General features: G+C 67.2%; 36 protein-coding genes and 1 riboswitch (1 of these 37 cut by a window edge). Of the genes, 13 read left to right on the forward strand and 23 right to left on the reverse strand.

Annotation, left to right across the window (positions count from 1 at the left end; translation table 11 throughout):
• The 3 genes from DVT68_RS17635 to DVT68_RS17640 form a co-directional block, all read left to right on the forward strand.
• A protein-coding gene (locus tag DVT68_RS17635) for a helix-turn-helix transcriptional regulator (protein WP_114826522.1) crosses the window boundary here: on the forward strand, nucleotides 1-113 show its 3' portion. It extends 724 nt beyond the left edge of the window; the window shows 113 of its 837 coding nt (coding positions 725-837); its start codon lies beyond the left edge, outside the window; the stop codon is at nucleotides 111-113.
• 76 nt (nucleotides 114-189) lie between these two features.
• Nucleotides 190-333 (forward strand): hypothetical protein, encoded by a 144-nt coding sequence (locus DVT68_RS20580; protein ID WP_199536129.1) that lies wholly within the window; start codon nucleotides 190-192, stop codon nucleotides 331-333.
• A 1-nt stretch (nucleotide 334) separates the two neighbouring features.
• Entirely contained in the window at nucleotides 335-745 is a 411-nt protein-coding gene (locus DVT68_RS17640) for a hypothetical protein (RefSeq protein WP_114826523.1), read from the forward strand.
• Here the strand turns inward: DVT68_RS17640 and DVT68_RS17645 are convergent.
• Together DVT68_RS17645 and DVT68_RS17650 are read right to left on the reverse strand one after the other, a co-directional pair.
• Nucleotides 723-1,607, reverse strand: coding sequence for a patatin-like phospholipase family protein (locus tag DVT68_RS17645; RefSeq protein WP_199536131.1), 885 nt, complete (start codon nucleotides 1,605-1,607; stop codon nucleotides 723-725). The two genes, DVT68_RS17640 and DVT68_RS17645, sit on opposite strands and share 23 nt — an antisense overlap.
• A 361-nt stretch (nucleotides 1,608-1,968) precedes the next feature.
• The gene (locus DVT68_RS17650) at nucleotides 1,969-2,961 is read right to left on the reverse strand and encodes an aldo/keto reductase (RefSeq protein WP_114826525.1); all 993 of its coding nucleotides are present in this window, start codon (nucleotides 2,959-2,961) and stop codon (nucleotides 1,969-1,971) included.
• Between the two features lie 116 nt (nucleotides 2,962-3,077).
• Here DVT68_RS17650 and DVT68_RS17655 point away from each other — a divergent pair, with 116 nt between their 5' ends.
• On the forward strand, nucleotides 3,078-3,977 hold the full coding sequence (locus DVT68_RS17655) for a LysR family transcriptional regulator (protein WP_114826526.1): 900 nt from the start codon (nucleotides 3,078-3,080) through the stop codon (nucleotides 3,975-3,977).
• A 360-nt stretch (nucleotides 3,978-4,337) separates the two neighbouring features.
• Here the strand turns inward: DVT68_RS17655 and DVT68_RS17660 are convergent, their stop codons facing one another.
• Nucleotides 4,338-6,380, reverse strand: coding sequence for an amidohydrolase family protein (locus DVT68_RS17660; protein WP_158543540.1), 2,043 nt, complete (start codon nucleotides 6,378-6,380; stop codon nucleotides 4,338-4,340).
• A gap of 174 nt (nucleotides 6,381-6,554) precedes the next feature.
• Between DVT68_RS17660 and DVT68_RS20345 the strand changes: the two genes are divergently transcribed.
• Nucleotides 6,555-7,682, forward strand: coding sequence for an FAD-dependent oxidoreductase (locus tag DVT68_RS20345; RefSeq protein WP_158543541.1), 1,128 nt, complete (start codon nucleotides 6,555-6,557; stop codon nucleotides 7,680-7,682).
• A gap of 155 nt (nucleotides 7,683-7,837) precedes the next feature.
• Entirely contained in the window at nucleotides 7,838-8,206 is a 369-nt protein-coding gene (locus DVT68_RS17675; RefSeq protein WP_114826528.1) for a hypothetical protein, read from the forward strand.
• Nucleotides 8,207-8,251: 45 nt separating this feature from the next.
• On the opposite strand, the gene DVT68_RS17680 is transcribed toward DVT68_RS17675, so the two are convergent.
• Entirely contained in the window at nucleotides 8,252-9,004 is a 753-nt protein-coding gene (locus tag DVT68_RS17680) for a glutathione S-transferase family protein (RefSeq protein WP_114826529.1), read from the reverse strand.
• 54 nt (nucleotides 9,005-9,058) lie between these two features.
• On the reverse strand, nucleotides 9,059-9,481 hold the full coding sequence (locus DVT68_RS17685) for an acyl-CoA thioesterase (protein WP_114826530.1): 423 nt from the start codon (nucleotides 9,479-9,481) through the stop codon (nucleotides 9,059-9,061).
• 325 nt (nucleotides 9,482-9,806) lie between these two features.
• Here DVT68_RS17685 and DVT68_RS17690 point away from each other — a divergent pair, with 325 nt between their 5' ends.
• Nucleotides 9,807-12,140, forward strand: coding sequence for a S9 family peptidase (locus tag DVT68_RS17690; RefSeq protein WP_114826531.1), 2,334 nt, complete (start codon nucleotides 9,807-9,809; stop codon nucleotides 12,138-12,140).
• Between the two features lie 156 nt (nucleotides 12,141-12,296).
• Here the strand turns inward: DVT68_RS17690 and DVT68_RS17695 are convergent, their stop codons facing one another.
• From DVT68_RS17695 to DVT68_RS17710, 4 genes are all read right to left on the reverse strand, one after another.
• Nucleotides 12,297-13,511 (reverse strand): ABC transporter permease, encoded by a 1,215-nt coding sequence (locus DVT68_RS17695; protein ID WP_114826532.1) that lies wholly within the window; start codon nucleotides 13,509-13,511, stop codon nucleotides 12,297-12,299.
• A gap of 8 nt (nucleotides 13,512-13,519) precedes the next feature.
• Nucleotides 13,520-14,821 carry an ABC transporter permease gene (locus tag DVT68_RS17700; RefSeq protein ID WP_114826533.1) on the reverse strand — a complete coding sequence of 434 codons (1,302 nt, stop codon included), beginning with the start codon at nucleotides 14,819-14,821 and terminating at the stop codon, nucleotides 13,520-13,522.
• Nucleotides 14,822-14,955: 134 nt separating this feature from the next.
• Nucleotides 14,956-16,980: a M56 family metallopeptidase gene (locus DVT68_RS17705; protein WP_114826534.1), complete on the reverse strand. Its 2,025-nt coding sequence runs from the start codon at nucleotides 16,978-16,980 to the stop codon at nucleotides 14,956-14,958.
• A 1-nt stretch (nucleotide 16,981) separates the two neighbouring features.
• Complete coding sequence (locus DVT68_RS17710; RefSeq protein WP_114826535.1) at nucleotides 16,982-17,368, reverse strand: BlaI/MecI/CopY family transcriptional regulator; 387 nt, start codon at nucleotides 17,366-17,368, stop codon at nucleotides 16,982-16,984.
• Nucleotides 17,369-17,904: 536 nt separating this feature from the next.
• Between DVT68_RS17710 and DVT68_RS17715 the strand changes: the two genes are divergently transcribed.
• Entirely contained in the window at nucleotides 17,905-18,378 is a 474-nt protein-coding gene (locus tag DVT68_RS17715) for a bacteriohemerythrin (protein ID WP_114826536.1), read from the forward strand.
• Nucleotides 18,379-18,381: 3 nt separating this feature from the next.
• Here the strand turns inward: DVT68_RS17715 and DVT68_RS17720 are convergent, their stop codons facing one another.
• Nucleotides 18,382-19,464, reverse strand: coding sequence for an AbrB family transcriptional regulator (locus DVT68_RS17720; RefSeq protein ID WP_199536132.1), 1,083 nt, complete (start codon nucleotides 19,462-19,464; stop codon nucleotides 18,382-18,384).
• 133 nt (nucleotides 19,465-19,597) lie between these two features.
• Between DVT68_RS17720 and DVT68_RS17725 the strand changes: the two genes are divergently transcribed.
• A complete protein-coding gene (locus tag DVT68_RS17725; protein WP_114826537.1) occupies nucleotides 19,598-20,071 on the forward strand; it encodes a bacteriohemerythrin in 474 nt (157 codons plus the stop codon).
• 42 nt (nucleotides 20,072-20,113) lie between these two features.
• Here the strand turns inward: DVT68_RS17725 and DVT68_RS17730 are convergent, their stop codons facing one another.
• Complete coding sequence (locus tag DVT68_RS17730) at nucleotides 20,114-21,073, reverse strand: ribonucleotide-diphosphate reductase subunit beta (RefSeq protein WP_199536140.1); 960 nt, start codon at nucleotides 21,071-21,073, stop codon at nucleotides 20,114-20,116.
• Nucleotides 21,074-21,175: 102 nt separating this feature from the next.
• Between DVT68_RS17730 and DVT68_RS17735 the strand changes: the two genes are divergently transcribed.
• Nucleotides 21,176-21,529 (forward strand): four helix bundle protein, encoded by a 354-nt coding sequence (locus tag DVT68_RS17735; RefSeq protein ID WP_114826538.1) that lies wholly within the window; start codon nucleotides 21,176-21,178, stop codon nucleotides 21,527-21,529.
• A 43-nt stretch (nucleotides 21,530-21,572) separates the two neighbouring features.
• On the opposite strand, the gene DVT68_RS17740 is transcribed toward DVT68_RS17735, so the two are convergent.
• Together DVT68_RS17740 and DVT68_RS17745 are read right to left on the reverse strand one after the other, a co-directional pair.
• A complete protein-coding gene (locus tag DVT68_RS17740; protein ID WP_114826539.1) occupies nucleotides 21,573-24,062 on the reverse strand; it encodes a ribonucleoside-diphosphate reductase subunit alpha in 2,490 nt (829 codons plus the stop codon).
• A 150-nt stretch (nucleotides 24,063-24,212) separates the two neighbouring features.
• Nucleotides 24,213-24,427, reverse strand: a riboswitch (cobalamin riboswitch).
• A gap of 130 nt (nucleotides 24,428-24,557) precedes the next feature.
• A complete protein-coding gene (locus tag DVT68_RS17745; protein ID WP_114826540.1) occupies nucleotides 24,558-25,421 on the reverse strand; it encodes a type 1 glutamine amidotransferase domain-containing protein in 864 nt (287 codons plus the stop codon).
• A 77-nt stretch (nucleotides 25,422-25,498) separates the two neighbouring features.
• Here DVT68_RS17745 and DVT68_RS17750 point away from each other — a divergent pair, with 77 nt between their 5' ends.
• Nucleotides 25,499-26,758, forward strand: coding sequence for a cation:proton antiporter (locus DVT68_RS17750; protein WP_114826541.1), 1,260 nt, complete (start codon nucleotides 25,499-25,501; stop codon nucleotides 26,756-26,758).
• A 24-nt stretch (nucleotides 26,759-26,782) separates the two neighbouring features.
• On the opposite strand, the gene DVT68_RS17755 is transcribed toward DVT68_RS17750, so the two are convergent.
• The 3 genes from DVT68_RS17755 to DVT68_RS17765 form a co-directional block, all read right to left on the reverse strand.
• A complete protein-coding gene (locus DVT68_RS17755; protein WP_114826542.1) occupies nucleotides 26,783-28,855 on the reverse strand; it encodes a M13 family metallopeptidase in 2,073 nt (690 codons plus the stop codon).
• A 139-nt stretch (nucleotides 28,856-28,994) separates the two neighbouring features.
• The gene (locus DVT68_RS17760) at nucleotides 28,995-29,366 is read right to left on the reverse strand and encodes a hypothetical protein (protein WP_233523546.1); all 372 of its coding nucleotides are present in this window, start codon (nucleotides 29,364-29,366) and stop codon (nucleotides 28,995-28,997) included.
• Nucleotides 29,367-29,761: 395 nt separating this feature from the next.
• Nucleotides 29,762-30,538 carry a glutathione S-transferase family protein gene (locus tag DVT68_RS17765; RefSeq protein ID WP_233523547.1) on the reverse strand — a complete coding sequence of 259 codons (777 nt, stop codon included), beginning with the start codon at nucleotides 30,536-30,538 and terminating at the stop codon, nucleotides 29,762-29,764.
• On the opposite strand from DVT68_RS17765, the gene DVT68_RS20775 reads away from it, so the two are divergent.
• Complete coding sequence (locus tag DVT68_RS20775; protein ID WP_233523548.1) at nucleotides 30,537-30,908, forward strand: hypothetical protein; 372 nt, start codon at nucleotides 30,537-30,539, stop codon at nucleotides 30,906-30,908. The genes DVT68_RS17765 and DVT68_RS20775 overlap by 2 nt on opposite strands.
• A gap of 16 nt (nucleotides 30,909-30,924) precedes the next feature.
• Here the strand turns inward: DVT68_RS20775 and DVT68_RS17775 are convergent, their stop codons facing one another.
• Together DVT68_RS17775 and DVT68_RS17780 are read right to left on the reverse strand one after the other, a co-directional pair.
• Complete coding sequence (locus tag DVT68_RS17775; protein WP_114826544.1) at nucleotides 30,925-31,257, reverse strand: DHCW motif cupin fold protein; 333 nt, start codon at nucleotides 31,255-31,257, stop codon at nucleotides 30,925-30,927.
• A 124-nt stretch (nucleotides 31,258-31,381) separates the two neighbouring features.
• Nucleotides 31,382-32,020 (reverse strand): flavin reductase family protein, encoded by a 639-nt coding sequence (locus tag DVT68_RS17780; RefSeq protein WP_114826545.1) that lies wholly within the window; start codon nucleotides 32,018-32,020, stop codon nucleotides 31,382-31,384.
• Nucleotides 32,021-32,103: 83 nt separating this feature from the next.
• On the opposite strand from DVT68_RS17780, the gene DVT68_RS17785 reads away from it, so the two are divergent.
• Complete coding sequence (locus DVT68_RS17785) at nucleotides 32,104-32,808, forward strand: ArsR/SmtB family transcription factor (protein ID WP_114826546.1); 705 nt, start codon at nucleotides 32,104-32,106, stop codon at nucleotides 32,806-32,808.
• Between the two features lie 6 nt (nucleotides 32,809-32,814).
• Here the strand turns inward: DVT68_RS17785 and DVT68_RS17790 are convergent, their stop codons facing one another.
• The 5 genes from DVT68_RS17790 to DVT68_RS17810 all read right to left on the reverse strand — a co-directional run bounded on the left by DVT68_RS17790 (nucleotide 32,815) and on the right by DVT68_RS17810 (nucleotide 39,961).
• Nucleotides 32,815-34,440, reverse strand: coding sequence for a hypothetical protein (locus DVT68_RS17790; protein WP_114826547.1), 1,626 nt, complete (start codon nucleotides 34,438-34,440; stop codon nucleotides 32,815-32,817).
• A gap of 73 nt (nucleotides 34,441-34,513) precedes the next feature.
• The gene (locus DVT68_RS17795; RefSeq protein WP_114826548.1) at nucleotides 34,514-35,422 is read right to left on the reverse strand and encodes a DUF2167 domain-containing protein; all 909 of its coding nucleotides are present in this window, start codon (nucleotides 35,420-35,422) and stop codon (nucleotides 34,514-34,516) included.
• A gap of 127 nt (nucleotides 35,423-35,549) precedes the next feature.
• A complete protein-coding gene (locus tag DVT68_RS17800; protein WP_114826549.1) occupies nucleotides 35,550-36,944 on the reverse strand; it encodes a M20/M25/M40 family metallo-hydrolase in 1,395 nt (464 codons plus the stop codon).
• A 117-nt stretch (nucleotides 36,945-37,061) separates the two neighbouring features.
• Nucleotides 37,062-38,438 carry an ATP-dependent RNA helicase DbpA gene (gene dbpA, locus DVT68_RS17805; RefSeq protein ID WP_114826550.1) on the reverse strand — a complete coding sequence of 459 codons (1,377 nt, stop codon included), beginning with the start codon at nucleotides 38,436-38,438 and terminating at the stop codon, nucleotides 37,062-37,064.
• Between the two features lie 83 nt (nucleotides 38,439-38,521).
• Nucleotides 38,522-39,961 carry a sugar porter family MFS transporter gene (locus DVT68_RS17810; protein WP_199536133.1) on the reverse strand — a complete coding sequence of 480 codons (1,440 nt, stop codon included), beginning with the start codon at nucleotides 39,959-39,961 and terminating at the stop codon, nucleotides 38,522-38,524.
• Nucleotides 39,962-40,598 lie beyond the last annotated feature (637 nt).

A 40,598-nucleotide genomic window follows, 5' to 3' on the forward strand; every position in this document is an offset into this window, starting at 1 on the left:
TGGCGCTTGAGCTTGGCTTCTCCAGTCACAGCCATTTCACCAGCGCGTTCCGCCAGGCGTATGGCCGCTCGCCCACCGATTTCCGCCGCGTGACGGAACCCGCAAAGGCCTAAAGAATTCGACAGCGCGTCTCTGGCCCCCATGGTCTTCTGAACTTGCCCGAAGCGAGGCGAACCCAGGAGATCAGCCATGAACGAGAAGACCTGCGCCGTATGCGACTACCCGCTGGACGCCAACGCCATCCAGGTCACCATCGGCAACCGCGTGGTGGAAGTGTGTTGCGAGGAGTGCGCGGAAAAGCTGCGCGAAGCCAGCGCCAAGGGAAGTGCATGACATGCGCGCGGGCCTGCGCCTCGCCATGGCCGTGGCCATGCTCGGCGTGGGCCCGCTGGCATCCGGCGTCGACGACGCAGGGTCGGCGCCGGACGCGGTGGCCACCCGGGTGCAGCAGTTGCTGAGCGGACGGTATCGGGATGCGGACGGCCGCGACCAGGTCGGCCACGTGCTCGATGTCGAAAAGCGTCTTGGCGCCTACCGGGCTGCGCGAAACCGCGCGGAGTTCATCCTGCGCCTCAATGCCGACCTGAAAGTGGCGACGCACGATCCGCGCGTGCGTGTGTGCGACGGCATCGAGCCCCTGCCTGCGGGAGTCGATCCGAGTGACGTCGGCATGGGCTTGCAACTCATCGCGCCGACAGGCGGGCTCCAGCAGGGCGCCGCGGCTAGGCGCCCTTGTCCAGCGTGACCAGGTGGTGATCCATCGCCTGCGCCACGTCGAGCCTGCCCAGGTCGTAGGCTGCGTGGATGGTCGCTGCGGCGGTGCAATCCCAGGTGGACACCGGGACGCGCTGGCTCGGCTGCATGTAGTGGCGTTCGCGATGGCGGAACAGCACCGGCAGCCGCGGGTAGTGGCGAGTGAGCAGCACCAGCGTGCTCGCCCTGGCCTCTTCGTCCTGCGTCGGCACGGCCACGCTGTCGAGGTAACCCCCATCGATCGCCACGCCGCCGGCGACTTCCTGCGCCGGCATGAACGGCGGCGCCGCCGCCGCAGCAAGCAGCAGCTTGCGCGCTTCGGCGAGCGTGCTGCACTGCTTGAGGTCGAGGAATTCCTGGCGCAGGCCCAGCATGCGCGGCAGGCGCGGGTGCAGGCGATTCCATACGAACTTGTCGACGAGATAGGCCAGCGTGCCGGCCACCACCGAGCCACCCAGGCCGAGCGCACGGGCCGGTCGAGTCAGCGCGACCATCAGCCGTTGCGGCGCCTTCTGCACCGCTTCGTACGTGCCGTCATCGACGAACGAGGCCAGCCATGCCGGATAGATGCGCTCGTGCGAGAACTGCCAGCGGTGCGTCGCCACCGTGCGCGATTCGAGGAGGCGCGGGTTATCCGCGAAGATCCGCCGGCACCCTTCAAACGCGTGTTGCAGTCCTTCGCTGGTGAGGGCCGCCGCCGCAATCGCGGCGCCCGCGCTGGTGCCAACCAGGGTGGGAGGTAGTCGCCAGCCACGCTTCATCCAGTCGCCCACCACGGCCGCCTGCCACCAGCAGCGATTGCCGCCACCGGCGAACACCAGTGTCTGGATCTGGGGCAGCTGGAGTTGGGTCACCGCCTGGAATTGCATAGGGTCCTGTGCCGCATGGCCGAACCTGGCTGCATGGTGACACACGGGCCTGAACTCAAGTGTGCACCCCAAGAAAGAGGCCCCCTTTCGGGGGCCAATGGACCGGAACAAGGGGGGTATCCGGTCCGGGGGCGTCGATCGGTTGCTAGAACCGATCGACGGTTCCTAGGCTGCCGGACGTGCCTGGGCAGAGATGTAGGACAAGGACTATCGGTGCGGTAAGGCGATACCGTGCATCCTGTCAGTCTGCACAAGGTGTTCACGTCTCCGCCGGGGCTTCGGTGTGAGCGTCGAAGTGGCGTCGGCACCTCACGATGCACCGAAACGATCGCGGCCTGCCCCGGCGTTACAGGTTGACCATGTGCATGCCTGCCTCGGTATAGCGTCCGCCCGCGGCGACATCGGGCGGAAACACCGCGTCGATCGCCCTGCGTTCGTCTTCGCTGAGCGTCACCTTGAGCGCGCCGAGGTTGTCGTCGAGGCGGTCACGGCGCTTGGTGCCGGGGATCGCAAGCACATCCGAGCCCTGGGCCAGCACCCAGGCCAGCGCGAGCTGGGCCGGCGTGCAGCCCTTGTCGGCGGCGATCGCCTTCACCTTGTCCACCAGCTGCAGGTTGCGGGCGAAATTCTCGCCCTGGAAACGCGGGCTCTGCCGGCGATAGTCGTCGGCGTCGAAATCATCCGGGCTGGCGTAGGCGCCGGTGAGGAAACCGCGACCCAGCGGCGAGTACGCCACCAGGCTCGTGCCGACGCGGCGGCAGGCGTCGAGCATGCCGTTTTCCTCCGGGTCGCGCGTCCACAGCGAGAATTCCACCTGCAGCGCTGCGATGGGGTGCACCTTGCTGGCGCGTTCGAGCGTCGCGCCCGACGCCTCGGACAGGCCGAGGTAGCGCACCTTGCCGGCCTGCACGAGTTCGGCCATGGCGCCGACGGTTTCCTCGATCGGCACGGTGGGGTCCACGCGGTGCTGGTAGTACAGGTCGATGTGATCCAGCCCCAGGCGCTTGAGGCTGCCGTCGCAGGAGGCGCGCACGTACTCAGGACGGCCGTTCACGCCACGGAGCTGCGGCTGGGCGGGATCGCGCAGGATGCCGAATTTGGTCGCCACGAAAGCCTGCTCGCGTCGGTCGGCGATGGCCTTGCCCACCAGCGTCTCGTTGATGTGTGGGCCATACATGTCGGCGGTGTCGAGCAGGTTGAGGCCGCGTTCCAGCGCGTGATGGATGGTGGCGATCGATTCGGCATCGTCGTGCGAGCCGTAGAAATCGCTCATGCCCATGCAGCCCAGGCCGAGCGCCGAGACGGAGGGGCCATGTTTGCCAAGCTGTCGCATCTGCATCGGAAGGTCCTTGTCGGAGGGGGTAGGGGAGACCGACAGGCATTGTTGGCGAAGACGTGGAGCGAATAAATGCTCAATAATCGCCATGTCTGTTGCTGGAAACGTCAACAATCACCATGGACCGACTGCACGCCATGCGGGTGTTCACCCGGATCGTTGAACTGGGCAGCTTCACCCGGGCCGCCGACGACCTCAGTCTGCCCCGAGCCACGCTGACCCATACCATCAAGCGGCTGGAAGAGCACGTGGGCGCCCATCTGCTGCAGCGGACCACACGCCGCGTGCGGCCAACTCGCGACGGCGAGGTCTACTACAACCATTGCCTGCGGCTGCTGGCCGACCTTGACGCGGTGGAGGCCGATTTCCGCGAGGCCGCGGTGGTCCCCAAGGGACGCCTGCGCATCGACCTGGCTTCTTCGCTGGCGTGCCAGTTGCTGATCCCGGCGCTGCCGGAATTCTTTGCGCGCTATCCGCAGATCGAGCTGGACATCGGCACCAGCGACCGCTTCATCGATCTGGTGCAGGAGGGCGTGGACTGCGTGCTGCGCGCGGGCGAACTGCCGGACTCGGCGATGGTGGGTCGCCGCGTCGCGCGCATGTCACAGGCCACGGTGGCCAGTGTGGATTACGTGCGGCGGCACGGCATGCCGCAAACGCTCGCCGACCTGCAACATGGCCACCGCACGGTGAACTGGGCCTCGCCCACCACGCGCCGAACCTCGCCGCTGGACTTCATGGTGGGGCGTCGGTTGCGCGAAGTGCCACTGCCCTCGAGCGTGACGGTAAGCGGCACCGAGGCCTACCTCGGTTGCTGCGAGGCTGGCCTCGGCATCGCGCAGTTCCCTCGCTATCGCATCGCGGACGCGCTGGCGCAGGGGCGACTGGTGGAATTGCTGCCGTCCATGCCGCCTCCGGCCTTGCCGGTCACCGTGCTGTACCAGTCGCAAAAGCATCTGCCGTTGCGACTGCGGGTGTTCATCGACTGGGTGGCCGAGCTGTTGCGGGATTTGCCTTAGCGGTTGGCGTTTTGGTGCAAGGACTCGAAGAACTCCATCCCGCCTCGCGCTACTAGCTCCGGCTCGTCATCCCCGCTTTCGCAGGAATGACGAGTAGGAAGGTCACCGGCGGCCCCGCAACTTACCTCACCGTCATCCCCGCGAAAGCGGGGATCCAGTGACTTTGAGGCTTCGACGGGCGAAAGGCGCTGGATGACCGGCCCGTCGGCCGTTGTAAAGCTCCTCCTGCTTTCGCAGGAATGACGGATCAAGGGAAGCTCTATGGACGAGCGCACCCTATACGCGATTTGCCGTTGCGTCGTCTCCGCCAGTTCGGCATTTCGCGCACAGGTCGCGCTCTTGCAAAAGCGGGCTTCACGTTTACTCGGCCCAGGCCGGCCGCTTGCTGATGCCGCCTTCCGCACGCAGCGCGTTGGCGTCCATCAGCTTGCCGTCCATCATCACCACGTCGGTATGGCGCAGGTCGCCGATCTTCACCGCGGGGTTGCCGTCGACCAGCACCAGGTCGGCCGCCTTGCCCACCTTGATGCTGCCGGTGCGCTGGTCCGCGCCCACCAGGTGCGCCGTGGCGATGGTGGCGCTGGCGAGCGCTTCGGAATTGCTGAAGCCGGCCTGCACGTAGAGCTCCAGCTCACGCACCAGCTCCAGTCCGCTGCCGTCCGTGCCGGCCACGATCGGCACGCCTGCCTTGTGCATGGCGCCTACCAGCGCCTGCAGCTTGGCGAAGCTGGCGCGATAGTCGGCGCGCGTGAGGTCCTTCGGCACGGCGAAACCGCCCATGCGAAAGCCGCGTTCCACCGCTGGCGGCAAGCTGCCCATGAAGGGCGCATAGGCCGGCGACAGATCGCCGTTCTCTGGCACATACAGGGTTTCGGCCACCACCAGAGTGGGGTCCGAGGTGATGTGGCGCTTCGCCATGGTGGCGATCAGCGACTTCATCGGATCCTTGTCGAGGTCCACGTCCTTGGCATAGCGGCCGGGGCCCTCGAAGCGGCCCATGCCGTTGGAAGACTTCACCACGGCGTCGGGCATCGCCTCCATCATCACGAAGTAGATGTGCGTGATCTCGTCATAACCGTCGGCGATCGCCTGATCGGTGCGCATGCCGGCAGGCAGGTGGCCGTGCACATGCAGGCCGAGCTTGTGCGCTTCGGCCGCGGTCGCCTTGACCCAGTCGGGGTTGAAGCTGCCGTAGATCTTGATCGCATCGAAGCCGTCGGCCTTGGCCTTGTCCACCAGCGCGATCGCCTCTGCCTGGGAGGTCGCCACACTGGCCGCCTGCGCGGTATTCGGGCCCTTGCCGTCGATCAGCATCGAGGGATAGACGCGGGGCCCAAGCAACTCGCCCTTGGCGCGGCGCGCGGCGCGCGACATTGTCTGTTCGTTGATGTTGCCCGGGTCGCGCACTGAGGTGATGCCCAGTGACAGCAGCATCGGACCGGCGGCGTCATCGGGCACGTGCTGGTGCGAATCCCACAGGCCCGGCACCAGCGTCTTGCCCTGGCCGTCGATGTGCTGCGCGTTGGCCGGCAGCTTGACCGCCGCCGCCGGGCCGACCTGGGTGATCACGCCATGGTCGACCACCACGGTCTGGTCGTCGACGAAACGCGAGCCATCGACGAAGGCGCGCACATGGGTGAAGGCCACGGGGCCCGCCGGCGTCTTGAGCAGCTTGGGCACGATGGCCTTCGCATGCTGGGCCAGTGCATCAGACTGGGCCTTTTCCAGCATCGGCTCGGCGGACTCATAACCCTGCGGCAGCCACGACATCTCGCTGACGAAGGCGAAGAAGTGCCCCGCGCTGTCCGCCCACACCGGCACCGGCGTATTGCTCAGGCCGGTGATGGCATACGCGGTGACTTGCTTCTTCGCCGCGCCCTCGCCCACGGTGGCGGTGGCGAGTGGTTCGGCGCGAGCCTGTCCGCCCGGCAGCAAGGCGAGCGTGTGTCCCGGCGCGGCCAGCAGCCGCTCGAGCAGGTCGGCGTTGAGCGCCATCGGGCCACCGAAGGCCACGTACTCGGCCCCGGTCACATAAGGCGCCGAACCGGCGTCGACCGGGCTTTTCCAGCTGGCCTTGCCATCCTTCACCGAGAAGCTTTCCGCCGCATCACCGTTGGGCGTGTGGCCGCGCACCACGATGGTCTGGAAACTGCCGTCGGGATTGAACGTGGAGCGGCTGTCGACCTCAGTGACCATGCCGCGCAACAGCAGGCTGTCGCGCCCCAGGTGCGCGCCGTCGGCATCGGTCCAGCGGGACGACGTGCCGTGCTTGCCGGCACTGGAGAGTATGGTGAAGCGTTGCGCGTTCGCTGGCGGCGTGGCCAGCGACGGGGCAGCGGCGGGGGTATCGGCGAGGCAGGGCAGGGACAGGCACAGCGCGAACACGACAAGCGGGGCACGCATGGTTGAGCCTCCGTAGGGTCCGGGCAGCAGTATCACCGGGACGCCCCGTCGGTAGTAGTGCATGGATGGGGTGACGAACGGGCCAGGCATGCTGGCGCCATGCATGGCGTTGACGCGGGCGCAACGCCCCGACACGGCAGACTCTGCCTCCATCCTTGGCCAGGACGCGCCGGCATGGCATCCACACAGCCTTCGGTATTGATCGTCGGCGCCGGGCCGACGGGACTCGCGGCGGCGCTGTTCCTGACGCTTCGTGGCGTGGCGGTGCGCATCATCGACCAGGCCGCCCAACCGACTTCTCATTCAAAGGCGCTGGCGGTCAATGGCCGCACCATCGAGGTGCTGCGCGATACCGGCGTGGGCGAGCGCATCCTTGCCGAAGGCTGGGCGGTGCAGGGGGCGAGCCTGCACGAGCATGACCGCGTGGTGCTGGCGCTGGACCTGCCCACCGTGATGGGCGCGCAGCATCCGATGACGGTGCTGCCGCAGGCGCGCACCGAGGCCTTGCTGGCCGAGGCGCTGCTGGCGCGCGGTGTCACGGTCGAACGCGGTGTGAGCCTGAAGACACTGACCCAGGATGCGGCGCGCGTGAGCGCCATCCTGCAGCATCCAGGCAGCCGGCAGGAACAGGTATCGGTCCCCTTGTTGTTTGGCGCCGACGGCGCGCGCAGCACCACGCGCGAGGCGCTGCGGCTGGCCTTCGTCGGCAGCTCCCTGCCCGAGGCCTGGTGCCTGTGGGACCTGCAGATGCAGACTCCGCTCGATCCGCTTCGCGCACACGTCCTGTTCGAGCCCGACGGTTTCCTGTTCGCGTTGCGTCTGGCCGGCGACCAGTGGCGCGTGATCGGCAACGGCGCCGAGCCGCTGGCGGCCCTGCGCCGCACCAGCAAGGTGGGCAACGTCAGCTGGCAGTCGCAGTTCCATATCGGGCATCGGGTCGCCGCCAAGGCGGGTGTGGAACGGGTGGCGCTGGGCGGCGATGCGGCGCACATCCACTCGCCCATCGGCGCGCGCGGCATGAACCTGGGCATCGAGGATGCCTATGTGTATGCCGAGTGCGCCGCCGATGCGCTGGCCGGCAAGCCCGAGCGCCTGCGCGACTACGCCGTGCTGCGCCACGCCGTGCACAAGGACGTGGTCCGCCGCATCGGCCTGATCACCCGCCTGGTGCACGGTCGCCCACCCTGGCTGCGCTGGGTGCGCGATGAAATGGTGCCGGTCGCAGGTCACCTGGCGTTCGCGCAGGCGCTGATGCTGCGCACCGTCGGCGGCATCGATCATCCCCTGGAAACGCATCGCTGAGGCCGTTCGGCCGTAGGCCTCAAGTCAGCAAGCGCTCGGCCGATAGCGGGATAACGCGCGCAGTCCGTCCGTGATCGGGCTGTGTCGACGCGACGTGCGCGCGGATCAGCGCCGCCGGCGCCGCAGACCTTGTCCGATGGGAATCCATTACCTGCATGACCGCTCGCACGCCATCTTCCAAAGGCAATCCGGTGGACTGGAGCGATCCACGCCTGCAGGCCTTGTTGCGCAAATCCGAGCATTGGAAGCTGGACAACCGCGGCGCCTATGCACTCAAGGACGTGCAGGTTCACCTCGGCTGGGGCGCCTCAAGCGGTCGCCCGGCCACGCTGGTATGGGAGCGCGACCAGGTGATGATGCTCGAGACGCGCTTTGCGATCCCGCTCGGCGAACAAGTGCGTGTGGATGAGCCGCGCGGCGAGGCCATGCGCAGCGTATGGGGCATCGTCGCCGAGGGCCGGGAGGGCTTCCGCGCCGAGGATCGCGAGAACGGCGTGCATCTGCACTGGTTGCATCTGCGCTGACTGTTGCACGAGGGCGCCGCGTGCGCGACCGCGTCAGAACCGGCCTCACTCCATCCGTGCAAATCCCTTGCGCGGCGGCTGGCCACCGAGCGACCAGCTCGTCAGTGGCGCGCCGTGGGCCTGCAGCACTTCGCGCTGTTCGGCCAGCGGTACGCGCAACATGACGTCCTCCAGCCGGGCCAGCGCCTGGAACGCCGGCAGCGACTGCACCCGCTCGACCAGGTTCGCCATGCGCGGCCAACGCGCCGCATCGATGGCGTAGCGCACGAACGAGGCCGTGCGGAAGTAGCAGGCGATGCTGATGTCGGCGATCGACAGCGCGCCGAACGCAAAGCCATCATCCGGCAGCTGGCGCTCCAGATAATCGAGGGCGGCGGGAATCTCGACGGCCAGAGCGTGGTTCATCATCGCTTCGTCCGTTTCTTCGCCGAAGAAGCGGCGACGCAGGACCTTCTGGTAGAACAGCTTCCACACCAGCACGCTGGCCAGGTGCGTGTCGCAGTACTCCTCCAGCCAGCGCGCCTTCGCGCGCTGCGCCGCGTCGGTGGGATACAGCGACGGGGCCGGAAAGCAGTCCTCCAGGTACTGGCAGATCACCGAGGAATCATTGAGCACCAACTCCCCGTCGATCAGCACCGGGATGCGCCGCAACGGGCTCAGCTCGCCGAAGCGCTCATTGCCGACGAACGGCGCGATCGGGTCGATCTGGTAGGCCTGGCCCTTGAGTTCCAGGCACACCAGCACCTTGCGGACGTACGGTGAGATGTAGTTGCCGATGACGGTGAAACGCGGTGACATCACAAGCCTCCTGGCGGTCGTCGCACAGAGAGTGGTTTCGGCGCCCCGCGCGCGTCAAGTTGCACTGTCGGGGGCGGCCGGCAGTGGCGGCACGGTCGCCGGCGCGCCGTTGGAGTCGAGCGCCACCATGACGAAGCGGCCGGTGGTGCAGACGCGACGATCGCCGGTGAGCGGGTCTTCGGCGGTCAGCTCCACTTCCACTGTCATCGAGCTATGGCCCACGTGCACGATGCGCGCCACCAGTTCCGCCAGCTGACCCTTGCGCACCGGTACGCGGAAGTTGACCTCTTCCGAGCGTGCGGTCACCACGGTGCGGCGTGCATGGCGCGAGGCCACGATGAAGGCGGCCTTGTCCATCCATGCCAGCGCCTGGCCGCCGAACAGTGTGCCGAGATGGTTGGTGTGATCGGGAAACACCATCTCCAACAGGCGTGCTTCGGGCAGGTGGGTGGTGGTGTCGCTGATGGACTGATTCATGAAGTAATTGTGTGCGAGGAAGTGGGGATGGGGAGCGGGGCGCAAGCGAGGGTGACCTGCATGCGCTAAAGGGTGTTCCTTGGGGGCGGCTATTGTCGCCGAAGTCAGCGGCGTCCTGGCCATGAATGAGGCGCAAGCCGTGCATCGCTTGCGAAGGGGCTGGCTCGGACCGGCGCAGGCGTGGGCGCGCTCAAATCTGCTTTGGGATATCCGCGCCATGGGACCAATGGCAGGGGTACGCCCGGGACGCCATGGGTAGGATGAAAGGTTGAATGCGACGCCCAATGCCGGCGTTCGCCATGTGGGCGTTGACTGGGGAGAACGCATGAAGGTGAAGAAGCACGCGCCGCGCCTGGCGGGCGCGCTGGTGATGGGCGCCTTGTCGGCCACCGTGGCCGCGCAAGGTCGTACGCTGACCGACCAGGATTACGCCAAGGCCGAGCGCTACGTCGGCTACAACGCCGCCCCGCTGGTCGACCACGCGGTGCAGAGCGTGACCTGGCTGGACGACGGCCACTTCTGGTACCGCGACCACGATGCCAGCGGCGACCATTACCTTCGTTACGACGTCGCCACCGGCAAGGCCACGCCGGCGTTTGACCACGCCAGCCTGGCCGCCGCGCTTGCCAAGGTGCTCGGCAAGCCGGTGACGGCCAGCAAGCTCGGGATCGCCAGCTTCAGCGTGGGCGACGACGGGCGCCTGGACCTCAATCTCAAGGGCAAGCACTACCTGTGCGACGCCAAGGGCGGCGCCTGTACCGCCGGCAAGGATGACAACGCCGAGGGCGTGGGCCACGAGCCCGGCGTGTTGTCGCCGGACAAGCGCAGCGAAGCCTTCGTGCGCGACTGGAACCTGTGGGTGCGCGACGTCGCCACCGGCAAGGAAGCCCAGCTCACGCTCGACGGCGTGGAGAATTACGGCTACGCCACCGACAACGCCGGCTGGAAGCATTCCAACCACGCCATCCTGGTGTGGTCGCCCGATTCGAAGCAGATCGCCACGTTCCAGCAGGACCAGCGCAAGACCGGCGACATGGTGATCGTGGGCACCAACGTGGGCCACCCGAAGGTGGAGACGTGGAAGTACCCGCTGGCGGGCGACAAGGACGTGACGATGATCGAACGCGTCATCGTCGACGTGGCAGGACACAAGGTGTTGCGCCTGAAGATGGCGCCCGACCAGCACCGCTCCACGCTGTGCGACGACGTCAGCTGTGGTCGCGATGGCGGTTGGGACGACGTGCAGTGGGCGCCGGACGCCAGCTCGCTGGCCTTCGTGTCGTCCTCGCGTGACCACAAGCAGGCCTGGTTCCGCGTCGCCGATGTGCACAGCGGCGAGGTGCGCACGGTGTTCGACGAGAGCGTGCCGACCTACTACGAGAGCGGCAACGGCAAGGTCAACTGGCAGTACCTGCCCGAGAGCCACGAAGTAGTGTGGTTCAGCGAGCGCAACAACTGGGGCAACCTGTACCTGTACGACCTCGACAGCGGCAAGCTCAAGCACGCCATCACCACCGGCGAGGGCAACGTCACCGAGGTGCTCAAGCTCGATGCGAAGACGCGCACGCTGTGGTTCCGTGGCGTGGGTCGCGAGCAGGGCGTCAATCCGTATTACCAGCAGTTCTACAAGGTGAGCCTGGACGGCGGCGCGCCGACCCTGCTCGCGCCGGAACCGGCCGACCACACCATCAGCCTGTCCCCGGATGGACGTCTGTTTGCCGACGCCTGGTCCACGCCGACCACGCCGTCGGTGACGGTGCTGCGCAGCGCGGACGACGGCCACGTGGTGGGCTCCATCGCCAAGGCCGACATCTCGCGCCTGCTCGCCACCGGCTGGAAGGCGCCCGAGCCGTTCACCGTGAAAGGCCGCGACGGCAAGACCGACCTGTACGGCCTGATGTTCAAGCCGACCAACTTCGATCCCTCGAAGAAGTACCCGGTCATCGACTACATCTACCCCGGACCGCAGACCGGCTCGGTGGGTTCGCGCAGCTTCAGCGCCGCGCGCGTCGACCACCAGGCGCTGGCCGAACTCGGTTTCATCGTGGTGGCGATCGACGGCATGGGCACGCCGTGGCGCTCCAAGGCGTTCCATGACGCGTACTACGGCAACATCGGCGACAACACCCTGCCGGATCAGGTGGCAGGACTGAAAGAACTCGGCAAGCGCTATCCGTGGATCGACATGGACCGCGTAGGCGTCTGGGGCCATTCCGGCGGCGGCAACGCCACGGCCACGGCGATGTTCCGTCATGCGGACCTGTTCAAGGTCGGCATTGCCGAGAGCGGCAACCACGACAACCGCAACTACGAGGACGACTGGGCCGAGAAGTGGCAGGGCCTGGAGGTCACCGACAAGGATGGCAAGAGCAACTACGACGACCAGGCCAACCAGAACCACGCGGCCGGCCTGAAGGGCCATCTGCTGCTGGCCCACGGCACCATGGACGACAACGTGCCGCCGTACGAGACGCTGCTGGTGGTCGACGCGCTGATCAAGGCCAACAAGGACTTCGACCTGCTGCTGATTCCGAACGCCCATCATGGCTACGCTTCGGCGAGCAATTACATGATGCGCAAGCGCTGGGACTACTTCGTGCGCAACCTCGCCGGCGATACGCCGCCGAAGGAGTACACGATGAAGCCGCCGAAGGATTGATCACCGCACTTCTTCCTCTCCCCGCCGGGGAGAGGATCGAGGTGAGGGGCGGGTGCTTGCGACGGAGCCATTTAGAGCGAGCTTCAGGTGTGCCCGTCGCAAGATTGCCCCCTCACCCCCAACCCTCTCCCCGCAGGGGAGAGGGAGCTGATGCGATCACCCCGCCCGCGTCGCCACTACCGGCGGAACCGCCGCCGCGCGCCTTGCAGGCCCCAGCACCGCCAGCTGCCCCAGCAGCCACAACGCCAACGCCCCAATCGGCAGGTAGAACACCGGCAGCCGTTGCAACGCGTAGTGCTGCATCAGCAGCAGGTTGAGCGCATAGGCCAGCACCACGCCAAGCACAACGCCGCCGCTGACGATCAGGAAATTCTCGGTCTGCACGTAGCGCAGGATGTCCCGCCGCGTCGCGCCCACCGCGCGACGGATACCGATCGAGCGCCGTCGCTGCTGCACCCAGAAACTTGCCAGCCCGGCGATGCCCGCCGCGGTGACCAGCAGCAGCCCGATCGCCGCGGCGAGCAGCAGGCCGATCATGGTGCGGTCGCGATGGAAATAATCCTCGCGCAGCTGGGCGAAGCTCTGCGCGTTGCGCAGCACGCGATTGCCGTCCAGTTGCGCCAGTCGCGCCTGTGCCTGCTGCAACACCCGCGCGCGATCCTCCGGCGCGGTGCGCAACAGGTAGGTGACGCTGCTGCCGTCGGGCAACAGGGGGAACAGTGTGGCGTATTCGTTGCCGGATGATTCGTCCAGCGACGGGCGCAGCAGGTGGTCCACCACGCCGACGATGCGCACCGGGCCGTCGCCGGGATAGATCAGCTTGCCCAGCGGATCCTGGCCGGGAAACAGCTGCCGGGCGAGCGCCCGCGTGATGATGGTGGCGGGCACATGGTTGATGCCGGCCCAGTCGTGCGCACTGTCGATGGGCAGGTATTCCTCCGGCAGGAAGTCGCGGCCCGCCACCAGGCGCAGGCCCAACGTGGCCAGTTCGCCGGGCGTGCCGTTGTAGGCGGTGGCGGTGACCTGCGCGTCGCCGTTGGGCACGAGGGCGATGCCGTTGCTCCAGTTGGTGTGGTTGAAGGGCAGGGCATCCACCGCGCCGGCGGAGCGCACGCCGGGCAGCGCGCGCAGGGCGGCGAGGTCTGCGCGGTGGCGCACCAGCGGGTCCTCCGTCGTGTCCACGCTGATGCTCTCCAGCAGCACCAGCTCATCCTCCGCCACGCCGCTGGTCAGGCCTAGCTGCATGACGCGATGGCCGATGATGGCGGCGACGTTGCAGACGATCGCGCAGGTCAACGCCACCTGCATCACCATCAGCAGCACGGTGAGCTTGTGGCGGCCGAGGCTGGCCAGCAGGGGTGAATGCGGCATGGCGCTTCTCACTGGGTCTTCAGTTGCAGGGCAGGGGCGATGCGGCAGGCGCGCCAGGCCGGCAGCAGTCCGGCCATCGCGCCGGCGGCCACGGCCAGCGTGCAGGTGGCGAGCAGCATCCCCAGGTCCATGTGCGCGAGCTGCGCGTATCCATCGGGACGCTGGCGCACGCTCCACAGGCCGAGCAGGGCCACCAGCACACCGAGCAGGCCACCGGCCAGGCCGATCAGCGACGCTTCCACGCCCAACTGCACGAAGATGTCGCGCCGTCGCGCTCCCAGCGCACGGCGCACGCTGATCTCGCCGCCGCGGCGAAGGAACGTGGCCAGCAGCAGGCCCACGACGTTGAGCATGCACACGACGAGAAAGCCGATCGACAAGGTCAGCTGCAGGCGCAGGTCGTCAGGAATCACATGCTCGCGAGCGAGCCAGTCCATCAGGCCGACCAGCTGCGCGTCGACCGGACGCGGCAGGCGTCCATGCGCCTGCTGCTCGCGCCAGTAGCCGGCCAGGAAGCGGCGATAGGCATCGACCCTGGCCGCGTCGTCCAGCTCCACCCAGAACTGCAGCCAGCTGCACTGGTCGCTGCCGCGCGAGTCGCCGCTGTTGCCCCAGCAGGACAGGCGGCCGTTGAAGTCCAGCTTCAGCTCGAGCGCGGTTTCCAGCGGTATGAAGAACTGGTCGCTGCGGCCGAAGGCGCGGCTGTCGATCTGCGCATAGAACTGGGGTTGCGGTTGCCAGTCGTCGAGTACGCCGACCACGCGAAAGTCGCTGTCCTTGATGCGCACCGTGCGACCGATCGCGGAGCCCTCGCCAAACAGCTTGCGGCTGAGCGTGCGGTTGAGGACGAGCACGCGCGCATGCTGTGCATCGTCCTGCGCGGTCCAGCCGCCACCGTGGAGAAACGGAGCGCCGAACATCGCGAAGAAGTCGGCGCTGACATAGCGGCCGGTTTCGTAGGATGGCAGGCCGCCGCCCTGCATCGGCCGTATCGGCACGGCGCCGCCGGCCATCGCCGCTTGCCGATCCGCGCGAGCCGCCCGCAGCAGGTTCATCGCATCCGGCCAGGTGAAGCTGCCGTCCGATTCGGGCGTGCTGTCGTGTCCGCGTTGCAGCGGCCGCGGATCGATCACGGGTACGAACAATCGTGCACTGCGGCCCGGCAGCGGATCGCCGGACAACACGTGGAACACGGTGATCATGGTCATGCTGGCGCCGATGCCCAGGCCGATCACCAGCACCATCAGCGTAGCCAGCGCCGGGCTGCGGCGCAGGTTGTGCAGGGCGATGGCGGCGTAGTAACCGAGCATGCGGAGCTCCCGTGGCGGTGCGTGGTGTTTCGCCGGCGCGCACGAACCCCTGGCCCTGGCGCAGGCCAGGGCGTTTCAAGGGCGTCATGCCGCGGATGGATCGCCGCGCCGCACGATGCGCGGCGCGGCAGGGTTCAGCGTGCGCCTAGCGGCTGGGCCAGTCCCTTGGCCACGGCTTCATCGAGCAGGTGGTTCATCTGTTGCTGGGCCTGGTTCATGGCCTGCTCCTGCTGGCGGCTGAGGGCCTCCTGCTGCTTGCCCAGCGCTTCCTGCTGCTTGCCCAGGGCTTCCTGCTGGCGCTCGAGTTCGGCGCGCTCGCGATCGATCTCGTCCCGCTGCGCCTGGATCGAGGCACGCTGACCCGCCAGTTGATCGGCGGACTTGCCGAGCGCCGCCTCGCTCTCGATGCGGGCCTCGCGGGTGGCGAGTGCGGCCTCGCGCATGCCGAGCGAGCCCTCGCGCGCGCCGATGCCACCTTGCTGACCACCGATGCGACCCTGTTCGCCGCCAAGCCGGCCTTGCTGCGAGGCCAGTGCAGTGACCGGGGCATAGGCGGCCTTTGCGCGCGCCACGACGGCCTGGTCACGAATCACGTACGACTGGCTACCGCGACGGAACAGCACCAGCGGTCCGCCCTCGCTACGCAGCTTCTGCGCCGTCCTGATGTCCTCGTCGCTGCCGTTGATGGTGACCGTATCGGTGTCGAGCAGGGCGAAGCCGTTGGCGGCGCCGTTATGGGTGTCGATGTGCACGTGGTGCGCCGCGAATCCATCGGTATCCCCCGGCGACGGCGCTGGCGGCGCTGGCGGCGCAGGTGGTGCGGGTGGTGCAGGCGGTGGGGGCGGTGCGGACGGCACCGGAGGCGCCGGCGGGGCCTTGGGCGCCGCTGGCGCCTTGGGTACCGGGGGAATGGCCGGCAGCGGGGTGGCTGCAACCTGCGCGGCCGGCTTCGCCGACACGGCGGGCGAAGGCGTGGCTGCCGGTGTCGTTGGCGCGCCATGCGTGGGCGTGACGGCCGGCGTGGCGGGCGTCGCGCTGGACGCAGCCACGGCGGGCGCCGCGGCGGTCGGCGAGGAACCGTCAGCGGGTTCTGGCCGGGCGTGGGTGACGCGGTAGGGCAACACGCCGATGGCCGCGATCAGCACCACCAGCAGCCAGCTGCGGGCGCGAGAAACCGGATCCTGCGCGCCCAGCTGCAACATCGAGAGGCGACGCTTCAGATTGAGGAAGGTGGGCGAGGCGCCGGCCAGGCCGGCGTGCAACGGATGGGCCACGCCAAGGCGCAACAGCAGCTGCCCGTAAGCCTGCGGCGCGGCATCGTGCTGTTGCAGCACCTGGGCGTCGCAGGCCGCTTCGCGGTGCAGCGCGTATTCGCGCATCGCCCAGTGCACCAACGGGTGGAAGAAGAACAACCGTTGCGCCATCGCCGGCACCCAGCCCATCCACAGATCGCCACGGCGCAAGTGGGTGAGTTCGTGGGCGATCGCCAGCGTGGTTTCCTCGGCCGACAGGGCTTGCTGCGCCGGCAGCAACACGATGGGACGCCACAGGCCGCTCACCTGGGGCGAGGTGACTTCATTGGAGATGCGCAGCTGCGGACAGCGGCGCAGGCCCAGCAACTCCGCCTGTTCCGTGCAGGTGGCCAGCAAGACCCGATCGTCCAGCGGTCGCGCCGCGCGCACCACGGCGCGCGCCTCGCGCCACTGTCTCGTCGCGATGATGAGCTGCGTCAGCACGCCCGCCAGCCACAGCGCCAGCACCACCACTTGCCAGTGCAGCGTGCGCGATGCCGGGGCTGCAGCGGTGGTTTGCACGATGGTCGGCGCGGCCAGCGCATCGCTCGCGGCGGCATGACCCGACGTGCCGAAGCCGGTGATCTCGTGTTCGCTGGCAGACACCGGCGCCGTTTCGACGGGCGCCGTCACCGTGGACATCGTCTGCGGCGGCGCGAGCAACGGCAGCGCAAGCGGCGTCGGCATCGCCACGCCGAGCAGCAACTGCACGCCGAGCAGCCACCACAACAGCGAGCGGGTCGCGGCGGACAGGCGCGGCATTTGCCGGCCGAGCAGCCAGATGGCGCCAATCAGCAGGCTCGCCTGCACCGATGCCCAGGCCAGGCGTGCGACCAGTTCGTTGATCAGGGATACGTAGGCGGTCATCTCAGCTCTCCTTGCGTCGCGACTGCAGCTGCGCCACCAGCGCTTCCAGTTCGGCCAGTTCGGTGTCGCTCACCTGGGCGCGCTCGGACATCCACGCCACGAACGGCGACACCGAGCCGGACAGCGTCTTCTCCACGAACTGTCCCACCGCGCTCCGCATCACCTCGCCGGGACCGGTGGCCGGGCTGTAGCGGTACACGCCATCGACCTGGCGGCGACGCAGGAAGGATTTGCTGCGCAGCCGTTCCATCATGGTCAGCACGGTGGAGCGGGCCAGGCCGCGCGGCTCGCCGAAACCGCCGGCGACCTCGCCGACCGAGGCGTTGCCGTGGTCGGCCAGGTATTGCAGCAGCGCCAGTTCCTGGTCGCCGATCGAAGGCTTGCCCATCTCCACATCCCCGTGACTACAAGTGTAGTCAAGCTACGCCGTGACTACAGATGTAGTCAATAGGTCGTTGGACCTGGGTAACGATGGTTACAACTCATGTTGCGTTGCAACAAACAACGGAGTCCGTTGCGCGCCGTCCTCATCCAGCAGCGCGCATCGGGATGCGCTGACGTACAGCCGCATCCACACGTATCGCTGACCCGCCAGCCAGTCCACGTATCGGCGTCCGCACCCGCAGGTCAGCGTGTTCCCACCGCACCCGAAGACACATGCCGAATGCCGATGCCGGCGATCGTGAGGTGATGTGGCCAACGGTCGCCCTGTGGCGCCGGCCATGCGATGCCCCTCATCCAAGCGGGCGCGACGCGCGGCAACACTGAGGTTGGTGCAGTCCGCATGGCGGAGAAGCCACGCGCGCCGCGAATGCGGTGTAGTGTCGCGACGCGCCTTTTGGCCCGGAGGGCGTTGATGCAGGTCAAGCCTCCGCTCGTGTGTTTGCCCGCCAATGGCCGGACTTACGCACAAGGAGGGTGCACGTGCCCTACATGACCTGGCAAGACGACCTCAACACTGGCATCAAGGTCATCGACAACCAGCACCGCCGCATCGTGGAGATGATCAATCACCTGCACGAGGCGATGAACCACAGCGGCCATCAGGAGCTCAACGACATCCTCGACGAGCTGGTCGATTACACGCTGTCGCATTTCACCTTTGAAGAGTCGTTGATGGAGGACGCCGGCTACGAATTCACCCGCGCGCACAAGCGCGTGCATGAGGTGTTCGTCAAGCGCGTCTCCGAGTACCGCCTGCGCTTCCGTGCCGGCGAGGACATCGGCCAGGAACTGATGCACACGCTGTCGCACTGGTTGTTCAACCACATCCGCAACGACGACAAGGCGATCGTCGACGCCGTGCGTCGCCACATGCAGGACGTGTCCCAGGATGACGGCAGCAGCGGCGGCTGGCTGGCCCGCTCGCTCAAGCGCTTCTTCGGCGGCCGGCACTGACGCTCAGGCGGTTTCCGGCGCGGACTGGGCCCGCGCCGCCACCCAGCGCGCGATGCTGGGCCCCGTGAACACGACCAGCAGGAAGCGCGCGCTCTGCAGCGCCATCACGAATGGCACGTCGACCTTGCTCGAGGCGGCGATGATCGCCACCGAGTCGGCGCCGCCGGGACTCATGGCGAGGTAGGCGGTCAGTGCATCCACGCCGCTGACCGCCATCAGCCCGATCGACAGCAGCGCGCAGATCGCGATCAGCGCGAGGATGGCGCCGATCACGCGTGGCATCGCGTGCAGCGCATAACTGAGGATCTCGCGGGTGAAGCGCAAGCCAATGCCCCAGCCGATCACCGCATAGCTGAGCGCCAGCAGCCACGGCGGCAGGGTCAACTGCAGCCAGCCCATGTCCTGTGCAAGGGCGCCAAGTGCGAGCGGCGTCAGCAATGCGCCCGCAGGGATACGCAATACGTGCCCCAGCGCGGCGCCGCCGAAGGCGAGCAGCAAGGTCGCGGCGAATGGCATTAGCGGTACCGGCGCAAACCACTCGGGCATGGGCGCGTGGCCGTGTCCCAGCGTCACGCGGGCCACGGTAGAGGCCACCAGCGCCACCATCAGCACGCGCAGGTATTGCATGAAGGCGACCAGCCGAACGTCGGCGTCGAACGCTTCGGCCATCAGCACCATGGTCATGGCGGCGCCGGGAAATGAGCCCCAGATCGCCGTCGTTCCGGGCAGCACGCGCCGCCGCGCAAGTATCCAGCCGAGCGCCACGCTGACTGCGATCACCGAGGCCACCGCAGCGACAAACAGCGGCCATTCGCGTGCGGCCTCGCGCAGCAGCGCCGGGCTGAAGCTGCGCGCGATCATGCAGCCGACCAGCGCCTGCGCGCCGAGAAACGGCGCGGGCGACACTGCGAGCCTGCCTTCCATCGCGGCCACGACGATGGCCGCCACCATCGGCCCGATCAACAAGGCGGCTGACACGTGCACCACCTCCAGCACGGCTGCCAGAAGCAGCGACAGTCCGATCAGCAGCGCCCACAGCGGCAGCGGCCGCAGCGCTCGCAGGGATCGGCGGGCTGGCGTCGTCATGGAAGACTCCGGAAGCAGCGGCGGCGAAGCCGGCATTAGACCACACGGCCCAGCGACCATGACCCAGATCATCCCGGCCGTAAGCCGACAACGCTATCTCTTGTGCGGCCATGGATCGCCATAAGGGGGCGGCATGACGACGTTGGAGTGGCGGGAGGATCTCAATACCGGGATCGAGGTGATCGACAACCAGCATCGCCGCATCGTGGCGATCGCCAATGCCTTGCAGGAGGCGCGGGAGAATCACGACCGGCAAGCCGTCGGCGAGGTGCTGGAGGAACTGGTGGACTACACGCTGTCGCACTTCACGTTTGAGGAAGCGCTGATGGAGGACGCCGGCTACGAGTTCGACCGGGCGCACAAGCGGCTGCACGAGATCTTCGTCGCGCACATCCGCCAGTACCAGACACGTTTCCAGGCCGGCGAGGACGTGGCCGACGAGCTGAAGAGAATGCTTTCGCGCTGGCTGTTCCAGCACATCCGCAATGACGACCAGGCCTATGTGGATCTGGTCAAGCGCAACATGCTCAAGCTCACCACCGACACCAGCGAGGGTGGCTGGCTGCAGCTGGCGCTGAAGCGATTCTTTCGGGGGAGGGCGGCCTGAGCCGGCGCCGCGCAGGCATCTCGTGCGCGGCGCCGGCGGGTATCAGAAGGCCATGTCGAAGGCGACTTCGCCCTGCACACCGACCTGGTAGGCCGAGACGCGGCGCTCGAAGAAGTTGGTCACTTCCTGCACGTCCTGCAGGTCCATGAAGTCGAACGGGTTCTTGGCGCCGTACTTCTTGGGCAGGTCGAGCTGGGCCAGACGCTGGTCGGCGCAGTACTCGAGGTACTGACGCATTTCCTTCGCCGACAGACCGGCCACGCCGCCGGACAGCACGTCCTCGGCAAACTGCGTCTCGCAGGCGATGGCGTCTTCGAGCATCTCCTCGATCTGCGTGCGCATTTCCTCGTCGAACAGGTCCGGCTCCTCGGCACGCACGGTACGCACGACGTCGAAGGCGAAGGCCATGTGGCAGCTCTCGTCGCGGAACACCCAGTTGGTGCCCGAGGCCAGGCCGTGCAACAGGCCGCGCGAGCGCAGGAAGTACACGTAGGCGAAGGCGGCGAAGAAGAACAGGCCCTCGATGCAGGCGGCGAAGCAGATCAGGTTGAGCAGGAACTGGCGACGATGTTCGCGCGTCTCCAGCTTCTTGAGGTCCTGCACGGAGTCGATCCACTTGAAGCAGAATTCGCCCTTCTGGCGGATCGACGGAATGTTCTCGATCGCCGCGAACGCCTTGTTGCGTTCGTTCGGATCGGGGATATAGGTGTCGAGCAGGGTGAGGTAGAACTGCACGTGCAGCGCTTCCTCGTACAGCTGGCGCGACAGGTACATGCGCGCTTCGGGCGCGTTGATGTGCTGGTACAGGTTGAGCACCAGGTTGTTCGCCACGATGGTGTCGCCGGTAGCGAAAAACGCGACCAGGCGATGGATCAGGTGGCGGTCCGCATCGCTCATCTTGGAGCGCAGGTCGGTGACGTCGAGCGAGAAGTCCACCTCGTCCACGGTCCAGGTGTTCTTGATCGCGTTGCGATACATCTCGTAGAACTCGGGATAGCGCATCGGGCGCAGGGTGAGTTCGAAGCCGGGATCGAGGATGCGAGGAGTGAGTGAAGAGGAGTGAGAAGTGAGAGAGTTGACTTCGTTACTGACAGAGGAGGTCATGTGCATTACCGGGATACAGTGGTGTGGGGCAAGGCGATGGAGATGGCCTGCGAGATCTATCGTTTGGCGAAGCTGATTCCAGACGAGGAAAGATACGGGTTGCGTAGTCAGATAACGCGTGCGGCGGTGTCAGTGCCAAGCAATATTGCTGAAGGATGGACAAGGGAATCCAAGAAGGAAAAGTCCCAGTTTCTCTCCATTGCCCATGGTTCACTCGCCGAGCTTGAGACTCAATTGACCCTCTGCGAGCGAGTCGGCTGGCTTGCCCTGTCGCAAACAGCTTGCGTAAGGCAGCAAGTGGAGGAAGTGAGCCGAATCCTGACGACCATGCGTCGAAACCAACGAGCGCGATGACCGCTTTCTCTCACTACTCACTTCTCTCCACTCACTCCTGGCTTTACTGGCACGCCTCGCAATACTCCGGATTTTCCAGCGAGCAGAACACCGCCGCCGTCGCCTGCTCTTGATCCGCCACCGGCGCCGGTTTCGCAACAGGCGCTGCGGACACCGTGGTCTTGGCAATCTTGGTAGCCGGGCGCGAGCGCAGGTAGTAGGTGGTCTTGATGCCGGACTTCCATGCGTACATGTACATGGAGCTGAGCTGGCCGATGTTCGGGTTTTCCATGAACAGGTTCAGCGACTGGCTCTGGTCGATGTACGCGCCGCGCGCGGCGCCCAGGTCGATCAAGGCCTTCTGCGGCAGTTCCCACACCGTGCGATAGATGGTGCGCAGGCGTTCGGGAATCGCGCTGATGCCCTGGATCGAGCCTTCGGCCAGCTTGATGGCGTCGCGGATCTCGCTGGTCCACAGGCCCAGCGTTTTCAGCTCTTCCACCAGATAGCGGTTCACCACCAGGAAGTCACCGGACAGCGTCTCGCGCTTGAACAGGTTGCTCACCTGCGGCTCGATGCACTCGTAGCAGCCCGCGATGGAGGCGATGGTGGCGGTCGGCGCGATCGCGATCAGCAGCGAGTTGCGCAGGCCCTTGGCCTTGATCGACTCGCGCAGGTCATCCCAGCGCGCCTTGTCGGTCGGCTTCGCGTTCGACCAGTAGTCGAACTGCAGCTCGCCGTTGGCGGCGCGGCTTTCGGCAAAGCCCGGATGCGGTCCATGCTCGGCGGCCAGTTCGTTCGACTGCCACAGCGCGTTGTAATAGATCTCCTCGGCGATGCGCGTGGACAGCGTCAGCGCTTCGGCCGAATCGAACGGCAGGCGAAGCTTGAAGAAGACGTCCTGCAGGCCCATCACGCCCAGGCCGACCGGACGCCACTTGTTGTTGGCGACCTTGGCGGTGTCGATCGGATAGAAGTTCAGGTCGATCACGCGATCAAGCTGGCGCACTGCGGTGCGCACCGTAGCGGCGAGCTTGTCGAAGTCGAAACGGCCATCCACGACATGGCGCGACAGGTTCACCGAGCCCAGGTTGCACACCGCCGTTTCCTCGGCATTGGTGACTTCGAGGATTTCGGTGCACAGGTTGGACAGGTGAATGACGTTTTCCGGCTTCGCCGTCTGGTTGCTGGTGGCGTTGCTTCGGTCCTTGAAGGTCATCCAGCCGTTGCCGGTCTGCGCCAGCGTGCGCAGCATGCGGGCATAGAGCTCGCGCGCCTTCACCTTCTTGGTGGCCAGGCCGGCGGCTTCCGCTTCACGGTAAGCCTTCTCGAACGTCTCGCCCCAGCTGTCGACGAAGTGCGGCACGATCTTGGGATCGAACAGCGACCACTCGCCGTCGGTTTCCACGCGACGCATGAATTCGTCGGGGATCCAGTTGGCCAGGTTGAGGTTGTGCGTCCGGCGGGCTTCGTCGCCGGTGTTGTCGCGCAACTCGAGGAACTCCTCGATGTCGCCGTGCCACGGCTCCAGGTACACGCAGGCCGCGCCCTTGCGCTTGCCGCCCTGGTTCACCGCCGCGACGGAGGCGTCCAGCGTCTTCAGCCACGGCACCAGGCCGTTGGAGTGGCCGTTGGTGCCCTTGATCAGCGAGCCGCGCGAACGCACGCGCGAGTACGCCAGGCCGATGCCGCCGGCGAACTTGCTGAGCTTGGCCACGTCGCCGTACTTCTCGTAGATCGACTCCAGCGAGTCGGCCGGCGAGTCGAGCAGGAAGCAGGAGCTGAGCTGCTCGTGCGCGGTGCCCGCGTTGAACAGCGTCGGCGAGCTGGCGATGTATTCCAGCGAGGACAACAGGCGGTACAGCTCCAGCGTTTCGCCGATCTCGCTGCCGCCCAGCGCGCAGGCGATGCGCATGAAAAAGTGCTGCGGCGTCTCGATGACCTTGCGCAACTGCGGGTGGCGCAGCAGGTAGCGGTCATACACGGTGCGCAGGCCAAAGTACTCGAAGCGGCGCGTGGCGAGCGGGTCGATCGCGTCGTTGAGTTTGCGCGCGTTGGTCGACACGAAGTCGCGCAGTCGCTCGTTGAGGATGCCCAGCTCCGCGCCGCGCGCGATGGACTGGGAGAAGCTCTGGATTTCCTGGCCGCTCACTTCCTTGTCGATGAACGCGCCCAGCAGGCGGGCGGCGAGCTGGCCGTATTCCGGCTCCTCGGCCGTGAGGGCGGCCGCGGTGCGGATGGACAGCTGGTCCAGTTCCTGCGTGGTGGCGCCGTCGTACAGGCCGCCGATGGTCTTGAGCGCCACGCGCATCGGGTCCACCGCATGCAGGCCTTCGCTGCTGCGGGTCACGGCGCGGACGATCTTGTTCACGTCCACCACTTCCTGGCGGCCGTTGCGCTTGGTCACGCGCATCTGGCCCGGGTTGTGCGGCGGGGTCAGCGCGAACGGCGTGTCCGTGCGCGGGGTCTCCGCCACGACAGTTTCGGCAGAGAAAGCGGGGGCGTCGCCGCGCTCGTCGTCACGTTCGCGGCCGGTGGTATCGATAGGTTGCATGGCGACTTCGCTCCAAGCGTGGTCATCAACCGCCTGCTCCCGCGCGCAGGGCTGAAGAGATGCACTTCCACGGACGGTCGATCAGCAGGGCTTGAGGCCCCGCGCATCGACGCACTTCCCCGCGGAAGCCGTCATCTCGCATCGTGGCGCTCAGGCCACGACGTGTCGGCAGGTCTTCGGACTTGCGGACGACGGGTCTTGCGACCCGACCTACTCGCTCCCGCTTCCCAGCCGCTGAGGGCCAGTGCGTTGTTGGCTTTCGTTTCCGCTTACCGCTGCGGGGCAGTTCCGGATTCCCACCGGATTCCCTATTAAGCCAGTCCGACCGTGGGTCTGAGAGTGGCGCCGACGCGGCACAACATATCGGGCCGATCCGGGTCGGTCAACCCAACAGATTGTGGATTGCGCGTGGATAAAAATCGAAAATCCGAGGCGCGGGACGGGCTTAGAACGGATTAGGAAAATTTCTGGGGGATCGCGGGGCGGGGACGCAGCTTAGCCGTCCAGCCCCTCCAGCGCGGCGACAAACTGGCGGGCGAAGCGGTGCACGTCGCCGGGCCAGCGGGCGGAAACATAATTGCCGTCGCGCACCACGAAGGCCGGCGTGTCGTCAGTGTCGCTGTCTCGCGTGAGACCGCCGGTCTTGCGCCAGTGATGAGGCGCTTCGCGTGGCACATCGAGAAAGTCGTCGGGGCGAGCCAGCGCGCGCGTCACTTCCTGCTGCACCGACATGTAGCCGGCCGGCTGGCCGGGGCCGTCGGGGTAGGTGCGGTAGTAGTCCGGGTCCCAGAAGCGGGTGATGCGGGTGAGCGACCAGGCGGATTTCTCCAGCGCCCAGGTCAGTCCGGTGGTCCGCCGGCCGTGCAGGACGGAACGCCCGTCTGGCCCAAGGCTGCGCGCCACCAGCACCACGCCGTGGCAGATCGCCGCCACCGGTCGGTTCGCCGCGAAGCACGCAGTCACGACCGACTGCAGCAGGGGGCTTTCCAGGTATTCGCGCATGCCGCGGGCCCGATGCCCACCCGGCAACAGCAGGCCATCGAACTGCGACGGGTCGATGGCATCCCAGCGCAGTGGTGACCTGAAAGCCACGTCCTCGATCATCGCAGCGTAGTCACGTCGCGCAACCGCATTCGCCCGCAACAGACGTCCAAACGCGGTGAGCTTGCGAAGGCCCGGTACGCAGCCCCACGGATCGAGCTCCTCGCCGCTGAGCATGAGCGGATCGGCCGCCGACGGCTGGCCGTCGGGTGTGGCGAAACTCACGCGATGACCAGCCTGGATGAGGATGCGCCAGGGCACGGCGGCTTCGCTGGGGTCAAAGTCGCGACGGGGTAGCGGAACGAGGACATGGGCCATGGCGAAAGTGTAGCGATGGTTGCGCTATCACTACATCGCCATGCAAGCTGCGGATTCGACCTGAGAGGGTGTCCGCGATGGGCCATCCGCTGTTGCTCGTCCAGTTGCTCGTGATCATCGTGGCCGCGCGCCTGATGGCGTGGGCGTTGCGCTGGCTCGGCCAGCCGGCCGTGGTGGGCGAGATGATCGCCGGCCTCGCGCTGGGGCCGCTGGTGTTTGGCGCGCTGGCGCCGTCCTGGCAGGCGCAGCTGTTTCCCGCGGACAGTCTTGGCAACCTGCAGAGCCTCAGCACGCTCGGGCTGGTGCTGTTCATGACGGTGGTGGGCGCGGAACTGCGCATTCCACAGGGTTCGCGGGTGTTGCGGCCCGCGGGCTGGATCGGTGGACTGGCGTGTGCGCTACCGGCCTTGCTCGCGCTCGGCATCGCGCCGTGGTTGTACGGTGCTTACGCACCCGCCGGCGTGGCGTACTGGCCGTTTGCATTGTTTCTGGCAACGGCCTGCGCGATCACCGCGCTGCCGGTGATGGCGCGCATCGTGAAGGAACGGCGTCTTACCGACACCACGCCTGGCCGCCTGGGACTTGCCGCCGCCGCCGTCGCCGACGTGTTTGCCTGGGTGGCCCTGGCTTTTGTGGTCGCTCTGATCAGCGCGCGCGGCAGTTGGTGGCCGTTCTTGCGCACGATAGGCGGACTGCTGGGGCTGCTAGCCGTGGCCTGGCTGGTGTTGCGACCGTTGTGCGCTCGGCTGCTCGCACGGCATGCACCGGACGGACAGACCCGCGGCGCCGTGCTCGCCTTCCTGCTGGCGGGCGCGTTCGGTTGTGCGGCGGTCACCGAATGGCTGGGCCTGCACGCGGTGTTCGGCGCGTTCCTGTTCGGCGTGTGCCTGCCACGCGATGATCGCTTGCTGCATGGACTGATCGAGCGGGTCGAGCACGTCACCCTGGCCGCGTTCCTGCCCGTGGTCTTCGTGCTCGCCGGCCTGAGCACCACCGCCGAGCTGCTGAGCGCTGACGCCGCGCTCGCCCTGACGCTGGTGCTGCTGGTGGCCATTGGCGGCAAGCTGATCGGCGGCGCCCTGGGCGCCCGCGTGGCGGGTCAGGGTTGGCGCGACAGCCTGGCCATCGGTTCGCTCATGAATGCGCGAGGCCTGATGGAGCTCATCGTGATCAAGGTGGGCCTCGACGCGGGCGTGATCACCCCCGCGATGTTCACCATCCTGCTGGTGATGGCCATCCTCACCACCATGATGACGACGCCGATGGTGATGGCGCTGGAGTCGCGAGGCGCAGCAGCAGTGAGCGAAGCAAGCGGGATGAGCGGTACCGACGCCTGAGCGCCGGTACCGCATGGCATTGCATCACCAGATGCGCACGCGCTCCTCGGGCGACAGGTAGAGCTTGTCGCCGGCCTTCACGCCGAACGCCTCGTACCACCCGTCGATATTGCGCACCGGTCCGTTGACTCGGAACGTGCGGGGGGAGTGCGGGTCGCTGGTGACCTGGCGGCGGATGGCGTCGTCGGTGAGCTTGCCGCGCCAGGCCTGCGCCCAGCCGAGGAACACGCGCTGGTCGCCGGTGAGGCCGTCGATCACGGGCGCCGGCTTGCCGTGCAGCGAGGCGTGGTAGGCGTCCAGCGCCAGGGTGAGGCCGCCGAGGTCGGCAATGTTCTCGCCCATGGTCAGGTTGCCGTTGATGTGCACGCCGGGCAGTGGTTCGAAGGCGTCGTACTGGGCGCCGAGCTTTTTCGCGCGCTCGTCGAAAGCCTTCGCGTCCGCAGGCGTCCACCAGTCGCGCAGGTTGCCGTCGGCGTCGATCTTGCGGCCTTCGTCGTCGAAGCCGTGGGTCAGCTCATGGCCGATGACGCCACCAATGGCGCCGTAGTTGATGGCCGGATCCGCATTCGGATCAAAGATCGGCGGCTGCAGGATGGCGGCGGGAAACACGATGTCGCGCAGCGACCCGTTGTAGGCGTCGTTGGTCTGCGGCGTCATCGACCAGTCGCTGCGGTCCACCGGACCGCCGAGGCGATTGAGGTAGAACGCGTAGTCGGCCTGGGCGGCGTGCAGCACGTTGCCGACCAGGTCGTCGCTGCGCATCGTCACGTTCGCGTAGTCGCGCGGGTGATCGGGGTAGCCGACCTTGATGGTGTAGGTATCGAGTTTGCGCAGGGCCTGTTCGCGAGTCTTCGGCCCCATCCAGTCGAGCTTCTCGATGCGCGCGTGGTAGGCCGCCTTGAGGTTGGCCACCAGCGCTTCGATCTTGGCCTTCGACGAGGCCGGGAAGTAGCGGGTGGTGTAGAGCTGCCCCACGCCCCAGCCCAGGTTGCCGAAGCAGGCAAGGCGCTCGCCGGTGCCGCAATCGCCGCCGGACACCGCGTGCACCGCGCGCTTCCAGCGCGCTTCCTGCTGCTGCTGGCCGGTGAGCGTCTTGGCGTGCAGGCCGAAGTAGGCATCCTGGAAGGGCTTGGACAGGTAATACGCCGCGTTGTCGGCGACGCGTGCCGCCTGCCAGGCCTGGATGGTGGCGACTGGCGTCCTCGCGTACACCTCTGCAAGCCGGGGGAAGGCCGTCTTCTCGGCCACCACGACGCGCTTGAGGTCGCCCAGCTGCGCGGCCTTCAGGTAACCGGCCCAGTCAAAGCCGGGCGTCAGCTTCTGCAGGTCGGCGATGCTCATGGGGTTGTACGTGGCCACCGGGTCGCGCTGCTCGACCTTGCTCCAGCTGGCCTGTGCGATCTCCGTTTCGAACGCCACCACGTCCTTGGCGGCGGCCTCCGGCTGCGGCCAGCCCGCCAGGGTGAGCAGCTGGGTCACATAGGCCTGGTAGGCGGCCTTCTGCTTGGCGAATTCGGGCTTGAGGTAATAGTCGCGGTCGGGCAGGCCGAGACCGGCCTGGGTGAGGTAGATCGCGTAGTGGCTGGTGTCCTTGAGGTCGACGTCCATCACGGTGTCGAACAGGGCGCCTTCGAAGTCGACATTGGTGCGGCCCATCAGGGCCGCCTGCGCATCGCGGGTGGTGGCTTGCCGCACGGCGTCGAGCTGCGGCGCGATGGGCTTGGCGCCCAGCGCGTCGACACGCGCCTCGTCCATGTAGGAGCGGTAGAACGCGCCCACCTTGCCCTCGAGCGTCGTCGGCGCTTCGTTGCCGTTCGCCGATGCTTCCATCAGCGCGTGCAGGCGCTGCTCGGTGAGGTCGGTCATGGCGAGTCGAAGGCTGACCGCCGGTTTGTCGGGCGGAATGGGCGTGTGGTCCAGCCAGGCGCCGTTGGCGTAGCGGAAGAAGTTGTCTCCCGGCTTCGTCGCCGGGTCCGCGCCGGCCTGATCGAAGCCCCAGCTGCCGTATTGGGGTTTGCCCGTCGTCGGGTCGGCGGCCTGAGCCGAGCCGACCATCAGCGCTGCCGCGCACGCCACTACCAGGATCCTGCTCACCATATGCCCTCCCGCCATGATTGAGTCGTGTGCTGATGCTCGCATGCTGGCGTCACCTTGCGAGTGCCGGAAGTGGTACGGCCCTGAAACGCAAACGGCCCGGCGTGGGCCGGGCCGTTCGTGCCGCCAGGGCGGGGAAAGCTCAGCCTGCCTTGCCGTCCTTGCGCTGCTTGTGGATGCGCTTGCTGTCCTGGTTCAGCGACTTGTTGAGGTTCTTATCTTCCTGCTTGGTCAGGTGGCCACCGTGCTCGGCTTCGTCACGGCTTTCGCGCGCGGCGATGTTGGAGTCCTGCTTCTCGTCACGCGCGGCCTGCTTGGCGTTGAGCTGGCCGTCGGCCACGCCAGCCTGGATGCGGTCCTGCTGGTTCTCCAGGCGCTGGTTCACTTCGGAGACGCGCGGGTGGCCGGGGACGTCCTGCGGCGACGTGGACTGGGCCATGGCGCCCGCGCTCGCGAGCACAGCGGCCATCGAAAAGGCGATAAGGCTGAAACGCGAGGTCATCTTGCTCTGCATGGCTTGGATCCTTTGCGGCGATGGTTGATCAGTGGGGTGAGCTCGCCCCCGGGAGTCGCGCCCCGCGTCGGCTGGCTGGTGTCCCCTGTCGCCTCCCGGTAGTCGGGAGGCTCATGGCGGAAAACGGAAGGTACCGAAGTGGGTTGACCCTCGCGACAACGGATTTCCGGTTTCGTTCAGCGGCCAGTGAGCCTCGTGTTAGCTTTGCGTTTGACGCGTCAGCCTGCTGTCAGTGAGTGACAGTTTGGCGTCAGATTTGGACGTCCATTCGATGCACCAAGAGTCCGGGTGTTGGCCGGGTGGAGGAGGGGCGGCACGGTGGGCGCACGTCGCCCGCCCGGCGCCATTTTCGCTGGGCGTGGTGGGTCCCGCCGTGCCCTCGTGCGGTTGAAAGGCTAGGCGGCGGCGCTCTCGCGCGGCACCAGGTGCAGGTACGGCTGTGCTTCGTTCAACACGCGCGCGAACGATGGCCGCTGCATCAGTCGCAGCAGGTAGGCGGCGCAGTGCGGGCGCCCCTCGTCCAGCGGTATCACCAGGTTGGCGTAGAACAGTGCCGGCGAAGCGGCGCAGTCGGCCATGCTGTAACTGTCGCCAATCGCCCAGGTGCGTGTGGCCATGTCGCGCTCGAGCAGGTCGAGTGCAACGCGCAGTTTGTCGCGCGCCTGCGCGACGCCGTAGTGGTCGTGCTGGCCGCTGGGTCGGAGGCGGTCGGTGATGACCTTCTGCATCGGCTCGCTGACGTACAGGTCGAAGAAGCGGTCGCGCAGCCGCGCTTCGCGCGCAAGATCGGGATCGGTTGGCACGAGCTTCACCGGGCCGGGATAGTGCTGATCGAGGTACTCGATGACGATGCTGGACTCGGGCACCAGCGCGTCGCGCGCATCGTCGTGCAGCACGGGAAACTTGCCGATTGGCCATAGCCGATAGAAGGCCTCGCGCGCCTCGGCATCACCGAGATCCACTAGGTGTGCCGTGAATGGCGTGTCGTTCTCGTACAGCGCGATCAGTGGCTTGTGGCAAAACGCGGCGAGCGGGTGCATGTAGAGCGTGAGTGACATGGATGGGGTCCGTGGCTGGCGATCGGGGTGGGGCATGGCGTAGCCGGCCGGGTTGTCCGCGGCGATTTCGCCCTGCTTGCCAGTGCGACGAACGGGATGGTCGGATTTCGACATGAGCCTTCGCCTTGCCGTTCACACCTCTACGCTAAAGTCGGTCGCCACCACCGGCAGCCCGGGAGGGTCGACCATGCGCGCGCCAGCAGGTTCCGTCGTTGGATTGTGCTCCGCCTCGGCTACGCTCTGCGCGATGGGCATGGCCTTTCTCGCCTACTGGGGCGTGCACGAGGCGACGCCGTGGCGCGCGGTGGACGTACTGATCGTGCTGCTGGCCTTCACCGGGTTCGCCGCGCTGGCCTCGGTGCCATGGATCGTCACCACGCCCGTACCCGAGGAGAGCGCCGAGCGCGTCGGGGCGGCGCGGCGCGCCTTTGCGTTGGGCATCGCCGCGATCTGGCTGGCGGCGGTGCTGGCGCTGGTCCTCTAGCGCTGCATCGTGCGGGTCAGTCGACAATGAACAGGCGCGCGCCGGTCGGTGTCGAGGAACGATGGGCCGCATCGCCGAAGTCGGACACCTGATAGCTCATGCCCGCATGCAGCACGAAGCGGCGGCCATCCTTCAGCTCGGTGTGCAGCTCGCCCTCCAGCACGTAGAGCACGTGCCCCCGGTCGCACCAGTGGTCGGCCAGATAGCCGGGTGAATAGTCCACCACGCGCACGCGCAAGTCCCCGACCTGGAACGTGCGCCAGAGCGCCTCGCCCGACTCGCCGGGATGGCGGGTGACGGGAAGGCCAGCCCAGTCGGTCACAGTGAAGAGAAGAGTGGGAATCTGCATGGCCTCGCTTCCTGCGGAATGGGTAAGGTCGGGCGGTCGCGCCGGAATTCGTGACGGAATCGGGCTCCGGATGCTAGCACCGGCTCCTCGCGTCATGACATCTCACAACATCGCGGCGGGCGATTCACACCTCGGCCTTGAAGGTGCGGCCATGCGCGGCGCCGCGGCCCACGTAGTGACGGAACAGGTAGAACAGCGGCAGGTAACGTTGCGGATCGATGTGCTGCGTGCCGGGCGCCACCACCTCGTCGTGCGCGTGCACGTGCAGCACTTCCAGTTCGGCCATCACGTAGCCGCCGGCGCCATCGCGCCACGCCTCCAGCGGACGCTCGATGGCCAGCAGCAGGCGCGCTTCCAGTTGCAGCGGGCACTCCGCGATGCGTGGCGCGCCCACGCCGAGCGACGGCAGCGCATGCAGTCCGGCCAGCGAGAATTTGTCCGTCTCGTGGCGATAGCCGATCGCCCGTTTCCAATCGGGTACTGGCGCGGCTCCGGTGGTGGGCGCCATGCGTTCGACCGCTTCGTGCAGGTCTTCGCCGGCAAGGTTGAGCACGCACTCGCCCTCGCGTTGCAGGTTGGCCAGTCCCTGGCCGCCGCCGGCCAGGCCGATCACCACTCGATTGGCCAGCGCCCAGGCCGAGGACATCGGCGTGATGTTGGTGGAGCCGTCGGGATTGCGCGTGGTGATCAGCACCACCGGCGTGCCGAAGTACAGGATCGATGGGTGGATGACGCGGGAGTCGGGAGCGCGGTAGATGTCCATGGCGACAGTTTGGTCACCGCAACGGGCCGATGTTTCGGCGCGTAACGAAGTATCGATCACGAACGCGGCGCTAGACTGCCCCCATGAACGATGCCATCTCGCCCAGCCGCTACCAGCTCGCCGAGATCGGCGCACTGCTGGCTGAGCCGGCGCGCGCTGCGATGTTGCTGACGCTGATCGACGGCACCGCGCGTCCCGCCGGTGAGCTGGCGCGCGCCGCTGGCGTCGGCGCGGCCACCGGCAGCGCCCATCTCAAGCGCCTGCTGGAAGGCGGCCTGCTTGCGGTGCACGAGCAAGGCCGCCATCGCTACTACCGGCTGGCCAACGACGACGTGGCCGCGTTGCTGGAGGCGCTGGCCCTGCCGCGTACCCGCCCGACGCTGCCCACGCCCGCCGGCGGCGACCGCGCGCTGCGCATCGCGCGCACCTGTTACAGCCATCTCGCCGGTCGCCTCGGCGTCGGCCTGTGCGACGCGATGCTCGCGCGCGGCTTCCTGCTTGCCGCCAGCGATGGCTTGCGCCTGCAGCGCACGGGCGCCGACGCACTGATCGACGCCGGCTTGGCCGAGGCGCCGGTGCACGCGCTGCTGCCGCTGAGCGGGCGCGGTTGCCTGGACTGGACGGAGCGGCGCTTGCACCTGGGCGGTCCGCTTGGCGTGTCGCTGGCGCACGCGCTGCTGGAGGCGGGCTGGCTGCGTCGGCGCACGGGCAGTCGCGCCTTGCAGCCCAGCGATGATGGCTTGCGGCGCTTCGCCCAGCTGGGCGTCCGGCTGGATGGCGACGGCTGAACCGGCTCAGTCGCTTCCCGCGAACAGGCGGCGCAAGGCCATGTCGCTTTCCAGGGGCGACAGACCGAGCAACCCGTCGAGCAACGCAATCTGCTGGCGGCACAGCTGCGGGTGGTAGTTGGCGCCGGAGGTGACTGGCGTGGCCTGTTCCACGCCGGCGCGCACCTGGGACAGCGCGCGCTCACCCAGCGCGGCGTTGATGGTGATCGCCCGCGAAGGATCGTTGTCGGTCAGCAGATGCAGGTAGCTTTCGCCATTGGCCTGGTAGACGGCGTCGGTCTCGTGGGCACTCTGAAAGCCGACGCCGCTCAGGTAGCGGCCGCAGGCGTCGGCGGAGACGCGGTCACGGATGCGGTTGAGCAGAGCCCGACGTTCCATCGCGAAGCGCCGCACGTGGTCCGCGGTCACCGTGCGCATGGCCGCGCTGCGGGCGGCGTGCAGCGCGCGCCAGGTCGAGGTGTTGTAATCGGCCATGCGTTGCGTCTGGTCCGGTTCCTGTTCGATGCGCAGGTCGCGAGCGACCCATGCGTCGTAGATCGCCGGCCATTGCTGGCGGATCAGCGCCAGCGCCTGGCCCATCGCCCGGCTGTGGTCGTGCTGGTTGAAGCTGTACAGGAACTGCTCGGTGCGCCATTGCGCGGCGTTGACCACGCGATCATCCAGGCGCAGGCCGGTGATGATGTGGTTGGCGAACAGTGAGTCGGCATTGGGCGCGTAGTAGTCGTCGCCTTGCTTGGCGAACGCCAGCCGAATGAAGTCCGGCGAGGCGCCCAAGGCGGACAGCAGCGTCATGAAGTGCGCCTGCTCGTCCCCGACCATCTGTTTTGACGCGCCGGAGTCGATCATCGAGCGCATCTGGTGAAAGCCCAGCGTGCCGTGTGCGGAAACGATGCGCTCGGCCGCGCCGATGAAGGCCAGCGTGCAGGCGCTGACGCAGGCGTGATCCACCTCGACGCCGATGGACGGATGCGCAGCGAGGTAATCGTGCAGTTGCAGCCCATTGCCGACATCGCCGCCCAGGCTGTCCAGCACCAGTCGATGGATTTGCGGATGCGCGGTGAAGGCGTCGGCGATGGCGTCGGCATAACCCACGCCGATGTTGCCGCGGGCGAGGATGGCGGCGCCGGAGGGATCGGGCGCGATGGTGAAGTTGCTGAGCCGGCGTTGCTCGGCTGCGCCATGCGCGATCTTCTGCAGCGTGGTGATTTCGCCGGGCAACTTGCCCACGGCGCCAAGGATGGTGAGCACCATCAGGATGTTGACCGGCACGGCCCACTTGCTGCCGCTGGCCGCGGCAGAGCGCAGGATGCCCACCACCTGCCACACCGAGACGGCCAGGCGCATCGCCATCCAACTGGCGGAGAGCACCAGGCCCTGGGTGAGCGACAGGTGTTGTTCCCTGAGCAAGGCCAGCATCATCGTTTCAATGAACAGCAGCGCCAGGCCCAGCAGTACGCCGTTGCACCAGTACGAATACGCGAGCGGCAGCTCGCCCCTCCAGTGCGCCACGATGTAGCCGGATTCGCGCCGCGGCGGCGGTGGCGTGCGGGGTGGCAGCTCAGGGGGCAGCATGCGGTCCCAGCTCGGCTCGATGCGTTCGTCGCGCCGTGGCGGAAGTTCCATGTGGGTCATCGCGCGTGCTCCGTGGTGGGACGGACCGACTGCTTGCGAAGAGCGGCGCACTGCACGCGCCGCGACTGGGCTTTCAGGCCTGCTTGCGCTTGAACAGGCGTGAGATCGCGCCGCCGATCGCCGCCACGCCGAGCACGATGAACTTCTTCAGGGCCAGCAGGATCACGCCGAGCTTGGCGAACAGGCCGGCCTTGGCGGCGATGCCGCCCGCTACCAGCGCGGCGATGCCGTAGGCCGCCAGCTTGTCCCTGCCAGGCTGGTAGTCGGCATAGCGCTCGCCGGGGTCGAACTCGGCCAGCGCCACCACTTGCGGCATGTCCGCGCGAACCTGGGACAGCGCGCCGATCGGCGCCACCGCATTGAGCGACAGGTAGCCCTTGCGGCCCAGCACGCGGATCGCATAGTTGAGTGTGTGTCCCGCGTCGGCGCCGTCGGCGCGGGTGAACTTCAGGTCGCGCGCCCAGTACAGCTTGTGGCTGGCGGCGTCGTAATGCGGTGGCTCGGCCCAGCCCATCAGTTCGATGGCGGGGTAGCCGTCCTTCAGGCGCTCGTCGTTGCTGTCCTTCGTGGCCTGCTTGAGGTCCTTCAGCATGTCGTCGTAGTCGACCTTGGCCGCATCGCCGTCAGACACGTGGCCCTCGTCGACGAAGGTCACCACCACCGCCCAGCGATGGCCGTTGAGCAAGCTGTGCGGATCACTGCCGGGCAGGATCATGCCCAGCACCGTGTCGTCCGGCGGGTTGCCCCACAGTTGGGTCACGACACGCTGGGCGTCCTTCGCGGGAAGGAAGCTGTAGACGTCGGTGAGTTTGAGCGTGGCCTGCGCGCTTGGCAGGGCTACGGTTCCGGTAAGTGGATGCAGCGAGTCGACCAGCGCCACCGCCGCCGCGTGGCGGTCGGTGACAGGAACCGCTTGCAGCGGCGCGGCAAAGCTCAGGGCAGCCAGCAGTCCGAGCGCCGGCAGCAGCGTCTTGCGAAACATGACATTCCCCCTGGAGATCATCCGTGGCGCCGCATCCCTCCCGATGCGGCCACGGCGCCCGTTGGGGCGCCGTGGTGGTGCGATCTTATCGCCAGGCAGGGGGATCTGCGGAAGGGGGCTCCGCCGATCAGGGCGACTTGGGCGCCGGCGAGCGTTCGAAGCTGCCGGCGTCGCCCGGAAACACCACCGGGCTCTCGTAACCGTCGGCCGAAACCGCCGAGACGCCGAAGAACCAGTCGTCGATCACCACGTCCTTGATCACCGCCTGGTCCACATCGCCCACGGCGCGGCTGTACTGCCACTGCGGCGCGGTGGTGTCGCGCCAGTGCACCACGTAGCCGGCGGCGCCCGGCGTCTTTTTCCACTTCACGGTGGTGTCGGTGGCCAGGGCGCCCTCGGTGCTCACTCCGCTCGGCGGGGCCGGCGCGCGGCTCAACGCGGCCATGGTGATCGTGTTGAGCGCGGTGACGTGGGCGAGGTAACGGAAATCCACGCCGTCGATGGTGTCGCCGTACTTGATGCCCCGATCTTGATCAGTATGCCCAGTGCGCAGGTCCTGGTGCTGGCGCGTGTAGTCCTCGTGACCCTCGGTGACGCGCACGGCCGGGTAGCCCGCCTCGAGGAACGGCACCTGGTCGCCACCACGGCTGTAGCGGTCGGTGCGGTAGACCATGTGCACGCGGAAGTCGGGCAGGTAGGTCGAGGCGAGCTGTTCCATGTAGCGCGCGATGTTGCGCGAGGGCGAATCCACTTCGCCGCCGTGATAGGCGCGGTACTTCGCCTGTTCGGGCGTCTCGTTGGTCTTGGTGCCTTCGGAGAAAACACGCACCGTGAGGTTGTCGATCACGCCGTTCTGGCCGTGGCTGTTGCCCACGATGTCGTTGTTGAGATCCGTCTCCACCTTCCAGCCCTGCGCCACGGCGTAGTCGGCCAGCACCTTGCCGCCGTACAGGCCCTGCTCTTCGCCCGACAGCGCGGCGAACACCAGGGTGGCGCCGTTGTCCTGCTTCGACAGCAGGCGCGCCGCCTCGATCAGCGCAGCCACGCCGGAGGCGTCGTCGTTGGCGCCAGGCGCGTCGCTGGTGGCGTTCATCACGTCGGTGACGCGCGAGTCCAGGTGGCCGGTCATCACGATCACGCGCTGGGGGTCGGTCTTGCCGCGCTTGATCGCCACCACGTCCATCACCTCGGTGGGCTGCGGCACACGCTTGCCGGTGAACACTTGCGACGGCGTCACCACTTCGATGCAGCCGCCGCACTCCTTGGAGATCTGCTCGAAACGCGACTTGACCCAGCGGCGCGCGGCGCCGATGCCACGCGTGTCGGACTGGGTGTCCGACAGCGTGTGGCGGGTGCCAAAGCTGATCAGCTTCTCGATGGTGGCGTGCAACTCCGCCTCGCTGGGAGCGGTGGACAAGGCCAGCAGCGAGGGCTGCTCGCGCGGCTGCGCGGGCACGTCGGCGGCCTGGGCGGCGACGGTAGTGGCGATCAGGGCGGCAAGGCAGAGGGTACGGCGTGACACGGGCTGGATCCTGGGGTCGGTGAGTACCGCACCTTACTACGCGGTTTGGACGTCCGGGATGGGTCGTTGGTTGGGCTGCAAAGCCCAGCCCGCCGCTGTAGGGCCGTGCGCCGTGGCTCAGTGCAGCGCGCGAACCCTGAAATTGCGCCCCTTGATGCGGCCCGCGCGCAGGCGTTCCAGCGCCTTGTTCGCAAGATCTCGCCGGATCGCCACATAGGCGCGCGTCGCGAACACGTCGATCTTGCCGATGTCCTTCGCGTCGAGCCCCGCATCGCCGGTCAGCGCGCCCAGGATGTCGCCCGGGCGCAGCTTGTCCTGGCGGCCGGCGTCGATCACCACGGTCTTCATGGGCGCGAGATTGAGCTGCTTGCCCCGCGGCGCGGACAGCTTCAACGGATGCCAGGGCAGCGGCTGGCCGAGCTGGTCCTCGATGTTGAGCGCCTTGGGCCTCTCGCGCGGGGTGACCAGGGTGAGGGCCAGGCCCGCTTCGCCGGCACGGCCGGTGCGGCCAATGCGGTGCGTATGGGTATCCGGGTCGTGCGCGATGTCGTAGCTCACCACCAGCGGCAGCGCGCTGATGTCCAGGCCACGCGCAGCCACGTCGGTGGCGACCAGGATCGAGCAACTGCGGTTGGCGAACTGCACCAGCACCTCGTCGCGATCGCGCTGCTCCATGTCGCCGTGCAGAGCCAGCGCGGAGAAGCCGCGCTTGTCCAGTTCCTCGGCCACTGCATCGACATCCTTGCGCATGTTGCAGAACACCAGCGCGTGCTGAGCGTGTTCCTTGCCGAGCAACTGCGCGAGCGCGTCCAGCTTCTGCGCTGGCTCCACTTCGTGGAAGCGCTGCTCGATGGTGGACTCCTCGTGCGGCGCCTCCACCGTCACTTCCACCGGCTCGCGCTGCATGCGCTTGCTGACCTGACGGATCTCTTCCGCATAGGTCGCTGAGAAGAGCAGCGTCTGATGGTGCTTGGCGATGCGCCCGACGATGTCGTCAATGGCCTCGCTGAAGCCCATGTCCAGCATGCGGTCGGCCTCGTCCAGCACCAGCACCTTGATGCCACCGCCGTGCAGGCTGCCGCGCTTGAGATGCTCCTGAACTCGCCCCGGCGTGCCGACCACGATGTGCGGGTCATGCGTGAGCGAGGCCAGCTGCGGGCCCAGAGGCATGCCGCCGCACAGCGTCAGCAGCTTCACATTCGGGGTGTTGGCGGCCAGCTTGCGGATCGCCTTGCTGACCTGGTCGGCCAGTTCGCGCGTGGGACACAGCACCAGCGCCTGCAGCCGGATGGTCTCCACTTCCAGCTGCTGCAGCAGGGCCAGGCCGAAGGCGGCGGTCTTGCCGCTGCCGGTGCGGGCCTGCGCGATCACGTCGCGGCCTTCCAGCATCGGTGGCAGGCTGAGCGCCTGCACGGGGGTCATCTCGGTATAGCCGAGGGTCTCCACGCTGGCGAGCAGCGCGGGTTTAAGCGGGAGCGTGCGGAAATCGGTCATGCGCCATGATCGCATGGCGGATGGTGAGGAATGGGTAGTGGCGTGCATCGACGCGCCCCCGCTACCCATTCCTTACTACTGATTTACCCCTGCATTTCCTCCAGCTCCATGCCCTTGGTCTCACGCACCGCCTTCAGCACGAAGACCAGCGAGAGCAGGGCGAACGTCGCGTACAGGCCATACGCAAAGGCCAGGCCCACCTCGGCCAGCGCCGGGAAGCTGCTGGTGATGACAAAATTGGCCAGCCATTGCGCTGACGCCGCCACCGCCAGCGCAATGGCGCGGATGCGGTTCGGGAACATCTCACCGAGCAGCACCCACACCATCGGGCCCCAGCTGAGGCCGAAGCAGACCACGTAGGCGTTGGCGGAAACCAGGGCGACCATGTTCCATGGCGCCGGCAGGATCAGGTTGGCGCCGCTGCCGGTGGCCTGCGAAAAGCACAAGGCCATCAGGCCGAGCGTGACGGTCATGCCCGCCGAGCCGATCACCAGCAGCGGCTTGCGGCCGATGCGATCCACCAGCGCGATCGCCACCAGCGTCACCAGCACGTTCACGATCGAGGTGGCCACTGTGATGGAGAACGAGTCCGTCTCGCTGAAGCCCACCGAATGCCACAGCGTGGACGAGTAGTAAAAGATGACATTGATGCCCACGAACTGCTGGAACACTGACAGCAGGATGCCGATCCACACCACCGGCAGCAGGCCCAGGCGCGGGCCGCGCAGGTCCTTCAGGGTCGGGCGGTATTCGGAATGCAGGCTGTCCTGGATGTCCTTGACCTTGGCGTTCAGCGCGTCCTCGCCGTGCATGTCCAGCACCTGGCGCAGCACGTCGTGCGCTTCGGCCAGCCGGCCCTTCGCCACCAGATGGCGCGGCGACTCCGGCACGCCCAGCACCAGTGAGCCATAGATCAGCGCAGGCACCACGGCGACCAGGAACATCCAGCGCCACGCGGCCAGGCCCATCCACAGCGGCTGCGCAGCGCCGCCGGCGCTACCCGCCAGCCACGCATCACTCAGCAGCGCGGCGAAGATGCCGAGCACGATCGCCAATTGCTGCAGCGAGCCCAGCCGACCACGCACCGACGCCGGGGAAATTTCCGCGATATAGGTGGGCGCAATCACCGAGGCCATGCCCACGCCGATGCCGCCGACCAGACGCCAGAACACCAGGCTGGCCACGCCGGAGACAAGGCCTGAGCCCAGCGCGCTCAGTGCAAGGAACAGCGCCGCCACCTGCATGCTGCGCACACGACCGAAGCGGTCCGCCAACGGGCCGGCATACCACGCGCCCACCGCCGAACCGAGCAGCGCGCACGACACCGCAAAGCCGATCTGCGCCGCGCCCAGCCCAAAATTGCCGCGCACCGCATCCACCGCCCCGTTGATCACCGCAGTGTCGAAACCAAACAGGAAACCGCCAAGGGCGGCCGCGGCTGCAATCAGCACCACGCGCGCAGTGGCCCGCTGGCCCATGTCATCGACGGCGTTGGCCGGCGTCGAAGGTGAATTCAAATTCATCGCCTCTCCCCAAGTCAGAGTCCGGCGATTCTGCGCTGGCAGTGCCGGCCGATCGAAGTGAATACGTATGCACTAGAGACCGGCCGATGTCGAGTCGTCGCATCGCAAAATGGAATGGTGCAGGTGCGTCGAGCCTCTTTTGGCTCGTCATCTCGGCGAAAGCGGGGATCCAGTGACTTTGGGCGCCCGGAGATGGTGCGATGCGGCAGGAAGGGGCCGTTTGCGGCGTGGGCAGGTTGAGCATCGTCGGAAGCCTGGCCCCTGACCACCGTGAAGGTGGCAATGCCACCGTGAAGGTGGCAATGCCCAACCCTCTCCCCGGAAGGGAGAGGGAGCAAGAAGTGGAGCGCGCGGTACATGGCTTTAAGTCCTCAGTACGACGACGCCCCGCGGTGTGGCCGCTGTCCGCGAGGTAGCACGCGACGAATTTGGCTAGCCTCAGTCATCCGGGCTTGTATGCCATGCAGCGCTGCGCCCCCTCTCCGCCACGGCGCGTTGCGGCGTAGCCGCTATCCGTGAGGTACCACGGCACCGATCCGACTGGCCTCAGTCGGCCAAGCTTGTATCCGGCATATCGCTACGAGCCTGTCAGGCCATTTCTTTGGGTTACTTTTCTTTGGGCCAGCAAAGAAAAGTG

This window comes from Dyella solisilvae, from assembly GCF_003351225.1.
Lineage (GTDB): Bacteria > Pseudomonadota > Gammaproteobacteria > Xanthomonadales > Rhodanobacteraceae > Dyella > Dyella solisilvae.

Bases quoted from the DNA above. Each gene is read 5' to 3' on its own strand.
- DVT68_RS20580 (WP_199536129.1), top strand. From the start codon at position 190: ATGAACGAGAAGACCTGCGCCGTATGCGACTACCCGCTGGACGCCAAC.
- DVT68_RS17640 (WP_114826523.1), top strand. From the start codon at position 335: ATGCGCGCGGGCCTGCGCCTCGCCATGGCCGTGGCCATGCTCGGCGTG.
- DVT68_RS17650 (WP_114826525.1), bottom strand. From the start codon at position 2,961: ATGCAGATGCGACAGCTTGGCAAACATGGCCCCTCCGTCTCGGCGCTC.
- DVT68_RS17655 (WP_114826526.1), top strand. From the start codon at position 3,078: ATGGACCGACTGCACGCCATGCGGGTGTTCACCCGGATCGTTGAACTG.
- DVT68_RS17660 (WP_158543540.1), bottom strand. From the start codon at position 6,380: ATGCGTGCCCCGCTTGTCGTGTTCGCGCTGTGCCTGTCCCTGCCCTGC.
- DVT68_RS20345 (WP_158543541.1), top strand. From the start codon at position 6,555: ATGGCATCCACACAGCCTTCGGTATTGATCGTCGGCGCCGGGCCGACG.
- DVT68_RS17675 (WP_114826528.1), top strand. From the start codon at position 7,838: ATGACCGCTCGCACGCCATCTTCCAAAGGCAATCCGGTGGACTGGAGC.
- DVT68_RS17680 (WP_114826529.1), bottom strand. From the start codon at position 9,004: ATGTCACCGCGTTTCACCGTCATCGGCAACTACATCTCACCGTACGTC.
- DVT68_RS17685 (WP_114826530.1), bottom strand. From the start codon at position 9,481: ATGAATCAGTCCATCAGCGACACCACCACCCACCTGCCCGAAGCACGC.
- DVT68_RS17690 (WP_114826531.1), top strand. From the start codon at position 9,807: ATGAAGGTGAAGAAGCACGCGCCGCGCCTGGCGGGCGCGCTGGTGATG.
- DVT68_RS17695 (WP_114826532.1), bottom strand. From the start codon at position 13,511: ATGCCGCATTCACCCCTGCTGGCCAGCCTCGGCCGCCACAAGCTCACC.
- DVT68_RS17700 (WP_114826533.1), bottom strand. From the start codon at position 14,821: ATGCTCGGTTACTACGCCGCCATCGCCCTGCACAACCTGCGCCGCAGC.
- DVT68_RS17705 (WP_114826534.1), bottom strand. From the start codon at position 16,980: ATGACCGCCTACGTATCCCTGATCAACGAACTGGTCGCACGCCTGGCC.
- DVT68_RS17710 (WP_114826535.1), bottom strand. From the start codon at position 17,368: ATGGGCAAGCCTTCGATCGGCGACCAGGAACTGGCGCTGCTGCAATAC.
- DVT68_RS17720 (WP_199536132.1), bottom strand. From the start codon at position 19,464: ATGACGACGCCAGCCCGCCGATCCCTGCGAGCGCTGCGGCCGCTGCCG.
- DVT68_RS17725 (WP_114826537.1), top strand. From the start codon at position 19,598: ATGACGACGTTGGAGTGGCGGGAGGATCTCAATACCGGGATCGAGGTG.
- DVT68_RS17730 (WP_199536140.1), bottom strand. From the start codon at position 21,073: ATGCGCTATCCCGAGTTCTACGAGATGTATCGCAACGCGATCAAGAAC.
- DVT68_RS17740 (WP_114826539.1), bottom strand. From the start codon at position 24,062: ATGCAACCTATCGATACCACCGGCCGCGAACGTGACGACGAGCGCGGC.
- DVT68_RS17745 (WP_114826540.1), bottom strand. From the start codon at position 25,421: ATGGCCCATGTCCTCGTTCCGCTACCCCGTCGCGACTTTGACCCCAGC.
- DVT68_RS17750 (WP_114826541.1), top strand. From the start codon at position 25,499: ATGGGCCATCCGCTGTTGCTCGTCCAGTTGCTCGTGATCATCGTGGCC.
- DVT68_RS17755 (WP_114826542.1), bottom strand. From the start codon at position 28,855: ATGGTGAGCAGGATCCTGGTAGTGGCGTGCGCGGCAGCGCTGATGGTC.
- DVT68_RS17760 (WP_233523546.1), bottom strand. From the start codon at position 29,366: ATGCAGAGCAAGATGACCTCGCGTTTCAGCCTTATCGCCTTTTCGATG.
- DVT68_RS20775 (WP_233523548.1), top strand. From the start codon at position 30,537: ATGAGCCTTCGCCTTGCCGTTCACACCTCTACGCTAAAGTCGGTCGCC.
- DVT68_RS17765 (WP_233523547.1), bottom strand. From the start codon at position 30,538: ATGTCGAAATCCGACCATCCCGTTCGTCGCACTGGCAAGCAGGGCGAA.
- DVT68_RS17775 (WP_114826544.1), bottom strand. From the start codon at position 31,257: ATGCAGATTCCCACTCTTCTCTTCACTGTGACCGACTGGGCTGGCCTT.
- DVT68_RS17780 (WP_114826545.1), bottom strand. From the start codon at position 32,020: ATGGACATCTACCGCGCTCCCGACTCCCGCGTCATCCACCCATCGATC.
- DVT68_RS17785 (WP_114826546.1), top strand. From the start codon at position 32,104: ATGAACGATGCCATCTCGCCCAGCCGCTACCAGCTCGCCGAGATCGGC.
- DVT68_RS17790 (WP_114826547.1), bottom strand. From the start codon at position 34,440: ATGACCCACATGGAACTTCCGCCACGGCGCGACGAACGCATCGAGCCG.
- DVT68_RS17795 (WP_114826548.1), bottom strand. From the start codon at position 35,422: ATGTTTCGCAAGACGCTGCTGCCGGCGCTCGGACTGCTGGCTGCCCTG.
- dbpA (WP_114826550.1), bottom strand. From the start codon at position 38,438: ATGACCGATTTCCGCACGCTCCCGCTTAAACCCGCGCTGCTCGCCAGC.
- DVT68_RS17810 (WP_199536133.1), bottom strand. From the start codon at position 39,961: ATGAATTTGAATTCACCTTCGACGCCGGCCAACGCCGTCGATGACATG.